Raw genomic sequence first — 55,086 nt, 5'->3', positions numbered from 1 at the left:
CGGGTCCCCCACCACAGCCGGGAGACGCTCGGGACGGATGATCTCCGCGCCGCTCTCCTCCACTGCGGCCGCCAGGTTGCGCAGAGCCCGGTCCAGAGGGCCGTCCAGCGCGACCGTCTCCCGCGCGTCCTGTACGCGGCCCACCCGGGAGAACGCCAGCAGGTCGTTGATCAGAACCTGCATCCGCTTGGCGCCGTCGACGGCGAAGCCGATGTACTGGGCGCCGCGCTCGTCGAGCCGGTCCCCGTAGCGCTTCTCCAGCAGTTGGCAGAAGGAGGCCACCTTGCGCAGCGGCTCCTGGAGGTCGTGCGAGGCCACGTACGCGAACTGTTCCAGCTCGGCGTTGGAGCGGCGCAGCTCCACTGCCTGGGCGTCGAGTTCGGCGGCCGTGCGGTCGAGCCGCTCCGCATTGCGCCGCGAGGCGTTGAGCTCGGCGACGGTCCGGTGCCGCATGGCCTCCACCGCCCCGGCCAGGTCCCGCAGATCGGACGGGCCGCGCAGGGGGATCTCGTGGTCGAAGGCCCCGTCGGCCACGCGCTGGGAAGCGGTCCGCACCAGGGCGAGCGGCCGCAGCACCCCCACGTGGAGTAGGACGGCGAGGGCCGTTCCGGCCAGCAGGAACGCCACGGCGATCGCCATCAGGATGTGGTCGCGCTGCGAGCGCGCCTCTGCCAAGGTGGTGCGGGCGTCGGCCTGGATGCGGTCGAGGCGTGCCTGCTGCGCGGCGATGCGGCGGCGGACCTCGTCGAAGCGGTCCTTGCCCGCCTGGAGGGAGGGCGGTGCGGTGCCGTCCTCGACGGAGGCCATGGCCGGGGCCGCGAACTCCCCGCGCCAGGTCCGGGCCGCTGCCTCGACGGCCGCCAGGTCCTCGCGCACACCGGTGTCGCCGTCGAGGAGCGTGGACAGGTGGCGGACGGCTGTCGTTTCGTCGGCCAAGCCGCGTTCGTACGGCTCCAGGAGCGCGGGTTCGCCGGTCAGCAGGTAGCCGCGGACACCGGTCTCCTGGTCCAGGAGGGCCGATTCCAGCCGCAGGGCGTCCCGCTGGGCGGGCAGAATCCCGTCGACGAGCCGGTTCCCGGCCGTCGTGGTGTGCGACAGGAGGGCGGCGCCGAGCGCGCCCGTCCCGACGACCATGACGGCGAGTACGACCAGCACGCCGGTCAGCCAGCTCCGGAGGCTCGGTCCTCGGCGCCCCGGGGTGCGTCCTCGGGGTGCTTCGGGCGGCTGTGCGGGGGAGGTCACGTGGGGGAGTTCCATTCCAGGTGGAGGACGGCGACGTCGTCGGCCAGGCCACCCCAGTCCGCGGCGAGGCCCTGTGCCGCCTGGATGAGGGTGTCGACGAACGGTTCGGCGGCGAGGCCGGCGTGGCGGCGGGCGATCTCCAGGAGGCCCTCCTCGTCGAGGCGGTCGGGGCCGGGACCGACACGCCCCTCGATCAGCCCGTCGGTGAAGAGCATCACGGCGTGGCCGGCCTCCACGGGTACGTCGGTGACGGGCCAGCCGGCGCCCCAGCCGGGCACGATGCCCAGCGCGGGCCCTCCCGGAACGGTACGCAGCTCCACACCGGCCGCGGAGCGGACCAGGAAGCCCGGGTGTCCGGCGCGTTGCACGCGGACGGTGCCGGTGCCGACGGGGCGGGTGAGGGAGACCAGTGTGGCGAAGATCTCCGGGCCGGAGCGCTCCGCCAGCAGGATCCGTTCCAGAAGTCCCAATAGTTCGGCGCCCCGGGCGCCCGCCATGACGAAGGACCGCCAGGCTACGCGCAGGCACACGCCGAGCGCCGCCTCGCTGGGGCCGTGGCCCGACACGTCGCCGACGACGGCGTGCGTGGCCCCGTCGGGGGTCTGGACGACGTCGTAGAAGTCCCCGCCCAGCAGCGTCTGGGCGCGCCCGGGATGGTAGCGGGCGCAGACACTGACGGCATCGGGCGCATTGTCCAGCAGTAACGGCGTGGGAAGCAGGCCGCGTTCGAGGCGTGCGTTCTCCTCGGCGCGGAGCCTGCTCGCCTGGAGGGCGACGGCCGCCAGTTCGGTGCGCTTGCGCTGGATCGCGTAGCGGATGGCGCGCATGAAGACGTCGGCTTCCAGACGTCCCTTGACGAGATAGTCCTGGGCTCCGGCCGCGACGGCGGTCAGGCCCGCCTGTTCCTCCGACAGGCCGGTCAGGACCACGACCGCGGCCTCGGCGGACACGGCAAGGACCTTTTCCAGCCCGTCCAGGCCCTGTGCGTCCGGCAGGTGCAGGTCGAGGAGGACGCACTCCGGCGCCTCGGCCTGCAGCAGCCGCAGTGCGTCGGCGAGGGACCGGGCCCGGCCGAGGCGGACCTCGATCCCGCTGTCCTCCACGAGCTCCTCGACGAGCACCGCATCGCCCTCGTCGTCCTCGATGAGCAGGACGTATGGAGGGATGCCGTTCCACAGCGCCAGCGAGTCGCCCGGCTGGCCGGAGGACGCGGGCCGGGGCCGGATCATCGCCTGCTGCGGTGCACGGGCGGCCGGGCGCTGGGCCCCGAGCCCGGAGATGCTCACCATGGCGTCGCGTCTGCCCCTTCTTGTTCGGACGGCGGACGCCCGACGGACGCCTGGCTCCGTCGGGTAAGCCTAGAGTGATCATTTGCCGGAAGGCAATATTTTACGAACTCAATGATTCTGCCATGCCGACGGACGGGCCCGGCACGCCCCCCGCGGCCGCCGGTCAGGCGCTGTCGGGGATCCGGGCCGGGGACGGCTGCCCGGCCGCCTCCCGGAACGCCGTCAGGCCCGCGGTCAGTGCGTCCACGGCCTCGGGTGCCATCCGGCCGAGCACCGCTGACAGCTCTCGTATCCGGATCTCGCGCCGCTCCTCCAGCAGCGCACGCCCCCGCGGCGTGAGCCGCACCTCCACCTCGCGCCGGCTCGCCGGATGCGGTGAGCGGGTCAGTAGCCCCATGGCCTCCAGCCGGTCGCAGAGCCGGGTGACCGACGGCGGACGGGCACCGAGCACGTGGCCCAGGGTCCGCAGATTGACGCCCTCGGCCCCCTCGACGGCGAGCAGAGCCCGCAGCTGCGACGGTGACACGGCGGGTTTCACGCCGTCCTGGCCCCTGGCATGCAGCACGGCGAGGAGCTCCGCCGCGGCGGCGAGGACCGCGGCCGGGTCCTCGTACGCGTCGGAGCGGCCGGGACGGGCCATGCCACCACTGTGCCACCCGCCCGTCCGGGCGGCCCACCCCGCGCCGCGGTCCGCCCCACCGCGCGGTCCACCCCGCGCCGCACCCCGTCCTGCGCCGCGCCTACCGCTCGACGCCGCCGGGCTGCGTACCCGGCCTGCCGTGCCAGTCCAGGCAGACGACCATCGCGTCGTCGGTCGCGTCCACACCGCCCCGGAAACCGGGCAGTTCCTCCAGCAGCGCGCGGGGCACCTGCGAGGGAGGCAGCAGCCGGGTGCTCGCGACCGCCCGGGCCAGGGCATGCAGCCCGTAGCGCTCGCCCGCCGGGGAAAGGACGTCGTAGACGCCGTCGCTCAGGAAGAACAGCCGGTCCCCGGGCAGGATCCGGAAGCGCTGGCAGGTGTAGACCGTGTCCTCGAACATCCCGAGCGGCAGCTGCGCCTCCAGCCCGAAGGGTTCCAGCGTGCCCCCGCGCAGCCGCCAGATCCGGGGCGACCCGGCGTCGATCACCTCGGCCTCGCCGGTGTCCAGGTCGAAGCGGAGCAGCAGCATCGCCAGGTGCAGCCGCCCCTGGTACTGGCCGTAGAGGGCCTGGTCCGCCAGCGCCGCCTGGTCGGCGAGGCCGAGTCCGGCCCGCCGGGCGTTGCGCAGGGCGCTGACGGCGAGACTGGTCAGCAGAGCGGCGTCGATGCCCTCACCCATGCCGTTGTTGACGGTCAGCGTCAGGTGGTCGGCGGAGGCCGACCAGTCGAAGCTGTCGCCGTGGATGGCGTACGCGGGCTCCAGCTGGGCCCCGAGGTCGTACTCGGGCCGCGAGCAGGAGCGCCCGGGCAGCAGCTGCCACTGCATCTCGGCGGCCAGGGTGAGCCGCCTCGCCCGGCGCGCCTGGAGGAAGAAGTCGGTGTCGCGGTCGGCGACGACGATCTCGTGGGCCAGCGCGTCCGCCACGTCCTGCAGCGGTCCGAGCAGTGCGCCGACCCGGACTCCGGCCGGGTAGCGGACGCTCAGGACCCCGATCCGGTCGCCGCGCACGCTCACCGGCAGGTGGACGGTGGCTCCGTCCGCCCCGGACACCACGTGCGGCTCCTGGGCGCCGAAGGCCCGGCCCTCGGCGCTGTTGTACGCCGACACGGAATCGACGGTGAAGGGGCGTGCCGTGACCGGCTGCAGCCGGGCGCAGGCGTAGTCCGCCATGAGCAGTTCCGCGCTGGCCGCCCCGTGGTCGCGGGTGAGGACGCCGCGGACTTCCTCGAAGAGTTCGTGCGGCGCCGCCTCGCGCAGCCGGCGTTCCACGTTCCCGCCACCCTCGCTGTGTTCGCCTTCGGTCACCGGCCCCGCACCTGTCTTCCTCGCAACTGCCAAGATGGGGGACGACGGAGCCGCCGGCCCGCCGGGGAAGGCTGCGCGTACGTCCGGTAGGGAGTGTCACATGAGTCAGCCGTCGATCGGCTCCCCGCGGCCCGCTGTGTCGGCGGTGGGGGAGATGAGCGAGCTGATCGAGCTGTTGGAGGTGGTCTGGGAGCGGGGCCGGGACACGGTCAGCGACCAGCCCGTCTCCTCCGCGCAGGCCCGGGTCCTGTTCCTCGTGGAGGGCAACGGCCAGCTGAACCTGCGTGAGCTCGGCAGGTTGCTGGAGGCCGCCCCGCCGTCCGTCACGCGGCTCTGCGACCGCCTCCAGGCCGTCGGCTTCCTCGAACGACATCCCGGCTGCGACGACCGACGTGAGGTGCTGCTCCAGCTGACGCCCGCGGGCCGGACGTACCTCGCACGGCTGCGCGCCCGCAGGCAGCAGGTGCTGGCCGAGGCCATGGCCGCGATGCCGCAGGCCTCCCGCGCCGCCCTGGCGGCGGGGCTCGCCGCCTTCTGCGCGGCGGTCGCGGAGCCGCTGCGGCTGCCGGCTCCGGAGTCGTTCACCGGCAGGACCGCCTGACCGGAGCCGGGCGCCGGCCCGCCGCGGCTGCCTTCTGCCGCCGCGGCCCCTACCGGAGCGGGTCAGCTCAGGCGGAGGGCCGTCGTGATGGTCTTTCCGTCGGGACGGGCGGTGCAGTCGACCTGTTCCGTCAGACGCTGGACGAGCGGCCAGCCGTACCCGCCGGGCTGCTCGACCGTGCCCGTACGGGCCGCGGGCAGGCGGGGGCTGGCGTCGCTGACGGACAGCCGCAGGACGTCGTCCGCGATGTCGGCCCGGAAGGCGGTGACGCCGGCACCGTGCCGGATCGCGTTGGTGACCAGTTCCGACGTGACGAGCAGAGCATCCGCGGCGGTGGCACTGCCGAGGTCCACCCCGGCGCGGAGCAGCAGTTGACGGACCTGCTCACGGGCCGCGGCCGCGGTGCCGGGCGGAGCGGCGGGCCGGTGACCGCCGGTGCCCTCACGCTGCTGCTGCGCGCCCCGGGAGGCTTCGGGCGACGGGGGTGGGATCATGCTCACCGCCCGCCCGTGGACGCACGGGCCGGATCGCGGCGGTCCGCTCGGGAGCGGGCGGGAACGCTCAGCATGCGGTCGCGGTCGTCGCGCCGCCGGCCGTGCCGAACGACGGTGCGGATCCGGGCGGCTCGAACAATCGCCGTACGGCGGTCCGCCGCAGGCCGCCCACCGCTGCTCGGGCGGCGGCACGGGCCAGGAGCGGGGGGTTGCCCTCGTCGGCTCCGCCGCGCAGGCCGACGACGGGCGCGTCGCGTTCCGTGGTCGTGGCGACAGCCGCTTCCTCTCCGGTCACCGGGCCATCCTCCTACATAGGGCGCGGGCCTGGCGACCGGGTGCCCGCAGGACGTGCGGACCGACATCGGAACACCCCTCAGGGATGAATCCTCGTTCCCACGTCCGGCCCGGGCGGGGTTGCACGGTGCACGGCCCATGGAGGATGGTTGCCGGAGGGCAACTATCGCGCCGATGCCGGTGCCGAAGTTGTTCCGAGGTCCGTCCGACGTGCTGAACGCGATGAAGAGGTGAGGGGTCCGCGCAGCGGACCTTCAAGGTTTGGTTCCTTCCACCGAGACGACGTCGAACCCGCCCACCGCGGGCCTGTCCTGGAGTCAGGCCCCCTACCCGGTGCTGGTGGCCGACGCCGGCGCCGTCGTGCTCCACGCCAACGAAGCCGCCGGACTGGTCTTCCCGGACGCCCGCCCGGGCGCGTCGATGGCGGACGCGGTCCCCGGATGGCTTGCGTCGGCGCACGCGCGCTGCACCACGCAGCTGCCCGCGCAGCGCCCGTCCGTCCGGGCCGGCACCCTCAAGGGCCCGGTGGGCGACCGCTCGTACGAGGCACACCCGACGCCCGGGGCCGACGGGACGGTCGTCTGGTGGCTCGTGGACGACACCGACCACCGCCTGGCCCGCGAAGCCCTGTGGACGGAACGGGAACGCACCGAGTTCCTGGTCCGCTCCTCCAACCTCCTGCTGTCGTCCCTCAACCTCGACCGGTGCATGGACGTCACGGCGCAGATGGCGGCCGACCACCTCGCGGACGCGGCCCTGGTGTTCGCCCCGCCGCACGGCTGCGAGCTGCCGATCGTGGCGTGCGTCCGCGGCGGCAGCCCCGTGGTGTCCCGAGTGGTCGTCGACCCCGAGGAGGTGCCGGGGCTCGCCGAGGCGCTCCAGGGCTTCCCGCCCGTCCCCTCCCGCTGGCTCGACCCGTCCGCCGCGCCGGCCTGGCTCGTGCCGGACGGCCTCGACACCGTGGGGTCGATCGTCATCACGCCGCTGCCCGGCCACGGCGTGCCCGCGGGTGCCCTGGTCCTGCTGCGGTCCGACGGCGCCGAAGCGTTCACCGAAGGAGAGGAGTTGTTCGCGCGCCTGTTCGCCGCCCGGGCCGGCGCCGCGATGTCCGCCGCCCGGCTCTACGCGGAACAGGCGTCGATCACCGACACGCTGATGCGCGAGCTCCTGCCGCCCTCGCTCCACCAGGTTTCCGGAGTGGAGTACGCCGGCGGCTACCGGCCCTCGAAGGACCACGAGCGGGTCGGCGGCGACTTCTACGACGTGCACCCCGCCGCCGAAGAGGGGGCCCCCTCCCTCGTCGTCCTCGGGGACGTGTGCGGCAAGGGCCTGGAGGCGGCGGTGATGACCGGCAAGATCCGCAACACCCTGCACGCCCTCCTGCCGATGGCCGACGACCACCACCGGATGCTCAGCCTGCTCAACACCTCGCTGCTGAACTCCGAGAACACCCGTTTCGCCACCATGGTCCTCGCCTCCGCGTCCCGGGACGGGAACACGGTGCGGCTGAGCCTGACGAGCGCCGGACACCCCGCCCCGCTGATCCTGCGTTCAGACGGCAGGGTGGAGGAGGCCCGTACGAAGGGCACGCTGGTGGGCGCGCTGCCCCGGATCACCACGCAGACGGCCCGCGTGACGCTGGCCCCCGGGGACACCTGCGTGTTGTACACCGACGGGATCAGCGAGGCACGGGGCGGGCCCATGGGCGGCGCGATGTTCGGGGAGGAGCGGCTGCGCCGCGCCCTGTCGGAGTGCGCGGCGATGCCGGCCGAGGCAGTGGTGGAGCACGTGCAGATGCTCACCGCCCGGTGGGTGGGGGCCGGCCGCCACGACGACATGGCCGTCGTGGTCATCTCGGCGCCGCGCACCAACCACCTCAGCGCCGTGGACGGGCACACCCGCGGGCGGTTCACCGCGTGAGCCCGCACGACCGCAGCGTGGCCCCCGCCGCGACTCCTGCCCCCGTACCCGCGCCCGCGCCCGCCCGTACACCCGCCCGGGCCGGGACTCCGGCTCCCGCGCCGGAGGAACTCCGCGCGCGGATCTGGGAGTCGGTGATGGCGTTCGACGAGGCCGCCACGGTCGGTACGCTGCTGCACGCACTGGACCGGGGCACGCCGGCGGAGGACATCCTGCTGGACGTCATCGCCGCCGTACAGGGCAAGGTCGGCCGGGAGTGGGCGGCGAACCGCATCACCGTCGCCCAGGAGCACGCCGCGACCGCCATCAACGACCGCGCCGTCGCCGCCGTCGCCCTGCACCCGGCCGCGCGCACGGAACCGACGCGCGGCCGGGTCACGGTGGCCTGCGTGGACGGCGAATGGCACGCCCTGCCCGCCCGGCTCCTGGCCGAGGTGCTGCGGATCAGGGGCTGGCACGTCGACTACCTCGGCGCGCAGGTCCCCGCCCCTCACCTCGTCGCGCACCTGCACCGCACCGGCCCCGAAGCCGTGGCCCTCTCCGGCTCCCTCGCGACCCGGCTGCCCGCCGCACACGCGACCATCACCGCCTGTCAGGCCGTCGGGACCCCCGTGATCGTGGGCGGCGCCGCCTTCGGCCCGGAAGGCCGTTATGCACGCCTGCTGGGCGCGGACGCCTGGGCCCCTGACGCACGGGCCGCCGCCGACGAGCTGGCCCGCGGCCCGCTGCCCCGGCCCCGGCCCGGCCACCATGCCGTCGACGACCTGCCGCACCTGGGCGACCAGGAGTACACGCTGGTCGCCCGGAGCCGCCCGCGGCTGGTCCGGGCCGTTTTCGACCAGCTGGAGCAGGCCTCCGCGTCCCTGGGCGGGTACACCGACGAGCAGCGCGAGCGTACCGCCGAGGACCTCTCCCACATCGTCGAGTTCCTGGCCGCCGCCCTCTACACCGGCGACGGGGAACTCTTCTGCGGCTTCCTGCTGTGGACCGCCGGTGTCCTGGACGCCCGCGGGGTGCCGGCCGCCTCGCTGTTGCCCGCCCTGCGCATCCTGGAGCGTGAACTGCAGGACTTCCCCCGCACCGTCGCCACCCTGCGGGCCGGAGCCTCCGGTCTGACCCGTACCCCTCTCACCGATGCCGGGACCGCCGAATGACGAGCCTGCCCCCCGCCCCGCTCGGCCTGACGTACTCGTCCTCGCACGAGGCCGTGCGCGTCGAGCTGAGCGGCGACCTCGACCACCTCCACGCGGACCGCCTGGTCGAAGCCGTCGACCGCCTCCTCGCTGCCCATCCCGGGCTGCGGGACCTGCGGCTGGACTGCGCCGGGCTGTCGGCCGTCGACTCCAGCGGCCTGGCGGCGCTGCTGATGGTCCGTCGACGCACCGACCAGGCGGGCGCGGGGCTCCACATCGACGGCCGGACCGTACAGCTGAACCGCATCCTGGAGATCACCGGAACCCTGGAGCACCTCACGGCGCCCAGCGCGGGCGCGCAGGCACTGCGCCGCACCGGCGGCACCCGGCCTGGCGGCCCGGCCGAGCAGAACCCGCCGGCCGCACCGCCCGGCGGCCCGGAGCCGGGCGCCTGAGACCGCGTCAGCCGTGGCACCGGGTGCTCGCCGGTGGGCCTGTGCGGTAGGCCCCCGCACGCCCCGCCGCTGCCGCGGCCGACGCACACCGGGAGGGCAGCGCCGGGTCCGGGCCGGCCCGTAGGAGCAGCAGTTCGTGGTAGAACGGTGCGGTGGCGGCGACCAGCAGGGCTCGGGCGTCGGCCGGGCCCGGCAGCTCCCCGCGCGCGGTGGCGCGGTCGACGACGACGCGGCAGCGCGCGTAGCGGTCGTCCCAGAAGCGTGCCAGGGCGCCGGCTGCCTCCGGCCGGATCGGCCGGCTGGACCCGCTCGCCCGCCGGCGGCGCCGTCACCGCGTACCCGCTGCCGGACCCTCAGTGCCGGCCGCACGCGGTGGCCGTGGCACCCGACGGCGCCTGCTGGTACACCGCCTGGGCCACCGGACGGATCGGCCGGGTCACCGAAACGGCCCTGTCCGGACCCGACTGCGAACCGCACGGCCTCGCCTTCGGACCCGACGGCACGCTGTACGTGGCCCAGGAGAGCGGCGACATCACCCGGTGGGACATCACGGCGGCGACGGGGGAGTGACCCGGACCGGGCTGCCCGGCGGCGGCGGTGTGCGCGAGCGCGGCGTGTGACCATCGCAGGATTCACTCGTTTGACGCCAGCGTGAGCACCTCTCAGAGATTCGGCCCGACCGGGGTCGAGCGCGCCGAGGCGGCCCTGGTCGAGCAGTACCCCCGACTGGTCCGGCTCGCCTACCTGACGCTCCCGGACTCGCTGGTCCGGCACACCCGCGTCCTGCTGGCCCACAAAGCCGTGCAGCGGGCGCTGCCCCGCTCCGGCACACCGGCGGGACCGGCCCCCGCAGAGGGCGGGCCCGACCGGCCCGACCCGCACCTCGCGCTGGTCCGCGCCCGCGTCCTGCGGGCCACCCTCACCCCCTCGGGACCCCCGGGCACCCTCCGGGGCCGGATCGCCCGGCCGCCCGTCCCGCCCTTCGTGTGGGGGCTGAGGCTGTGGCCGCCCGCGGGAGGGATCGACGAGGCCGCCCGGACACTTAGCGGTGTTCCGGCCCCGGTGCGTGCGGCGTTCGTCCTCCACCACCTGGACGACCTCCCGGAGCACGAGCTCGTACGCCTCCTCGGCCGGGCAGGGGCGGCCGATCCGGCCGGTGCCCTGCACGAAGCCCTCGCTCTGCCCGTCGGGAAGGAACTCCTCGAGGCGTTGCGTCGACCGGAGTTCGACGCCAGCGTGGTCAGCGCCCGCCCCACCGACCTGCTGCGCAGACGCCGCAGGGCACGGGCCTGCTGGGCCGGTCTCGCCACCCTGGCGCTGGCCCTCACCGCGCTCTGTGTCCACGGCTCGCGGCCGGCTCCCGACGTGCGGCCGGCCGCCGGGCCCGCGGTCTCCACGGCGCTGGACCCCGCCCGGCTCCAGCGCGTTCCCGCCGAGGCCTGGGCCGACACCGCCCGCGTCGACTTCACCGCCTGGCCCGCCCGCGGCGGCCGGACCGGCGACCGCGACCTGCTGGCCCGTGCACTGGGCACGTGGGCCGCGCCGGGCAGGACGCCGGTCGCCGCGGCGCCCGGCACCACGGCCCAACCGCCCGCGCAGCCGCCCCAACTGCTGTACGCGGGCGAACTGGACGGCCGCGCGGTGGTGCTCATGCGCGACGGGGACCGCGTCGTGCGCTACGGCGAAAGCGCCACCGGGACAACGGGCGGCAGCCGCACGCTCGACGTCACCCGCACCGACGACGCCGGGGTCACCACGGCGGCCGCCCTCACCCTGTCCCGGACCCCCGACGGGACGTCGGCCCGCTACCTCCTCGCCCCCTGGATCGCGACGACCGCCACCCGCGACCTGCTCCGGGCGGGTGACACGGGACACCCGCTCGCCGTCGCCGCCGACGGGGTCACCGCCCCGGCCGCGGTACCTCCGGCCGGCGGATCCTGTACCTCCTGGCCCGTCCTCGAACTCACCTCCTCGACCCGCATCGTTGAGAAGCACTCCTTCGTCCTGACCGACCTCGGCGCGCTGTCCCCGGTACACCTGACCTACACCCCGCTCCCGGACGGTCCCGGCGCTGTCCCGGCCCGCCAGCCGCGGGAGGTCACCGCTCCCGAGGCCCGCACGGCCTGGGCGCGGCTGGCCTGTCGGCTCGGTGATCTGCGTGGCGGCGCCTACCGGGCCGTCAACGTCTGGGACTTCGCGGCCGCCGAACTGCCCGACGGCGCGGGCCGTGCGGTCTGGTCCTGCACCCGGGCCTCCGGCTGGGCCGGGCCCGGCGATGTCGCGGTCCGCCTGCGGCTGGCTTCCGGAACGCCCCGGGACGTGGCAAAGGCCCGGTCCACCGCCGCCTGCGGCAGGTTCGGCCAGCACCTCCTCGCGGGTTTGCGCTGGCGCTCCCCGGCCGGCCGCTGGTACCTGCTGGCCGCCGGAAGCCGCCAAGTCGCCGCGATCACGGCCACGGGAGCCGTGCGCGCCGCCACCTCCGACCGCACCCTCACCGCACCCTGGTCCGGACCCGACGGCCCGGTGTCCCTGGCCGCGACCCTCGCGGGCGGCGGCACGGTCACCGCCCTCGACGGAGCGGGGGGCGGCCGCGACTAGACCGGTGGCCGGGGCGCGGGCCGCCGGTCGCTCGCGGCCGGACCCGCTGCGCCCCTCGTAGAGCCCTGGCGTCCGTGAACGATGCGGCGGGGGCGACCACCATATGGTCGCCCCCGCCTGTTCATCGCGGCTCAGGAGTCGTGCGCCGCTGCCTGTGCTGCCTCAGAACTGCAGCGCCCAGGAGTCGATCTTTCCGGTGTCGAGGTACGCGTTGTCGCTCACCCGCAGCTTCCACACGCCGTTGGCGACCTCGGAGGAGGCGTTGACGGTGTAGTTCCTGATGATGTTGTCCGCGCTGCCGCCCGAACGGTTGTGCAGGTTGTACAGGGTGCCGTCCGGCGCGACCAGGTCCACCTTCAGGTCGCCGATGTAGGTGTGCTTGATGTCGACCGCGACGGTCAGCGCCGCCGGGGCGTTGCCGGTGACCCCGCTGACGGTGACGGGCGATTCGACGGTCGAGTTGTCGCTGATCGCGTAGTCGGCCGTGTTCTCGAAGCGCTTGCCCGGCGGGACGGTGCCACCCCCACCGACGTTGAGCAGCAGGTTCGGGGAGCCCGAACCGGGGCTGGACACCACGTTGGGAGTGGCGCCCGCCACGAGGGCGTCACGGACCTGCGCCGGGGTGCTCGAAGTGTTCTGCGACAGGTACAGGGCCGCGGCCCCCACCACGTGGGGCGTGGCCATGGAGGTGCCGGAGATGGTGTTGGTGGCGGAATCGCCGGTGCCCCACGCGGAGGTGATGGAGGAGCCCGGGGCGAAGAGGTCCAGCACGCTGCCGTAGTTGGAGTAACTCGCCCTGGCGTCGGAGCTGGTGGTGGCGCCGACGGTGATGGCCTCGGCGACGCGTGCCGGGGACTTGGTGGAGGCGTTGGTCGACTCGTTGCCCGCCGCGACACCGTAGGTGATGCCGGAGGCTATGGAGTTGCGGACGGCCGTGTCGAGTGCCGAGTCGGCGCCGCCGCCGAGCGACATGTTGGCGACGGCGGGCTTGACGGCGTTGCGGGTCACCCAGTCGATGCCCGCGACGACCTGGGCGGTCGTGCCGGAACCGTTGTTGTCGAGGACACGGACGCCGACGATCTTGGCCTTCTTGGCAACGCCGTAGGCCGATCCGCCGACGGTGCCGGCGACGTGCGTGCCGTGGCCGTGGCCGTCCTGGGCGGTGTTGTCGTTGTCGATGGCGTCGTAGCCGTAGGAGGCGCGACCGCCGAAGTCCTGGTGGGTGATGCGGACTCCGGTGTCGATGATGTACGCAGTGACGCCCTCGCCCGCCTTGTCGGGGTAGGTGTAGCTCCTGTCGAGAGGGAGGGACCGCTGGTCGATCCGGTCGAGGCCCCAGGACGGCGGGTTCGGCTGGGTCGTGTCCACGGTGAAGACCCGGTCCTGCACGACCGCCTGGACGGCCGGGTCGGCGGCGAGTTTCCTGGCCTGCGCCTCGGAGACCTTGACGGAGTAGCCGTTGAGGGCCGCGCTGTAGGTCCGGTCGATCTTCGCGCCGTACCGCTTGGCCACGGCCCTGCCACTGTTGGCGGTGGAGCGGGCAGCGGAATCCTTCAGGGTCACGATGTAGCTGCCGGAGACGCTCCCGGCCGCCCCTGCGTTCTCGATGACACCCTGCGCGCCGCTGTCGGCGGCCGAGGCGGGCAGGGCGGCGGCCGCGCCGAGCGCGAGGGCCGCGACCGCGGTCGCGCTGACGCCGGCGAGCCTCCGGCGGGTGTGACGCATCACGGACATGTGGGGGGTCCTCCTCATGGGCGGTGCACTTCGGGGATGGAGCGCAGCCGCTGCCGACAGCCAGGCGGCATGCACATGACAGAACGTCAACTCGGCTGCGCTGCAGCAAGGTTGACCCACCCGCCGCCTCACCCACAAGGGGCCGACGGGCGCGTAACGTCCGTGCCATGCGCCGGCCATGAACGGGCAAAGACGCGCCGCACATGACGCGGGCACGGCTCGCGGTGCCGGCCCGGGGGTCCAAGGGTGCCGGATACCCGCCCGCGCTGCCGCTGCCGCCACGACAGCGTGGCCGACGGGCGGCCCGGTTTCACGCCGAAAGCCCTCAGGGTGGGAGCGCGGCCCGGCTGCGAACCCTCGCCGGTGGAGGCGCTGCCCGCAGCTGCCGCTGCCTGGGCCCCTCTTCGCGGCATCCGGCGGAGCGACGCGCTCCGCAGGTTCTGCGAACCCGACGGATTCCAGCCACACCGCGGCCCGGGGTGAGGGCTCCCATGGCATGCGGTCCGCCGAGGGCGCCGCGAGTCGAAGCCCTCTGGCGCCGGGCCGGAGTCCTGGCGGGGAAGCGCAGGTGGATCGGTCCGGAACGCCGTGCATCGTCGACCGGGCCACGCTGAAGCCGAGTTGTGAAGTTTTCGTGAGCGCGCCGATGCGGTACGGCCGTGGGGCGCGGCACCGCGCGGCGGTGCGGCCGGTCCGGGCGTCCCGCGAGGCGCTCACCGGGGTTCCGGTTCTTGTGATCCTCCTGACAAAAACGTCGGTGAGGAGGTGGAATCCACGAAACGAAACGCGCGCCCGGAGGGCGTCGCCGCCGCGCAGGAGAACGACTGCCGTGACGCCCGCTCCCGTTCTGACCGACATCCGAAGAACCGAAAGGCCGACCACAACTCGCTTACAAAAGGAACTGGTTGCGCCCTCATAACAGGTTTTGACGTATCAGGAGCCGCCTTACGAAGCCTGGTTGGCGCGATCGGAGCATCCGGTCCGATCGTGCTCACCGACTCCTCGCGGCGGTCCTGAACCTGCTTGCCTGCAGCCCGGCCAGCGTGCACACTTGCGCGAATTCCGCTCGGGCGCAGCGTCGCACCCTCATGACAGGTGCACCCGGCACTGATGCCCGGGTCTCCAGCAAGCCACACGGGAGCGAGTGTTGATTACACCGGGCACCGACCGCCGGCAGCATCTTCGAAGCCTCAGCGACGGGGAACTCTGCGCCCTGTTGCGCGGCCATACCGCGGAGCCCGACGCGGTGGTCAGCGACGTGATGGACGAGGTGTTCGCCCGTCACCATTCCACGGTGCTCGCCTACGCCCGCACGTGCTGCCGAGACCTCGCCACCGCCCAGGACCTCGCCGCCGAGGCCTTCGCCCGTACCTACCGGGCCGTCGCCTGGGGGGCCGGGCCCGAGTACGCCTGGCGGCCCTACCTGCTGGCCTGCGTGCGCCGTCTGGCGGCCACCTGGGCGCGGGAGGCATCCCGGACGAGACTGTCCGACGACTTCGAGGAATGGGCCGCCCAGCTCTCCGCGGGCCACGACACCGAGGACGCCGTCTTCACGGAGGAGGAAGGGTCGCTGATCCTGCGTGCCTACCAGTCGCTGCCGGAGCGCTGGCAGGCCGTTCTGTGGCACTCCGTCGTCGAGGGCGAGCCGGCGGCCGCGACCGCGGCACGCCTCGGGATATCGGCGGGCGGGGTGGGCTCACTGGTCGCGCGTGCACGGGAGGGCCTGAGAGAGGCGTACCTGCGCGCCCACCTGGACCAGAGCGCAAGCGACGAGTGTCGCCACTTCGGAGGGCAGATCGCCGCCAGGCTCCGCCGCCCCGGCACCCGCCTCACCCGGGACCTGGGCCGTCACCTCCAGGGGTGCGACGGGTGCGCACGGGCCCAGCGTGACCTGCGGGACGTCAACGGCCGCCTGGGTGTGCTGCTGCTGGGCGGAATCCTGCTGTGGAACCCTGCCTCCTTCCTGTCCGCTCTCGGCGGGAACGGCACACACCTCGCGGCAGCCACCCTGAACGGTACTCAGCTCGCCGGAGCCAAGGCCGGAGCCGTGAAGTGGGCCGCTGCGACGGCCCTGGCGGGAACGGCGGCCACCGTGGCGGTGCTGCTGCCGGCCGACTCCGGCAACAGCGGGGCCGGTCCGGACGCGGCTGCGGTCAGCACGCCCGGAGCCCTGAGGGTCCCGCTCCCCGAAGCCGTCTCGATCGAGGCCATCGGCTCGGCGGACTTCGCCCGGGCACCCGCCACGAAGCTCCCGTCCGCCTCCGCGTCCGCCACGCCGCCCTCGGCGTCGACCTCGGCGTCGCCCTCCCCGGATCGCACCGGTGCCGCTCTGGTCAACGTTGCCTCGGGGCTGTGCGTCGGCCTGGGCGGGCACGATTCCGGCGGCGCGGTGGTGCTGGAGAAGTGCACCGGGAAGGCGGACCAGGGGTGGCAGCGGCTGCCCGCCCACGGCAACAGCTACCAGCTTCGCAATGCGGACACCGGAACCTGTCTGGAGGGAAGCACCGCCGGCGGGAACCTCGCCGAAATCACCCTCCGCTCCTGCCGGACCGGCGCGGACCGGGCGACGCAACTCTGGCGGTTCGAGACGGACGCGCGGCACAGTGCGTACCGCGTCTGGTTCGTTCCGAAGGCCCCGCGCACCGACTACGCCGACCACCTGCTGGGCCCGCGCAACTGGCCGAAGGCCGACCCGCCGCGTCCGGGCTCGGAGTTGGTACACCTGCCCGACTACTACAACTCGGTCAACCTGCTCTTCGACCTGAGGTGACTTTGAGGGTGCGGCCGCCGTCGGAGCGCGGGCCGGGCGGGTGTGCATACTGCTGGACATGAGGTCTTCGCCCGTTGCCCGTATCCATTTGATGATCACGTTCGTGCTGGTGATGTGCGGGATGGCGGGCGGGGCCTGTTTCGGTTGGCTGCTGGGCGGGCGGGCCTTGGGCGTGCTGGCCGCGGTGGCGGCGGGGCTCGGGGCGGGGGTCGGTTCGTTCCTTTCGCGCCGCCACGTGACCTCCTTCCTCCGCTCCGACCCCGCCCCGGCCCCCGCCTCGGGGGCTGGTGTCGAGGGAGGGGACGGGTATGCGGAGGGCGTCGCGGAGGCGGTGTTGGTCAGCGTCGCGACGTATCAGGCGGCGGTGTTCCCCCTGACGACTTTCGGCGTCAGCGGGGAGGAACGCGACGCGCGGCGGGGCGTTGCCTACCGCGTCTGCGCGCATGAGGGTCTGTCACAGGCGGTGCGCGTGTCGGCGGCCGCCGCACTGGAGGCGGTGGACGAGGGGGCGGACGCCGGGCGCGCGCATGCCGCGATGAGGGCGCTGTCACTGGCCGTTCACGACCAGCGGGCCGCCCGCTGAGCAGGCGGTCCACCAGTCCACCAGCCCTGCACCATCCCTGCGCGGCGGCGAGCGAACCTGCAGAGGCCGAGGCCGGTAGCGGCCCCACCGCAAGGCACGGTTGGTGGTGACCATCTGGCCGACGGCCGTGTCGGAGCGCTGGTTCGCCTTGGCTTCCGGAAGCGGTGGCAGGGAGCCTACTTGGCTGCGACCCGGCCTACCGGGTCGCTTCCCGTCGTCAGTGCCGCGTAGGCGGTCTGCCAGGCATCGTCGCCGGGGTGGAGCAGGGTGCGGAGATACGCCGAAGTCAGCCGGGCAACGGCGGCGACGCGCTCGGGGCTCTCGTCGGTGGTCTCGGCGGCGTCGTATCCGGCGATCCCGCCGAGCCCGTGCTCCGCGTCGAACAGGGTGAGCAGGGTCTTGGGGCCGGGGGCCAGGGTGTAGGGGTCCGCGTGCCAGTCCGGTCCCATGTCCGTGAAGTGCCGGGGGTCGTCCTTGTCGCCGGTGACGACCAGCGCCGGTGTGCTCATCGTGGAGAAGTCGACCGCTCCGATCACCGGCCACTGCTGGGCCATGGGCCCGTTGAAGACCTCGCCGCCCCTGCCGGGAGGGGCGAGCAGCGCGCCCGCCTTGATCCGGGGCTCGTGAAGGTGTATCAAGCGGCCGGTGTCGGGGTCGGTGAGTCCGGCGCCCAGCAGGAGGGCGGCGGTGAAGCCGCCGAGCGAGTGGCCGGCGACGGCGACCTTGGTGGGGTCGATCCGTCCGGCGAGTTGCGGCACGGCGCTCTCGATGTGGTCGAGCCGGTCGAGGATGTGGCTCATGTCCTCGGCGCGGGAGCGCCAGAAGTCCGGTGCACCAGGGGCGTCGGCGACCAGGCGGGTCAGTGTGCTGGAAGTGAGGTGGGTGGGTTGGACGACGACGAATCCGTGTGCCGCCCAGAAGTTGACGATCGGTGCGTAGCCGTTGAGCGAGGAGAGGTTGTTCGAGGGGCCGTGGCCGTGGGAGAGGAGGATGACCGGAAGGTCCGTTCCGGTCGCGGGGGCGGAGACGCGCAGCTGAAGGTCTACGGGGCGTCCGGCCACGGACAGGACCACGGGGCTGAAGGACAGGACCGGAACGGTCCCCAGGGCGTCGGCGGTGCTGGCTGTACTCATGAGGTGGGCTCCCTTTCGGTGGCGCCTGCCGTCCACCGGACTCGTGCGGTCAGCAGGCGGAGAGGGCGGTCAGGGGCGTCCCGCTTCGGTTATCCTGAAACGGAGCGCTGCTCCATTTAGTATCCGGAGCGCTGCTCCGTTTTGTCAATCGGCTGTGAAGGAGATCGCAATGGCCGCCGAGGGCCCCGCAGGAGGTTCGCCGTCCAGAGGCAAGCGGGCCGACGCCCAGCGCAACCGGGAGACGGTGCTCACGGCCGCGGCCGAGGTGTTCGTCACCTCGGGCGTCGACGCACCGATCCGCCAGATCGCAGCCCGGGCGGGCGTGGGGATGGCCACCATCTACCGCCACTTCCCGACCCGGGCAGACCTCGTCACCGCGGTGTACCAGCACCAGATCGAGGCATGCGCCGAAGCCGGCCCGCACCTGCTGGCCGGCGCCGATTCCCCGCTCGACGCACTGCGTCAATGGGTCGACCTCTTCGTCGACTTCCTGGTCACGAAGCACGGCCTCGCCGACGCTCTGCAATCCGACAGTGAGCGGTTCGCCGCGTTGCACGCCTACTTCCTCGACCGCCTGCTGCCCGTCTGCGCCCAACTGCTCGACGCCGCGGTCGAGGCCGACGAGATCAGGCCCGGCACACAGCCCTACGAGCTGATGCGCGGCATCGGCAATCTCTGCATCGGACGCGACAACGATCCTCGCTACGAACCCCGACGCCTGATCGCGCTCCTCTTGCAGGGACTCCAGCGGCCCCGGGCGAGCTGATGCCGACGAGCGGCATCGCGTCCACGACCCCGCCACGCCGGCTGAACCGCCGCTTCTCGGCAGCCTGAGGCACCGGCCGGCGGCAGCTTCCCTGAGTCGGCGCTGTCGTCGCTGCTCGGTTCGGGCGTAGAACGTGGGGAGTGGTCGCGGAGCGCTGTCTCGCTGATTCCCGGCCCACCGGTCGTGACCAGGCGATGGGCCGCTGCCGCCGGGTCCGTTGCCCGGGGGCGGCGGTCTGAGCGCCGACGCCGGGGGGCGGAGTCCCACAGGCCCTCAGTCGGGGAAGAGGCAGGGGCGCGAGGTTGTCCGGTGCCGTAGGGAACCGAGCGGCAGCCCGCCATGCGAGCGGGCCTGCCCCATGACGCCTGGGGGAGGGGGCGTCATGAGTGCGGGCCCCTGCGGAAGCCCCACCCAGGGCGGGACCTCCGACACGTAAGCGTGTGACCTACGACGCCCTCACCGTCACGGGAACACCTGTGTGCGAGGTGCCCGCCGGGACGGTCCGGAACCTGCTGAGGATCGCCCAGGAGGCCCTCGCGAACGCGGCCCGGCACGCTCCCGGGGGAGCCGTCGGGGTGGAGCTGGAGTTCGCCCCCGCATCGACCGTGCTGAGGATCCGCAACCGCCCCGCCACCCGCTGGCCGGCCCCGGAAACGGGCACCGGGATGGGACTGATCGGCATGCGCGAACGCGTCGCCCTGCTGGGGGGAACGCTCACAGCGGGCCCGGTCACCGAAGGCCCGCACCAGGGCGACTGGCAATTGGAGGCAGTGATCCCGCAATGACCGGAGGAACGACCGGACGGATGCTCGGACCCCTCGCGGAGCAGCGGCCGTTGCGGGTGGTCGTCGCCGACGACCAGGCCGCCGTCCGTGAGCCCCTCGCCGGGGTACTGGCCCTGGCCGAGGGCATCGAGGTCGCCGCGGCCGCGGCCAACGGCACCGAGGTGTTGGCGGCCGTCGCCGCCGGCCCGGTGGACGTGGTGCTGATGGATCTGAGGATGCCCGTCATGGACGGCATCGAGACGACTCGCCTGCTGGCCGACGAGTATCCGGAGGTCGCGGTGGTCGTCCTGACCACCTTCGCCGACGACGACTCGATCCTCGGCGCACTCGGCGCGGGAGCCCGCGGCTACCTGACCAAGAACGCCGGACGCCAGGACATCACCCGCGCGATCCGGGCCGCGGCTGCCGGCCAGTCCGTACTCGACCGCGAGGTCCAGGACCGGCTCCTGGCCACCGTCCGGACCACGGTGCCCCCGCCCGACCGGCCCCTCCCCGAGGACCTCACCCCTCGCGAACGCGAGGTGCTCGGGCTGATCGGCCAGGGCCTGTCCAACCGGGGCATCGCCGAGCAGCTCTTCATCACCGAGGCCACGGTCAAAACGCACATCAACAACCTGTTCGCCAAGGCCGGGATCCGCGACCGCGCGGACGCCGTACGTCGCGCCATTGCCTCCGGTCTGGCCTGACCACACGGGGGAAGCGCCGATGTCCGTCCGCCGCCCCGTACCCGACGTCCGGTCGGAAGCCGCAGAAGAGAGCCTGGAGTTCTACGGCCTGATCAGATGGGAGGAAGTCCTGAACCACGGCTGAATCATCTCCGCGCCGCTCGCCCCTGGTCCGCTCCGACCGCGCAGATCAGCTTCACGGCCGACGACTTGGACGCGGTCCCGGGCGCCCAGTGTGGTGAGCAGCCGCGACACGTGCGACTTGGCGGTGGCCACGGTGATGAAGAGGTCCTCTGCGATCTCGGTGTACGACCGGACGCGTCCGACCAGGGTCAGCACTTCCCGTTCCCGTTCGGTGATGCCTTCGACCGGCTGCGGGGAGCGCTCCGGGACAGCCGCGGGACGTCCGACGAAGTCCGCGATGAGACGGCGCGTCACACCCGCGGAAATCGGTGCCTCGCCGACAGCGACCACGCGGACCGCCGCGAGGATGTAGTCCGGGGTGGAGCCGCTGCCGACGTTCGTGGGGCTCGTGCGTGGGACGGCGGGGGTGGGCCGCCAGTGTCCAGGAAGCCGCTGGTGAACCGGCGTCAGAGCGGTGGGTTGTCGGAGTTGTGTGGCAGGCTGCGCTCGTGGAAGAGCTCATAGGTACGCAGAGGCCGACGCACAGGATGCTCGACCCGGCCGGGGCCATGGCGGCGCTGGAACGCGCGGTCCCCGGGCTGGTGGCATTGCGCCGGCAGAAGCCGGCCGACTTCGACTGGCGGGCGATCGAGGCGGAAGTCGGAAGGGGTCTTCCGTCCGACTTCAAGTCGCTCTCCGAGTGGTATCCGGCCTTCGGCCTGGACGACTTCCTGAGCGTTCAGCTGCCTTCGCCCGGGGAGGATGCCCTCGGATCCGCGGAGGGCACACGATCGGGGAGGTGGCGCTGCGACTACCCCGCCGACCTGCGTCCTGCCTAGCTCATCTCGACGACCCTGGTCCCCTGGGGGGACCCGGCTGAGGGCGACGAATTCTTCTGGAGCGTGATGGGCGACGATCCTTCGCACGGGCTGGTCACCGTCTGCTCCCGCAACGGTCCCTGGTGGCACTACGAGGGCGGGGTAATTCAGTTCCTGGCGGAGCTCTGTGGCGGGACGGTGGAGCCGTGGGCGCTCCCGCCGGTCCAGCCCAGGGTGACAGGCGGGGCCGTCGAGGGCGGCGACGGGCATCCGTTTGCTTGAACCGCACGGCGCGCCAGCCAGACGGGCTTGTAGGCCTGACAGGAGGACCGGCCGCACTGGCACGACGCCATCCGAACCGGCGGTACAGCATCCGATGAGGCCCGTGTCGCCGGCAGGGGTTCAGTGGGCCCAGGGGGGGCGCCGAGGGCGGGTGAAGTGTTGCTCATGCCAGTCCTCGCTTCGTAACGGGCCGGGAGCGGCTTACGAGACGGTGAGGTCGGTGACCTCCGGCAGTTCGGTGAAAGGTTGTTGCGCGGCGCGGGGGATCCCGAGCCGTGCTCGGGCCTGGTGGATGGCGGCGAGCTGGTCGGCCGCCGGGGGTCCCCAGTCGAAGAGCTCCAGAGCCTGCTCGGGTGTGGCCAGGACCCGGATGTGGGTGCGGCCGGTGGCCGGGTCGACTGGTGGCGGGCCGAGACGGGTGAGGGGTGCGGCATAGCGGAGGCGGGCGTACGGCTTGTCGGGGTCGGAGAGGTGGCCGAGGAACAGCGGTTCGTCGAATTCGGCTGCGGCTTCCTCGCCTGCCTCCCGGCGCAGTGTGACGAGCGGGTTGCCGCGGTCATGGGGTTCGGGGGTGCCGCCGGGCAGACAGGCCGCGCCGGTGTCCGGCTCCAGCAGGACCAAGGCACGGCCGTCCGGTGCGAGGAGCCAGCCCCAGGCCTGAACCACCGAGAGCTGGTCCGGGGCAGGGCAGGTGTGGAAGGGGAGGTGGTGCCGGGCGCGGGCGGTACGCAGGACGCCGGCCCGGTCCAGGACGGTGGGGGCGATCGGCAGGCCGTCCTCCAGGAACGCGGGTCCGGCGGAGTTGACGCGGGCGCGGAGAGCGGACAGGGCGCGGCACGCGTCCCCCGGAGCCATGAGAGTGGGCAGATCGGCGGGTTCGACGAACTCGACGGCGTCGATCTCGCCTGGGGCGGGCCGCATCGCGGCGATCTGGCCCTCGTCCCAGATGCCGCCGTCGAAGACGTGCAGGAGCTCGCCGGGAACTTCATGGCGGGCGGTGTGGTGCGGCCGGTGGGGGAGACCCAGTCGACGGCCAGTCCCCGGGTGACTGCCGCCGTGACACCGAGCTTTTCCTTCATCTCTCGGGCAGCGCCCTGGGCGGGGGACTCGCCCAGATCGACGGCGCCACCGGGCAGCAGACAGGTGTGGCGGTAGGCGACGCGCTGGAGCAGGACCTGCCCGCGCTGGTTGGTGATCAGCACGGAGGTTCCGGCCCGCAGGGCGTGCGAGGCGCGCAGCGCCCCGTACGTCTCCGCCCGCATCGCAACACTGGGGCGTTCGTCGGGCGCGGATGTCATCGTCATCCCTCTCCGATCGGTGGTTGTTTGCCCGTGGGCGGTGAGAAATGCCCGTCACGCGCCACGATGTCAGACGGTCAGCCGGGCCGGGTCGCCCTTTGTGGGGCCGGAAGTGAGGCGCGTGAAGTGCTCGGCCTGGATGATCCGGTTGCGGTCGGCCTCGGGGAGACGGGCGAGGATGCCGGGGAGGGCACGCTCGCGGGCGACCTCGCCGCGGTGCGCCGAAATCGCCTCCCACTTCTGCGCGGCCCAGGGCGTGACGTCGACGCTGGCGGTCACGTACGCGTCCGGTACAGCGAGGACCGTCTTTCCCACCCCTTCGAGCAGCGGGCGGAGCAGGCCGACGCCGGACTCGGGGTGCGTGGCCGCGTACAGGGCGGTCACCTGCCAGGGCTTGCCGGTGTCGGGGTACGCATGCGGGAGGCCGGCGGCCTCGACGGCGAGGAGGGTGATCTGGTGTGTGCGTACGTGATCCGGGTGGCCGGTGAGCTGGCCGAGGGCATCGTGGGTGACGACCACCTCGGGCCGGACCTCGCGGATGTGGGTGACGAGGCGGCCGACTGCTGCGTGGAGGGGCACGTCGACGAGCCGGGGTTGGCCGGGGGAGGCCTCGCGGTTGCGGGCGTCGTTGTAGCCGAGCAGGCGGGGAGCACCGGCGCCCAGGATGGCCAGGGCCTCTGCGAGTTCGAGCGCTCGCCGGCTGTCGGCGGCCCAGGTGGCGGTGACGACCGCCGTGCGGGCCCCGGCGGCGTGATGCTGGGCGAGGACGCCCCCGGCGAGGAGGGACTCGTCATCCGGGTGGGCGAAGACGGCAAGCAGGCTGGGTGGCAAGGGGCCTCCAGGTGCGGTCGTGGTGCGGAAACGCCCAGACGCAGGTGATCGAGTGGCGCGTGCAGGGGCTGCTCGGTGGTGAGGGCGCTGGTGTCGATGACGTGGCCCACCGAGTGCATCCGGCCGATGGTGGCCTGCTCGTCCTCGGATGTGCGCCGGCGGTGGTAGGCGCGCACGACTTCGTCGCGTTCGGCGCCCTTGGCAAACTCCCAACTGGCCGCAATCCGCTTCTGGAGCACCACCGGGTCGGTGTGCACGACGAGGTGCTGGAAGCCGCCGTCGGCCTGGCGTAGCGGGGTGAAGTCCTCCTCGGCGTAGGCGGGGTTGAGGACAGTCATCGCAGCTCCTGCCACAACGGTAGATCCTGGTAGTCCGCGGGGCACAGCAGGTGTCCGCTGAGCGTGCTGCGCAGCAGGTCCCTGACGGCCTCCGGGCCGGAGACCGTCGCGCCGGACAGAGCGTGGCACAGCCCGACGGCAAGGGTGGTCTTATCACCGCCGAACGGTCCGTTCAACCAGACGATCATGCGTCCCTGGCGGCCGCGGTCATCGTGTCGGCGGACCGCGAAGGCGCTGGAAGACACCCGTGGTGGCCCGGCCACCTGAACACCAGCCGGGAAGACGCCTTGTCCAGGTCCAGGACGTCCCCGACCGGCAACAGATCATCGGGCGTGCCGGCCGGGTGAACGGTCAGGACGGGATGGGCGTGCTGGTCGTTGTCGTCGGCGCGGATGTGGCGGTTCCAGGCCCGGACCGTGGCCGCGAGCTGCTCGGCGAGCTCGAGTCCCTGCTCACCGAACGCGTGCACTACTCACTCCCACTCCTTGTCCTGCGGGCGGTCACCGTCCTTGGTCTGGATGTGGATCAGGTAGGCGAGCGAGGCGCCGCCGAGGAACGTGGGTGCGTCCCGGTCCTTCGCGATGACGGTCACCCCCTCCTTCGGGTCCTGGTGGGCAACCAGGCGGCAGAAGCCGGGCAGGGTGGTGGCCGCGTACAACTGCAGCGAGCCGAAGAAGACGGCGCCGCACTAACCGCGGTGCGACCAGGAGACCGCCCACTGCGCGGGCGATGGCGCGCGAGCACCGTCGGGCGGTGCTGGGGCCGGTGGCGCGGTCTGACGGGTCGGCAGGATCACGACTCCATATCCGATGCGAAAACGGCAAGGAAGAGTCCCTTTTGGGCGTTCGGCAGCCGATAGCGTACGCGCGTTCGATCATGTACACGTCCTCAAGGAATCCTCCATGGCCACGCCTCCCGCGCCGCAGTCCCCTGAACAGCCCGCCGCCCCCGTCGTACCGTCCGAGCCTGCAAAGAAGAAGAGCGGTCTGGGCAAGAAGATCCTCGGCGTCGCCGTGGCGATCGCGGTCGCACTGTTCTGGCGCCTGGGACTTCCCCACCTGACGGGCGAGGCCCCGGTGCACGCGGAGGCCGGCGACTGCGTCGTCGTCACCGGCCCGGACAACGACCCCAAGGTCGAGAGCAAGGCTTGCACCGAGAAGGTGGCCGACCTCTACAAGGTCGTCAAGGTCGTCGACAACACCTTTGACGTCGACAAATGCGAAGGCGTGGCCGAGGTCGCTCTTGCGCAGCAGCTCGAGACGGACAAGTTCGTCCTCTGCATGGAACCCGTCAAGAGCTGACGCCCCTGCGGCGTCCGTCTCCGCGGTTCGTCAGGGTGCTGGCACAGCCTCTCGGCGGCCGTCCGCGACACAGTGGCGATGATCTTCATGTACGAGGCGGTCGTCGTCGGGGGCCGGCCTGCGGGGCCGCAGCCACGGGCGAGACCAAGGCCAGAGCCCTCTCGAACATGGCCGCGCTGCCGCGCGAGACGGCCCCCCGGCCGGCATCCTGAAGCCGCGCTCCGCGCGCCGTGGCCTGCCGTCGGCGCAACCTGCCCACCGGTGTGCCGGCTCGCCCGTGCCTTGGCGACGGCCTACCCGCCTGGTGCAGGCCGTCGCCGTAGACCGATCTCAATGAACGCTGACCGGCCCGCTCGCAGGGTCCTGTCTCAGCGCGCGGTGACTGAGTACGCAGCGAGGGCGCGATTGCCGCGCGGCTTGGCGATCGCCCGGAGCACGTCGGCCTGACTCAGGACGAGCTGTCGCATCGGATCGGGCAGTGCGGCCAGTGGCCCATCGCTTCCCACCAGGTCCAGGCAGGCTGCGATCTCCCAGTCTCCGTCCTGCAGCCCGTCGGTATCGACCGGTTCGCTGCTGTCGGCCGTCCAGCCGGCCTCGGGCAGGAGGCGCAGCAGATGCTCACGGGAGAAAGGTGTGCGGACGTTGCCCTGGCCATGCGATCCCGCGGCCTCGACCTGCCCCTGGACCAGCACGGCGAGCAGGTGCGCCAACTGGTCGTCGGAGACAGGTGTCAGGTCCCACTCGGTGAACCATAGCCGCCGCGCCCACGGCCGTACCCGGGCCAGCGTGTCGCGCAGTTGCCCGAGCGAGCTGAAGTACCAGGAGCAATGTGCGAGCACCACATGGTCGAACGTACCTCTGGGGAAGTCGACTGACGGATCGAGGACGTCCGTGCCGAAGCGGACATCGATACGCGGCCCGAGAGGGCCCGCGGCGAGCCGGGCTGCCGATTCTCCGAGGGTGACCGGGGCCCCGTAGGAGGCCGCAGCCACGTCCACGGCCACCACACGCCCTCTCGGCCCCACCGCCTCCGCAAGGACGGCAGTCATGTCGCCCTGCCCGCAGCCCAGTTCGAGGACGGTAGAGCCGGGTGCGATGTGCCAGCCGGCCACGAGTGCGGCGCGGTGGCGAGTCTGGGACAGCTGGGCGTCCGGGCTGTGATCGGCAGCGGCCATGCCGGCCGCGAGCGAGGGGGCCTTGGCGAGGAGATCGGAGTGATTCACAAAGTCCTTGCTGGTACTCGACGGGTCGGTGCGGGCCGAGCGTACGAGACGCACGGGCGGTGGCGCTTCCGATTTCCTGGACGTCACCGGCACGACGGCGGCCAACCCTGTGAACCTGCTCCTGAAGCAGCTCGCGACCAAGACCGGCAGGGCACAGCCCACCCCCCCTCCGCCTCGCCAGCACGGCCGCCGCAGACTTCTGCCACCCGGAGACAGGCGGTGCGCGGAAACCGCGGAGTTGCCCCGACCGTTGGACCGGCATGGAGCCGAACAGGCGAGCGGGGCACCAGGGGGCCGGACCCGGGCGGTCACCCCGGACGGCTGCGCGGTCGAGCTGTACACGCGACTGCCAGTCGGGGCCCGAGCCGGACATCATCGCAAGCGCCGTGTCGCCGGGCGCGCGCATCCTGGAACTGCGCTGTGGCGCAGGGTGCGTGATCCACCCGCTCCTGGAACGGGTCTCGCGGTGACGGCTGTCGACGAGTCCCAGGAGATGCTCGATCGCGTTCGAGGGGCACGCGCGATACACGGTGCGATCGAGGACCTCGACCTGGGCGAGTCCTTCGACGTGGTGACGCTTGCGTCGTTCCTCGTACACGCCGGAGACATCGAAGTGCGGCGCGCGCTGCTGCGCACCTGCTCTCCGGCGCCTCGCGGCGGACGGCTGTGCGCTGATCCAACGGGAGGGTGAGGACTGGCACACGAACTTGCCGCGCGAGCGTGTCGATCCCGGAGGTTTCACGGTACGGATCGTGTCGGCGGAGCCGACTGGCGACGGTGCGAACTCGGTGCACGCGAAGTATGAGTTTCCGGACGCCGTATGGACCCAGACGTTCGTGTCCCGGCCGCTGACCGAAGAGCAGTTCAAGGAGGCTCTCGCAGAGGTGGGCCTGAAGGGAGACAGATACCTCACGCAGGACGGGACATGGGCACTGACGAGCCTCGCGACGTATCCGCCGCGCCCGTGAAATTCCGGTGTCTTCGCTGCGTTGCCGCGTTCGCTGCTCTCCGAAGGCGAACGAGTCAGGGCCATCACCGCATGCGACAGCCCCTTCGGCGCCGTACCGAACACGGAATCCGTCGATTGAACGGACGTCTCGATCGGGGGATTGCGAGCACTGCCCGGCCTGAGAGCAGAGCCTGGCGGTATACGGGGAAATTCCAGGGGATCAGGCGGCCGCGCGCTGCTACGGTCGGGCGCTATGAGCTGGCTCCCCGCGAACTTCGTGCATCCCGTCCTGGTCCCGCTGCCGGGCAGTGGTCATCACCTGCGGCCGATCCGGGAGGCGGACACCCCGCTCGACTATCCGGCTGTGATGGGTTCGCGCGAGCGACTGTGGACCATCTACGGCCCGGCCTGGGGCTGGCCCGCGGCCACCATGACCTACGAGGCCGACCGGGCCGACCTGTTGCGGCACGAGCAGGAGATCGCCGCACACCAGTCTTTCAACTACGCACTGTTCGACGCGGCGGAGACGGCTCTGCTCGGCTGTGTCTACATTGACCCACCGGAGAGGATCGGCGCGGACGGCGAGATCTCCTGGTGGGTGGTGGACGAGCTGGTGGACAGCAAGGTCGAGCAGGCCCTCGACGAACTCGTGCCACAGTGGATCGCCGCAGACTGGCCGTTCGAGCAGCCCCGCTTCCTCGGCCGAGAGATCTCCTGGCCGGACTGGCTCGCCCTGCCGGAGCACCCCGACGCGTAAGTGGCTGCCGCCGTCCCGATCCTGTGGGGCGCTGGTCGAACGGGGACGCCGTTCAGGTGATCGCGGTGGGCTCCGGGCACGCAAGCAGGGGCCTTTTGGCAGGTGGGTACATGTCTACGCCAACGAGTGCTCCAGGAGACCCTGTTGCCGCAGCTCTACGTTGTCGTGGAGGGCGGGTCCGGTCCGCTCACCCCGTGGTGCGGCTGTCTCGCATACCGGTTCGGGAAGGCCGCGGTCGACGCCACACGATATAGCCGCCCCCGGCCCGCAAGACTTCCGATGCCGCGCTCCACCGCGCGCTGGACCGGGTCATGAGGGTGAAAGGCGCCGTAGCGGGCCGATTATCCGGAAGTGACGTGCAGGTGCGTCCCACAGCCCATGACGCCGTGGGGATGTGCCCGCCACGTGGCTCCTCAGCGCTGCACGTGGCTCCGCCGAGCGTGACGGCCGGCCCGCCGTTCGCGGGTGGCGCTCCGCCGATCTGGTCGCTTGCCGCGTCATGATTCTGCTCGTTGCCCCACAGTACGGCCGATGAGTTCGCGGCTCGCGGCCAGTCCAAGCTCGCGACACCCCAAGAAAGGACCACCATCATGTCGGAGCTTCTCGTCGACTTCATCACCTCCCTCGACGGCCACGCATCGGGAGAAGGATGGCCTGGGTTCTGGGGCCTTGAGGGGCCGGAATACCTCGCATGGCTCGGTGAGCAGCCCGAGGCCACCTACCTGATGGGAGCGAACACCTACCGCCTGATGTCAGGCGTCGCCGCGGGCGAGGTCCCGAACGGCCAAGACGGGTTCAGGCCCGAAGAAGAGGCGTCCGTCGACGCGCTCACGCAAGCGTCCAAGGTGGTGTTCTCCTCCTCGCTCAAGGAGCCACTGACGTGGGCCAACTCCGCGCTCGTCCGCGACGACGCCGTCGAGGCGGTCCGCGCCATGAAGTCGAGCGGCTCGGGGCTCCTCAGCACCATCGGCAGCCTCAGCCTGTCCCGCTCCCTGCTACGAGCCGGACTCGTCGACCGCTTCCGGGTGGTGATGTTTCCGGTGATCACCGGGGCCACGGGCGAAGAACGCATTTATGACGGCTATCCGGACGTTGCCCTGGAGATGATCGAGCACCGCACCTTCGACGACCGCATCCAGCTGGTCGAGTACAGGCCCCGGGTGCTCGAGCACCCGCCGCTCGGCGCTCCTGCGTGACCGGGCCGCGGCGGCCGGGGGAACGCAGCCGCGCCTACGGCCTCCGGAGGATGGACCAGCCGTTCTGACGAGATCGGGACACCTTCGGTTCCTCCGGTATGCGGCCGGTACAGGTGTTGCCCGTGACTGCGGTGTGGCGGATGCTGGCCCGAGCCTGGGAATCGGGGGGAATCCATGGCCGCGGTACGCGGGAGCGGAGTGCTCGACGCCTCGCAGGTACGGATCAGGGGCGCTGACGGCGAAGTCGTGGGCGCCGGATTCCTCGTCGCTCCGGACCTGGTGTGCACCTGCGCCCACGTCATCGGCCAAGCCTGCGGGCCGGCCCACGTGGGCGGGTTCAGCGGATCGCCCGTCTGGGACGACACCCAGGACGGCGTGGTCGGCATGACGGTTGCCGCACACCAGGGCGACCGCACCGCCTACCTGTTGCCCTCCGCCGACCTGGTCGACGGGCGGGCGCTGCGGCCGCGCTGCCCGTTCCAGGGGCTGGCACCCTTCGCCGAAGACGGGGCGGAGTTCTTCCACGGACGCGACGACGACACCCGGCGGGTCTTCCGGGCGGTGTCGCGACGGCCGGTCACCCTGGTCGTCGGCCCCTCGGGATGCGGTAAGTCCTCGCTGGTCAGAGCCGGAGTGCTGCCGAAGGCGCGAGGTGCAGGGATGGACGTCTCCGCAGTGCGCGCGGTACTCGGCGTACCGGCCGCCGCGGTGCTGGCCCGGGCCCTGACCGACCTGCTCGATCCCGCACCCGGTGAGGTGGAACGGCTCGCCTGGACGGAGAAACTGGCCCGGCTGTTGGAGGCGGGCCGTGACGTACCGGCCGAGCTACGGTCCCGGCTGCTGGCCCGGCCCGGCGCCGCGCCCGCCGGGCACCTGCTCGCGGATGACCCTGGTGCAGTTCGCGCTCACCAATCTGCCACCCGAACTCGTCCCGGTCGCACGGGAACTGGCGACGGGCAAGCTCGTCGTCCTCTCCCCGGCCCCGGACGGCTCCGGTGAGATCGTCGACCTCGCGCACGAAGCCCTCACCCGACTGTGGCTGCAACTGAACAGGTGGCTCACTGACACCCGCGAGTTCCGCACCTGGCAGGAGCAGTTGCGCACCGATCTGCGGCGCTGGGAGGCCCATGGACGTGAGGCCGCCCGGCTGCTCGGCGGCACCGACCTGGCGGAGGCACAGCGGCGCCTCGCCGACCATCCGGACGACACCACTGCCGAGGAGACCGACTACGTCCGGCTGAGCACCCGGGCCGCCCGGCGCGGCGCCCGGATTCGACGCGCCGCCGTGGCCACGCTCGCCGCCCTGACCTGCCTCGCGGCGATCTTCGCCCTCCTCGCCTGGCAGGGGCTGCGGCGCACCGAGGAACAACTGCGCGTCCAGGCGGCCGGCCTGCTTGCCCTGGCGGCTGACGACATGCCGGGCCGCGAACCGGCCACCGCGCTGCAACTCGCGCTCGCCGCCAGGAGCACCAAACGGACCACCAAGACCGCCGAGGCACTGCTGCGGCAGTACGTACGCCAGCCGGACCTCCTGCACTCCTACCCCTCCGTCTGGGAGGGGAACGTCAGCGGCATGGACGCCACCCCCGACGGCCGGACCCTGGTGGTTGCCGCCCGGCCCCTCGGGGGCGGCGACCGGTACGTGTTCACCCTGGTCACCGGCGTGCTCGACGGCCGGATCCGGACCCGGAGGCTGGGCGGAGAAGTGCAGGCACGGTACGAGAGCGCCATCAGTCCCGACGGCCGCCTGTTCGCCGTGTCCTCGCCCGATGCGATACGGCTGTGGCGCCTCGACAGCCCGGACCACCCCGAGACGCTCCCGCTCCCCGTCCGTGCGCTGCCTGATGGCGCGGGCAGTTCTGTCGACTTCAGCTCGGACGGAACCCGCCTGCTGCGCACCCTCACCGACCACACGATGGAGTGCTACAACGGGACCAGGCCTTGCGTGGCCGCGTTCGCCGACGCGTGGGAGGTGCCCTCCGGTCGGCGCCTGACCGTCGCCGCCGACCTGCTGCCCCGGACCCGTGTGGGGGAGGTCGCCTTCACCGGCGACGCCGATACCGTGGTCATGGGCATCTCCGACCCCAAGGCCCCGCAGCAGCTGACGGTCAAGGACCTCGCCAGCGGCCGGACGCTCTACACCGCGGGACCCTCCCCCGACGCAGCGATGGCCAGCTCGATCCGGGCGTCGGAGGGACGGTGGGGGTCGCCGAACGGGTCCTCGCCCAGCACGTGGAGGCGGCGGTTCCATGAGCCTCTTCAGCGGCTACCCCAGAGGGGCCGTGACTCTGTGGGGGCGACCGGTCTCTGATCTGCAGTAGTGCTCAGCTCTTGCGGATCCGCCCATCACCTGATCGGTGGCCGTTCTGAAGAGGCTCAATGGCTGGGTGCAGAGGGTGGTTGTTCGGCGAACGAGGTGCGGTAGGCGCGTGGGCTGGTCGCCAGACGGGATGTGAAGTGCTGGCGCATGGTGACTTCGCTGCCGAAACCGGATCGGCGGGCGACCTCGGGCATGGGCAGGTCGGTGCGCTCCAGGAGTTTCTGGGCCGTTGCGATGCGCTGGTCGACAAGCCAGCGCAGCGGGGTGGTTCCGGTGGCTGCGGCGAAGTGTCGGGCGAAGGAGCGGGGGGACATCCTGGCGCGGGCGGCAAGCGCGGCAACGGTGAGTGGCTCGTCGAGATGGGCCAGGGCAAAGGCGCGTACCTCGGCCAGTGCGTCTGCGGCGCGGTCGGTGTGCGGTGTCGGATGTTCGATGAATTGGGCCTGGGTGCCGGTCCGGAAGGGCGCGGTGACCATGGAGCGGGCGACTGTCGCAGCTGCCTCTGCGCCGTGCGTGGCGCGCACCAGATGCAGGCACAGGTCGATGCCGGCAGCGGTGCCGGCGGCTGTCCACAGATTGCCGTCCTCGACGAACAGGGCGTCCCGCTCGACCCGCACCTGTGGGTGTCGGGTCTTCAGTAGGTCGGTCAGTGCCCAGTGGGTTAGCGCCCGGCGGCCGTCCAGCAGTCCCGCCTGGGCGAGCGTGAACGCGCCGCCGCACAGAGCGGCGATGGCGGTGCCTCGGGCGTGGGCGCTGCGTAGGGCTGCGAGGACGGGCTCGGGTGCTGGGGTGATGTGGTCGTCCAAGCCCGGTACGAGGATCAACTCGGCGCGGGGGAGCCAGGCGAGGGTGCGATCCGGCGTGAGGGTGAGCCCACCGCGCATCGGTACAGGTTCGGAGCCCGCGGCTACGCGGCGCAGCTCGAACGCGGGGCCCCCGCGGTCGGTGCGGTCCGTACCCCACACCTCGGTGATCACCGAGACATCGAAGGCCCGGATGCCGGGGAAGGCGATCAGGGCGATGCGGTGTGCCGGTGCGGGTCGGATCATCCTGGCAGTAAATCATCGATCGCTGTCTTTTCTCCTCCTGTGGAAGGGCGCACCAGGGCGGCAGGATCGTGGACATGGAGATCACACAGAACGCGGCGCTGGTAGTGGTGGACGTGCAGAAGGGCTTCGACGAGTCGGAATTCTGGGGCCCCCGCAACAACCCGGCCGCCGACCAGAACATCGCCTCGTTGATCGCGGCCTGGCAGGACACGGACCGGCCGGTCGTCTTCGTACGGCACGACTCGAACAAGCCCGGCTCGCCGCTGCGGACCGGGTACGAGGGAAACGAATTCAAGGACTACGTCGAGGAGCGGCGCGGCAAGGGCGGCGGGCCGGAGCTACTCGTCACCAAGTCCGTGAACTCGGCGTTCTACGGCACCCCCAACCTTGACGACTGGTTCAAGGAGGCCGGCATTACCCAGGTCGTACTGACCGGTATCCAGACCAACATGTGCGTAGAGACCACCGCCCGCATGGGCGGCAATCTCGGCTACGACGTGCTGGTCGCCCTCGACGCCACCCACACCTTCGACCTGACTGGCCCGAACGGCTGGCATTCGACGGCCGACGAACTGGTCCGAGCGAGTGCCGTCTCGCTGCACGGCGGGGGCTTTGCCCGGGTGGTGACGACCGGCGAGCTGGTGGCCGCCGTCCGCCCCTGACACCCCAGACCAGGGGCGCGGGCCACCTCCGACGCCCACCCGCGCCAACTCGACCGCTCGCAGGCCAGGTCAAAGACTCGATCACAGTCACATTGCTGTGACTGAGCGCGATAGTTGGCCCGTCGGGCCAATGGGATGCTCAGATCCAGCGACGCCCGCGAACGGTCAGCCGCCGTGCAGGCCCCACACGTCGAGGCCGCCGTAGACGTGGGCTTCGAGACATCGAGGGGCGTCGAGACCGATGGCTTCGCCGCGGTAGACGGCGATCAGCGATCCCCTGCCCCGCCACCAGGTGTCGGTCAGGCCCTGTACTTCAGGTACCGGCTCGTAGCCGGCGAGGTCCAAAGACCTTCGGTGGTAACGGAACGTCGCGGTCTTCACTTTCGGTACGGTCTTGCTGGTGAGAAGCGTTGACCTGGACATTTATCCGGTGGGGCGGCTGGATGCCGGGAGCGGTCAGTCCCGTGGACTGTGCACCGTGGAGGCCGGACGGATACCCGCCCCAGACGCGTCCGAGCTCGTTGACCTGCAGAGTGTTGCGATCTCCGCCAGCACAGCCATGACGTAGCGCAGAGCAACCACCGAATGTGAGCCAGAGCCGAACGATTTACAGTCCCATGGCCACCCGCGGCATCCGCACCCGCCACACCGCCGACGGTCAGGTCGAGGTCACCGTCGCCGCCGGCCACCCGTTCACCAAACTCGTCGCCCACACCGTCGCCGAAGGCCTGTCCGGCATCGAGTACCTCGGCGGGATCCCCGGCACCGCCGGGGCGGCACCGGTCCAGAACGCCGGAGCGTACGGGCAGGAGATCGGCGACCGGCTCACCGCCGTCACCGCCCACGACTGGACCACCGGCCGAACCACCCGGATCCCCACCGCCGAGTGCGGATTCGGCTACCGCACCAGCCGGTTCAAGCAGCAGCCCGGCCGGTGGACGATCCTCTCCCTCAGCCTCCACCTGACCCCCTCCACCGCGGCGGCCCCCGTCATCTACCAGCACCTCGCCACAGCGCTCCGGGCCCCGCTGGGCAGCAGGCCCCCGCTTGCCGAAGCGGCGGCCGCCGTACTGCACGACCGCGCCGAGCGAGGGCTGCTCCTGCCCGATACCGGTCACGACCACCGGCAGGCCGGCTCTTGCTTTCTCAACCCCACCGTCACCGACGACCGGGCCCGCTTCCTGCGCAGCCAGGGTGCCCCCGTCCACCGCACGCCCCTGGGCGCCTGGCGGGCCAGCGCGGGCTGGCTGCTGGAGGCCTGCGGCTACCGGCCCGGCACCACCATCACCCGCGGGGTCTCCTGCTCCACCCACCGCACGCTGACGCTCACCGCCCAGCCCGGCGCCACCGCGCACAGCTTCCACAGCGCACTGGCGACGATGGCCGGCCACGTACGCATGGCCACGGGCGTACGGCTACAGGCCGAGCCCGCTGCGGTGTGACCGCCACTCACTCGGCTACGAGATCGAGGCACTTCGCGGCGTGCAGTTCCTCCAGTGGCACCTTGTGACGCTTGGCCCCCCAGACGTACGCATGGACGGCCACGTCGGCATGACGCACGACAGAAGCAAGGTTGTTCAGCACACCGACGACCCGCTCCACCCCGAGATGGACCCGTCCCCCGACATGGGCGTCGTGGAGGAAGTCGGCGGCGTCCTCGGCATCAGCGTCCCGGAACTTCTCCACGGCCTCGTCGTCGCGTAGCTCACCGTTCTGGTGGGTCAGGAGGTGCCGTAGGTCCCTGGCCCACTCGACGTCGGGTGTTGCGACGGCGCTTCCGAGAACCGTGTGCGCGGTGACCAGGGTCTTCCAGCCCGGGGAGGTGAACCCCTTCGGAGTCTTCAGGCGCAAGATATGAGTGCCCGTCTTGCCGTCGAGGGTGACGCTCCAGCCCTCGATGACCTCTTGGGCTGCCTTTTCGAGGTAGACCTCGAATGCCGTCACGCCGTTCTTCAAGACCGAGGCCTCCACCATCCACTGGTGGGAGAACGGCCAAAGGCCTCCTACGGCGTCGTGGAACATGTCGACGTGCTCGTCGCCGTAGTGGATCTCTGGGTCGAACACCTCGCTCAGCGTGTCCTCGGCCTGCTTCCACTGATGCTCGTAGGCCTCCGCTGACCACTGGGCCGTCAGCTTCAGAAACGCTCGGTTCTCCGCATCGGTCTTGCGCCAGTCGTCAAAGGCCCGACTCACCGTTCCATGAGCTTCGTCCCAGGTCATGGGACGAGCGTAGGAGCAACGGACCGACCGGCGTACCGAGTTTCGGCACCGAGGTCGACGGGGCCCCGCAGGCGCGCATGGGTACGTGGCATCACCCGAGGGGGATGACTCCGCCTTGGACCAGGGGGGAGCACTCAGGGCATTCCTCAGGGTGTCCAGCAGCGCGACACAGCGAGTCGGTGCGGGCGTTCTCGACGCCCTCCGTGCTCCACCACAGAACCTGCGCGATCTGTTCGACGTCCACGGGACTGTAGCCGTAAGGAAGCGCGGCCGCGATCGAGTCGGACAGCGCAGCATGCGCGTTCTGCCACGCCTGGAGGGCCTGCATCATGGTGGCGCGGTCCGTACGGATCCGCTGCATTGCGGTTGCGGTAATCACGCGATCAGCCTGCCAGCCCGGAGCGGGGCGCCCGTGGAACGGCGAGCATGAACATGGGCCTCGCAATGGTGATCATCGCTAGGTGCTGCGGCACAGCTGCGTGATCGCCGGGTTCGTGACTCCCTGGGAGGCCCGGCAGAGGTCTGCCATGTCCACCCGGCCCGGAGCCGGGGCGGGCGCGGGCCGGTAGCGCGGCGGGGCCGGCGGGCGGGCGGTGTGGACGCTGCGGGTCTTCGGCCTCGGCTTCGGTGCGGAGGCGCCGGTGCGGGGCCGCGTGGACTTCGCGGGCGTACGCCGCGTCGCTTGCGTCTGCGCCGCGGAAGATCGTCGCTTCTCCGTCTTCGGCGCCGTGTGCCGCTCCTCCCGCGGGCGAGGGGTCGGCTGCACCCGGTCCGGGGTGGAGGCGTTCTCAGTCGGGGCGGCCGGGGTCGGCAGCGTGGTCAGCGGCAAGGAGCCTTCGGCAGGCCGAGACCGGTCGGGCGGGGCGGACGCGGCCGACGCCGGGGCTGTGCCCGTGCTCGCGGCGGGTGGCTTGTCGTCGGCCGGAATCACGGAGACGCACCCGGACGTCGTCAGCAGGGCGACAAGCAGCAGGGGCAGGGTCCGACGGTGCATCCGACCACTCTGGCGCAGACGGCATCCGGCCCCTCACAGGCACGCCCGTGTCCTCGCAGTTGGTGGGGAGGGGCGGGCCGGATCGCCGGGACCAGCCAGCCACGTCGGAGCGATCGTCGCGCTCGTCACGGTGCGCAGGGCCCCGTGAGGGCTGCTGCTGCGACGCACCCGGGCAGCGCTCTCCGGGATGGGATTCAGCCCTGATCTGTCTTCCGCCCACCAGGGCCACCGCCGCGCGAGGGGAGTGGCCCTCAGCTCCTCGGGGATCGGAGCCAGCCGCGTCTACACCTCAGAAGGCCGTTCCTCTGACGAGGACGTTGTCGAGCTTCAGCTCTTTGAGGACGGCGGGCTGCGGCTGCTCATGACCCGCCTCTCCGATGCCGCCTCCAAGCCGTACAGGTCGCCGGGTGAGGACGAGCAGGTCATCTTCACCCGGCACATGCTGGACCTGATCCGTCTGATCTCCGATGACGTGGGCTATCACGGCAACTGGGCCGTGTCCGTCGGAGCCAACCGGCTCCGCGGCCGCCGCCGGTACCAAGGGCGGTCGGGTTTTCTCAGCAACCACATGTACAGCGCCGACACAAGCCGTTCCCGAGGCAGAATGGCGGTCCGCTGCTCGGCTCGTTGAATCGGCTGTGCCGACAGAGAGGCCCACTGCCGGGCCCCGCTGCTGACGTACGCGACCCCAAGCCCTTCGGCGAGCCCGAGGCGAGCGGGGTGGGGGAGCGGTTCAAAAGCCGCTTCCCCCCTTCTCCACCCACTGCGCCCGGGAGGCCAAGCCGCGCCGGAACGCCGCCTCCGCCTTGTGCCCGGGCTTCTTCGAGCCCTGAGGGCGCCGGCAGGCGCCGAAGCGAGCTCCGTATGGGCGGCGGCCGTCACCGGGTGGGCCGCGCCCCGCACGCCCAGTGCCTCCAGGCGGTCGCGTTGCTGTGGCGGAGCAGCATGTCGGCCATCACGTGGCCGCTTCTGGGCTCCCGGGTAGAATCCGGCCGGTCGAACCGCAGCGAGTCAGAGAGGAGTGAAAGATGAGTTTGTCCGGATTCCCGCGGCGGCGAGGTTCTACAGCAGATGCCAGCGGTCGGCGACCTCCGTCGCGTCGGGGGCGGCTTCCTTCCCAATAGCGCTCCCCGCCAGCTGCCGGAGCGGTTCCAGGTAGTCCCGCCGCTCTCCGACGACCGGACAGCGAGGGTGAAGCGGTCGTTGCGTTCGGACCCGGGCCGGGTGGGCGAGGAGAACAGCAGCGGACCGCCGGGCAGCTGCAGCAGCGAGTCGGAGACCGGCGGCGCATCCACATCGCGCACCGTGGTGAAGCCGAAGGTTGCGAGGCATACAGCCGTCCCGCCTACCACAAGGTGGGGACGAAACCCCGGCGAACTGGATAGACAACAAGCTCAGCGCCAGGTGTTGGTGTCCACGATCTCGCCGGTCTCCAAGTCGATACGGCCCTGGAAGTCACCTGCGTTGCGCGTGACCATGATCACGAGCGGCCGACCGTCCTGGGGGAAGGCGGTGTAGAAGCCGTGCACGTCATTCGGATCCCTCAGCAGGTCGTGCGGCGGGTGCAGCCGGAACCGCTCCGAGCCGTCGGCCCGGTAGACCACCGCGTTGTCCGACGGGGTGAACGGTGCGCTGTTGATTGCTTCCACCACCAGCACCAGCGTCTCGTCGTACTCCCGCCACGCCATGACGTCCTGTGGCGGAAGCTCGTACGACTTCTCGACGTTCCCGGCGGGGCCGCTCCACCGGATTGTGGTGTCGCCTTGGGCCCAGGTGACCACGACGCCGGGATTTTCTTCTGTCACTTGGGGATCTCCGTGGGTGGGCCGACTGGGATCAGTCGGGCTCGGTCTCCGAATTCCATGATCTCTATTTGAGTCCCGCCGCCGGGCAGATGGCCAAGCTTCGGGTCCATCTGGGGTCCGATGATGCTCTCCTGGACGAGGATTGGGTCACCGTCCGAATGCGGTAGCGCTGCAGGAGCGAGACGTCATCCTTCCAGTCGGTGCGGACGGCCAGCTGATCTCGAACATACTGCTGGTTGGGGACGCCGTCGAAAGTACCGAACCCGCCCGGTCGGGTCTGGCCCTGCGAGATCACCATGTTGAACTCCTCCCCGGGCTTGGCGAAGCGCGCGAGGATCGGCGACCCCTCCAGGTGCGGGGGTTCACGCCTGGCCGGGGGAAGGGCCTTCTGCTCCTCGCCCTTCTCCGGGCAGGGGCTGAGGCCCAGCGGGTCCGCCCACACGAGCGGGTTGATGACGTAGGCGACCGGGTTCGGGGACGGCGCGAGCCCCAGCGGGTCGCCCGCCAGATAACGGGCCGTCTCGGGGTCGTAAGTGCGGAAGTAATTGTGGTGGAGGCCGGTCTCGGGGTCGTGATATTGGCCCGGGAAGCGCAGCGGGGTGTAGGCGGAGGCGTCCCGGTTCCAGCTCGTCGTGCCCCATACCGTGGAGCGGGTGCGCCAGGCGACCTCTCCCTGCTCGTCGATCAGCTCGGTGGGCGTGCCGACCAGATCGGTGACGATGGCGAAGAACCGGCTGTCGATCTCCTCCTGCGCGGCCTGCGACGACCGGCGTATGGACTCCACCTGGGTGAGCGGGTGCAGGCCGGAGTGCGTCCAGCTGAGCGTGACCTCGTGCGGGCTGCCCGCCGAGCGCGTCGTCTGCTCGATGAGGGTCGGCCCGTCCCACGTGAAGACGGTCTCCTCCGCGACCTCGTCAACCCTGTCCGGCTGCGCCGACGCTTTACGTGAAGCGTCGATCGACGTGAGTCTCTGCTTCGCGGCACGGCGGCCCAGCGCGTCGTAGCGGTAGCGCCAACGCGTCCCGTCCGGGGTGGTTACCTCGGTGAGCCGGTCGTCCGCGTCCCACGTATAGCGCCAGGTGTCCGGCTTGCGGGAGAGCCGGGTCTTCTGCCGCAGGGTCACGCGGCCCTGGGCGTCGTGCTCGTAGCGGACACGGCCCGCTCGGGTGATCCGCGTCCCGGTGTAGGTGCGTTCGCCGGTGGCCTCGGCGCCCAGCTGCTCCGGCCAGGAGGCCGAGGTCTGGTTGCCCGCTTCGTCGTAGGCGTAGCGCTCCGACCAGGAGGCGGCGTCCACGACGGTGATGCGGGAGGCCGAGTCCAGGGTGAAGGTTCGCGGCCCCGTCGCCTCGTCGTCGATGGCCAGCAGATTGCCGTCGGCACGGTAGCTGTAGCCGCGGCGCAGCAGGGTCCGCTGGTTCGAGCCGGTGATGTGCCGGGTGGTGAGCCGGCCCACCGCGTCGAAGGTCTGGTGCAGCGTTGTGCTGTCGCCGATGCGCCGGGTCAGTTCACGGCCGACTGCGTCACGCTCGAAGGTCAGGGTCCGGCCCGAGGCGGTGATCTCGGTGCAGTGGCCGCCCTCGTCGTAGGTCCAGCGGGTCTGCGCCCCGGTGGGGGTGGTCAGGCCGGCCGGTCGGCTTAGCTCGTCGTACGTGTAGCGGACTGTACGGCCGTCGAGTTGCTCCTCGACGAGTCGGCCGTGCCGGTCGCGGATGCGGAGCAGCCTGGTGCCGTCGGAGGAGACGGCTGTTGCCGGCAGGTCGAAGACGTCGAACTCGAAGGTCGCCGTTCCGGTGGGGGAGGTCTTAGCGTCAGGCCGTCGAAGTCGGTCTCCGAGGTCAGCCGTCCTGCCGCGTCGTACACGTACTCCCAGGTCAGGCCCTGGGGGTTGCGTACGCCCGTGAGCCGCAGCAACGCGTCGTAGGTGTACTCGTGGCGTACGCCGTCGGGACCGGTCCGGGCGGCGAGGAGGTCGAAGTGGGTGCACTCGAAGCGGGTCACACCGCCGGCCGGGTCGGTGAAGGCGGTGCAGTTGCCCTCGCCGTCGTACGTCCACACCGACTCGGCGCCGTCCGCGTTCACCCGGCGGGCGGGACGGCCCTCCGGGGTCCACTCCACGGTCGTCACCCCGCCGAGCGGGTCGGTCACGCGCACCGGGCGCCCGAAGGCGTCGCGTTCGAACCGCGAGGTGGCGCCGAGGGGGTCCGTGATCGTGACCGGCAGACCGGCCGCGTCGGTGGTGAAGCGGGTGACGGCGCCCAGCGGGTTGGTCACCGTGACGACGTGGCCGCGTTCGTCGTAGGCGAAGGTGGTGACGGCGCCTGTCGAGGTGGTGAGCGAGGTGCGGTTTCCGCGCTCGTCGAAGGTCTGGCGGATGATCGTGCCGTCGGCGTTGGCCACCCGTACCGGCAGGCCCAGTTCGTCGTACTCGGTGCCCGCGGTGCGGCCGTCGGGACGGATCGAGCGGGTGATCCGACCCGCCTCGTCGTACTCCTGGAGCGAAGCGGCGCCCAGGGCGTCGGTACGGCTGATCACGCGCCCGGCGCTGTCGTACTGGTAGCGGGTGACAGCGCCGAGCGGGTCGATCTCGGCGACGACCCGGCAGCCCTCGTCGATCACGTAACGGCGCGTGTGCCCGTCGGCGGTCGCGACCGCGGTGACACGGTGGCCGGTCGCCGGGTCGCGCTCGTCGTACGAGAGCGTGAGGGCGAGGTGTCCCTCGGTGCCGCCTTCCGCGACGCAGCGGTCCTGGTCGTCGTAGGCGTAGTCGTAGCGACTGCCGTTGGTGTCGGTCCAGGACGTGATCCGGCCACGCTCGTCATAGGCCAGCCGCAGGGGCAGGCCGGAGGAGTTGACGACCTCCGTCAGGTTTCCGTCGGTGTAGCCGTACGCGAGGACGCGCGGGCCACCGACGAGGTGGAGGGCGGTAATGCGGCCCTCGGCAGTGACGAAGCGCAGGTGGTAGCCGCCGGAGTGGGCTATCCCCAGCGGGGTGCCCGCGTGGTCGTACTCGAAGGTGATGAGGTTGCCGTTGCGGTCCTCCAGCTGGGCGATCGCCGCGAGACCGTCCCCCTCACCGTCCCAGCCCGCCGCCGGCGAGAACCGCCGTATTCGGCCCGTCGCCGGGTCGGTCAGCGTCCAGTCGCCGTCCGGTGTGCGTTCCAGCGGATGGCGCGGCCCGGTTGCCGGGAGCACGGGCAGGCCGGGCGCCGGATGCGGGTAAGCGACGAGAAGCCCGTCATCGCTGACCAGCACCACGCCCTCGGCATCGATCTCCAGGTGCTGGTCGATGGTGGAGGCCCAGGACGGGCCGAACCAGCGGCCGGCCGTGTACCCGGATTCCGCACGGCGCGTGAAGACCAGTGGAAGCGTGCCAGGCAGGACCAGGTCGGTCTGCGGCAGGTACATCTGCCCGGTAGCCAGGTCCACCGGGTCGGTGCAGCCATTGATCTTGTCACAGTCCGGGGTCTTGTGCACATTCGGACCGTCGCTGTCCAGCCCTTGGCGCCCGGGACCCTTCGGTACGTCGTTGGCGGTCTTGGCGGCCGTAGCCGCCCTCTTCGACGGGCCGAGGCCCTTGGTGCCGGCGAGCTCCGGCAGGAGTTTGCCGATGCCTTCGGCGGGGTCCTTCATGAAGTCGTCGAGCATCTGCTTGCCCGCGCCCATGGGGTCATTGACCGCCACGACCAGGCCCGCGACCGTCGAGTTGAGGTTGGTCCGGTACTCCGCCGGGTGGGTCAAGTTGTACGGGTCGAACGGGGTGACCGCGCGGACGAAGTTGACCAAGCCCGCCGTGCCCTTGAGGACGCCGCCCGCCAGGTGGGTCTCCGCGAGCTCCAGGTAGTCCATGCCGTCACCGAACTGCTCCGAGTACGAGGGCTTGGGCGGGGCCGCGTCGCGGGCCGCGCGGACCGCCGTACTGGCCGTCTCCGCGACATCGTTGCGCTGCGTGCGCGCGGTCTTGAGCTTGTCCTCGGCCGCCTTGAACAGCGGGCCGGCAGGGTCGGTGAAATCGTCCGACGGCCGCGGCGGCAGCGTGTCCTTCCCGGCCCTCACCGCCGTCTTGTAGTCGATGATCGACTTGTTGTAGGCGGTGCGCGCGTCCTGCGAGACCTTCTGGGCGTGCTTGTACTCCGCCAGGGCCTCCCTGGCCTGGCGCTGCGCCCACTCGACGGTCTCCGCGAAGCGGCCCATCGCGTCGGCGGCCTTACCGAAGGCCTCGGCCGCCTTGAACCAGCGCGGCGGCTCCTTAGCCAACGCCTCCCGGAACGCGTCCGCCGACGCTCCCTTCAGCCCGTCGCCTTCCAGGCCCTTCAGGCCGTTTCCGACTAGGGTGAAGGAGGACTTGAAGTCGTTCAGGTGCGAGACCTGCGCGCGGATCTTGGAGACGCTGCCGTAAACCAGTTTGTTCGGGTCCTCGGTCTGCCCGAGCTCCAGCTCCGCAACGTCCGCACCGAGCTGGTTGGCGGCCGAGCGGCTCTTGTCACGGACCCAGTCGCCCGCCTCGTCGAGACCGACCTCTTCCGCCACGCCAGCGAGCTTGTCGCCGCCCGACTCGATCACATCGCCGAGGTCCTCGGCCAGATCCTCGGCCCCGTCCTCCCACGAGTCCGGTACGAAATCCCGCCAGCCCATCAGTTACCGCCCCGCTGCGGGCGCCTTCGGCGTAGGCACCGGCCCGGTCGCGGCAGATCACTTCGACCTCGGGGTGGTCGCGCAGCCAGGTGGCCAGCGGCTCGGCGTCCCGGCCCGGCAGCACATCGACCGGGCGCCGTTCTTCCAGGTCCACCAGGATCGTGGCGTAGGAGTCGTTCTTGCGCAGCGCGAAGTCGTCGACCCCAAGGACGCGCACGCTGGCCTGCGGCAACTCCGGCAACGCACGGAGAAGTTCAAGGAGTTTGTCCTTGGCGACGCGGATGCTCAGCGCGGCCGCGAGCCGCGCACCCGGCCGACCCGCCAGACATGCCGCGATCGAAGTGAGCAGTGTGCTCAGCACCGGCGTGTACCGGGCATGCGGGCTGGTCAACCCCTCGACCTGCTCGACGAACGTCACCGCCGGACACTGCGGATTGAGGCACTTGAACCGGCGCACCACGAGTTCGACCACCGTCGAGGCTCCACCCAGGGGCGCGTCAGCGAGCCGGCGCGCGTACCGGCCGTGCACACGCCACGACACCACCCCGCACCTTGGGCACCTTGCCGTCGGCCCTGCGGAGTGCGCGCAGAACGTGACCGTACCGGCCGCACGCTCGATCGACTCGACAACCACACCGGCTAAATGCGGTAGCAACCGTCCCAAACCCCCTGAACCGCACACCCGGTAGATGCCCAGTTCAGACTGGGTACGTCACAAGATCCCCGACAGAGCCGGTAATGTGCAGAGCTGTTAGGGCCTGTCCCCGGCACGGGGCCGGAGAAGCTGCGAACGTGCGCGGATGTTAGCTTCGCTTCCCGTGATGGAGCACCAGGACGACACCAGGGCGGCCTACGACGGGGTCGTCGAGCTGTATGCGTCGCTGTTCGCTAATCGGTTGGAGACGCAGCCGTTCTCGCGGAACATGATCGGCACCTTTGCCGAGATGGTGCGCGGGACGGGGAACCCGCGGGCAGCGGACGTCGGGTGCGGCCCGGGACATCTGACGGCCATGCTGCACGACCTGGGGCTGGACGCCTTCGGGCTCGACCTCTCTCCGGGCATGGTCGACCACGCCCGGCGGGCGCATCCTGCGCTGCGGTTCGACGAGGCGCGGATGGAGGACCTGCCGGTCGAGGACGGCGCGCTCGGCGGCGTGCTGGCCCACTACTCGATGATCCATACCCCGCCTGAAGAATTGCCTGCGCTGCTCGCCGAGCAGGTGCGTGTCCTTGCGCCGGGCGGCCTGCTGCTGGTCTCGTTCTTTGCGACCGACGGACCGGAGCCGGTCCGCTTCGACCACAAGGTAACGCCCGCCTATAGCTGGCCGGCGGACCGGTTCGCCGAGTTGCTGGCCGAGGCCGGGCTCACCACGTTCGCCCGGCTGCTCCACGACCCGGCCTCCGACCGGGGTTTCCTCGACGCCCACTTGCTGGCCCGCCGCCACTAGAGCGTGCCGCGTAGTCTTTGGGCGGCAGCGCTTAAGCGACTTCGGTCTCTCGCTCGATGGCCTTGAGGCGGTTCTTCAGGCGGTAGCTGGGGCCGTTGATGGAGATCACTTCGCAGTGGTGCAGGAGGCGGTCGAGGATGGCGGTGGCCAGGACCTTGTCGCCGAACACCTGTCCCCATTCACTGAAGGTCTTGTTTGAGGTCAGGATGATCGAGCCCTTCTCGTAGCGCTTCGAGATCACCTGGAAGACCAAGTTCGCCTCGGCTCGTTCCAGCGGCTGGTATCCGACTTCATCGACGACGAGGACGCTGGGCCGCAGGTAGGTGCCGAGCTTACTGGTCAGCCGGCCGGCGGCCTCGGCGGCTTTGAGGTGGCGGACCATGTCGTCGAGGCTGGTGAAGTAGATCGAGTAGCCGGCCCGGCAGGCCGCGACCGCTAGGGCGACAGCGATATGCGTCTTGCCCACCCCGGGCGGCCCCAGCAGGGCGGCGTTCGCCTTGGCCTCGACGAACGACAGGGTGGCGAGGTCTTTGACCTTGCGCGGGTCGAGGTCGGGCTGGAAGGAGAAGTCGTACTCGTCCAGAGTCTTGTGGTGGGGCAGCCGGGACAGCCGCAGGCCCTGGCGGAAGCGGCGGTCGTCGCGGACGGCAAGTTCCTCAGACAGCACCAGATCGAGGAAGTCGAGATAGCCCATCTTGCCCTCGTCAGCCCGCCGGATGTACTCGCTGATGGTCTCGGTCAGGTGGGGCAGGCCGAGCTTGTCGGCCGTGTTGCGGATGCGGGTGGAGACCAGCTCGCTCAAGACATTTCCCTCGTGCTCGGGTGGGTGGTGAAGGGACGGGTGCCGGTCAGTTCGTCATAGACCGACAGTGGACGGCGGCCGACCTCGATGCGGGTGGCGGCAGCCCGGTTCAGCAGGGCCTGCAACAGTCCGGCCTCCTCGCCCAGAGGACGTTCGCGCCGGGGCTGGGGGACGTCGCCGGTGGTGGTGCGGCGGCCCTTGCCGGTGGGCAGGCCGTCCCAGTGGGTCTCCTCGACGACCCGGACGCCGCGGCCGACCGCCCGAGGGTGCATGGCCAGCAGCGTCTCGCCGCTGGCGTCCGCGGCGGTCGAGTGCACCATGATCTTTGACTTCGTGGCCCGGATCTCGACCAGCTGGCGGGGGCGGACTCGGCGGGCGGGCACCGAGTAGAGGTTGCCGCCGAAGGCGACCAGGCAGTCCTTGCCGACCGGCCGCAGATGCCGTTCGACCACCAGATAGGGGGTGGGCGGCAGCGGCTTGAGAGCCGCGTGGTCACGGGCCGCCCGTTCGCCGATGACCTCCCGGTGCGTCTTGTGGATCTGGGCCCGCCGCTGCGGCACCCAGGCGGCGAAGGCCGCGTCCTTCTCCTCGACGGAGGAGAAGGCCCGGCCGGACAGGACGTGGTCGCGGACGATGAGGACCTGGCATTCGACGCGGCCTTTCCCGGTGGGCCGGTAGGCGTCGGCCGACTGCCGCGACGTCGCCGAGCGGGTCTCGCAGTACAACGCCCGGAACACGCCGCCGACCCGGAGCCCGCGATAGGTGCGCCGACTGGCGCCGCCGCCGGCCGCTCAGGCGGCTGGGGAGGGAGCGTGTTTCTGGGGTTGTCCCGCCGGGCGGGCCCGGCCCCGCCGCTGTTACCGGAGGAGGTGGGTGGCTGGGCCCGTGTTCCGGGAGCTGGGGAGGGTGCTGTACGGCTCCCTGGTGGGCGTCGGTCCGGCCGTGGACGAGGCAAACCGGGGTCGCGCTGAGGGCGCAGACGGACGGGCTCAGGTGTGGATGCGGTCGTTGGTGCGTTGTGGTGGTCGGCGCTCTCGGCGGAGCTTCTGCCGGGTCCACGGCCCCGCGTGACTGGGCTGCTGCCCAAACCATCATGCCGCCAGCCCCTCCGTGTGGAAGGGGTCGTTGAGCTTCACCGTAATGTCGACGTCGCTGTCACCGCGGACGTTGGTGTTGTTGGGATACGAGCCCTTCGACGCCACGGTGATGTCGAGCTCCTCGAACGGCTCGTGTCGGAGCACCGCCTGTTTCACCATGCGCTCGGCGCGTTCCAGCCGGAGCTGTTCGGAAGCATCCGGTGGCTCTTCCACTTGTTGATCAAAGCGATCCGCTGTTCATACGTCAGCTGTCGTGCCATGAAGGCATCCAGGCTCCGGCGCGCCTGCGCCGGCTGACAGCGTATGAGCGGGCACTGACAGCGACTCACCGGTGGAATGCAACCCGTGTGGACCCTGCAGGGCCAGCACGTCGTAGTGCCGATGGAGGATGCGTGCCGTCCACGGGGCCGCGTCTGACCCCCGGCGTAGGGTCTGTCAGTCGAACGTGTAACGAGGGTGGTTGGGGTTACTGGCGTGTTGCGGAGAGGCGGCCGTCGAAGGTGATGCCGAAGGCGTTCAGCGCGGTCTTCCGGCGCATGGTTCAGCGGGCCTGACGACGGCCGGTGGGGTCGAGCGACATGATCGCCGTGTAGACGCGTTTCAGGGCGGCGGTCTCGTTCGGGAAGTATCCGCGGGCCTTGACCGCGCGCCGGATCCTGGCGTTTCGATCGCGTTGGTGGTGCAGACGATGCGGCGGATCTCGGTATCGAAGCGGAGAGCACATCATGAGAAGCTCCTCGCGGCGGTGTCTGCGCCCCGCCTGGTGCAGGACCGGTCTCTCCGCACCTCTCGCTGGAGCGCCTGGAGTACCTCACCGACGCGGTCGGGCTGCGATCGGCGCTCTGCCCGGCGCCGAAGCTGCCGCCGTCTTGGCACCGGCACTCCGGGAGGAGGCCTGATCTGCCACGCCCGTGGCGCTCGACGCCGGAGTCGAGCATGACTGCCGCCTGGTCCTCAACGGCCTTCTCCCGGTTCCCGCCGTGAGCGGGTGGTGTTGACCCGCAGGGCAGTGATGTCGCCGATGAGGTCTACGGCAGCGGCGGAGGGGCCGGGCTGGCTCAGCCGATCGGCGATCGCCAGCGCCTTCCCGGCGAGGGCTGCCGCCTCTGTCAGGACACCCCGGTCGCGTTGGACGACTGCGAGGTCCAGGCAGGTCAGCGCCACGTATGGCCAGGCGCCGAGGGCCTGGTTGCGGACCAGTGCCTCGCGTAGCAGCTTCTCGGCCTTCTCCGGGCTGCCGGCGGCCAGGGCCAGACGGCCGAGTTCACGACTGACCGTACCGGAGAAGTAGGCTGTGGGCGTGCCGAGCGCTCCCGGGTACCGCCGGAACAGCACGAGCTGGTCATACACCAGCTGCGCAGCTTCAGCATCGCCGACCAGTTCAATGAGGTCGACTAGGTGCAGCAGCACCGCTGGCCACGTCGGGTTCGTCATCGGGATCGGTAGCACCGGGCGCAGTTGGGAGTACATCCCCCGCGCCTCGTTCAGTCGCCCTGCAAGGAACAGCGCCCGCGCCCGCGCGGACAGGATGAGCGGGCTTCTCGGAGCGCGGTCGAGGTCACGCCACATCTCCCTGGGTAGTTCTGCGGGGTCCCCGCGAATCAGGGCCAGTTGCAGGCACAGCACGTAGTTCATCCTGATCGCCGTCTTGTCTCCGCTGGCCTCGGCGATCTTGGCGGCGTCCGCATTGCAGCGGCGGGCGGTGGCGAACTGTCCTTTCAGCGCAGCGCGTGCGGCGCTGACGCGCAGCAGATGCCAGCGGGCGAGCGGGAGCGGAGAACGGTCCGCGATCGCCTCGATGCCGCCAATCGCGTCGTCCACCAGTTCCAGGAGACCCATCATGTAGCCAGCCTGGATACGCCACTCGTGGCCGAGCACCGCGGCGAGCGGGTCGCCGAGCTGCTCGGCGCGGGACACGGACTGCTCACCCAGGCGCAAGCGTCCGGCTGTGTCGTCCGGATGGGCCAAGGTCATCTCCATGGCCCGGGCCGCGTCGAGTTCGGCACGCAAGTCACCGGTGGCCCTGGCCAGACCGAGGGCGGCTCGGGCATGCCCGGCCGCCGTGTCGGGCGAGCCGAGATCGGCCGAAGCAGTGGCGAGCTGCGCGAGCAGCCGAGCCCGTACGGCGCCCGGCATGTCCTCGACGGCCAGCGCCGCCTCGCACAGTTGGCTGATCGCCTGGGAGGCCTGCGGGAATGTGACGCCCTGGAGTACCAAGGCGATCTCGGCGAGCAGGGCAGGCTGGTTGGTCGCGTTCGCCGAGTCGGCCGCTTCGGTGCAGTGGCGCAGGCTGGCGTCGTAGAGCCCGGCAAGGAACTCGGCGCGGGCCAGCTCGATGAGCGCCGGTGCGCGCTGCGGGTCCGTCGGGACGAGTACCGCGGCGGCGTCCGACAGGTGCCGGGCGGCATCGGCGTAGGCGTGCCGTTCACAGGCCTGATCCGCGGCGATCCGGGACCAGTGCGCGGCGGCGGCACGGTGGCCGGGCTCCTTACCGGCCCGTCGCCAGTGCGCGGCGATGCGTGCCGCCTCGGTGGGGTCCCCGGTCCTTTCCAGTGCCTGAGCGGCGGCTCTGTGCAAGGCACGGGCGACGGCTGGGGCGGTTCGGCCGAGCATCTCGTCGCGTACCAGATCGTGAGTGAAGCGGTAGATGCGTCCAGCGTCGGTGGTTTCCACCACGGTCAGGACACCGGCGTGCCAGGCCGCCTCCAGTGCTCGGGCGATGACGGTCTCGCCCAACTTCGGCAGCACCGCGGAGAGCTGAGCCGTGTCCGGCCGTTCGCCGAGCACGGCTGCGGCGTCCATGACTTCCCGCTGCTCAGCGGTGAGCCCGGTCAGCAGCCCGCTGACGATGGTATGGAGGTCGCCCGCGTGCGTGCGCAGTGCTGAAACGAGCAGCGGCAGCCCACCGGTACGCCGGTACGCTTCCGCCGCGTCCGTCTCGCCGACGCACTGGGCGACCTCCTCCCGGGTGAACGGGACCAGACGCAGTGTGGCAGCGTAGCGGCCCAGGTTCGCCAGCGCCCCAGCGGCTTCCTCGGGCCCGGGTTGCCGGAAGGTGCCGAGCACGAACAGTCCGCACTCGGCCGCCTTTTCGGCCACCTGCCACAGCAGGTCAAGGCTGGCGGTGTCGGCCCAGTGCAGATCCTCCAGCACGATGAGCAGGGAGCGTCTGGAGGCTGCCATGGCCAGCGACTCGCATAACCGGGCCAGCTCCTGAAACCTCGCTGCCCGCGCATTGACCGGCTCTGTCACAGGCCACAGCTGCCGTCCGGCCGCGGACGCGGCTCCCGGCGGTGGCCCCGTACGCTGCGCCGGTACCGCAGGGGTGACCCCCGCAAGGCGCAGCGCTTGTTGCCAGGGCCATAGCGGTGGCGCTACCGCATCCCGGGGGCAATGGCCCCGTGCGACGGTGAAGCTTGCGGAATCGGCGTGGCGGCGCAGCACCTCGGCCGCAAGGGTGCTCTTGCCGACGCCTGCCGGGCCCGCAAGCAGCACGACGGATCCGCTGCCGCGCGCCGCGCCTTCGATCCGCTCTCTCAGAAACCCGAGTTCACTTGCGCGCCCGACGAAGTCTTCCCACCCCGGTAGCATCCTGCAGCCGCGTAGGACGAGGTCCTGCCTGCCACGGTCCAGTGGAGGCAGGGATGCCCCCGACGCTCTGCTCGGACCGCCGCTGTCGGCATGCATCTCACCGGGCAGCTTCTGACTGACGTCCATCCGGTCGGCAACCCCGGCTGGACCGAGGGTTCGCCACGATTGCGGATGGGCACTGGCCAGACGGTCTGGCCGGGTTCCCGCCGACACTGGGCCGGGCGCCACCTGCTCGGCCCGCTGATCCTGCCCGGGTGACTTCTGGGCCCGTGGCCCGGAGTCGGGCGGGGAAGTGCGGGCGGAACGCAGCCACCGCCGCCACTGCTCTTCGTCCAGAAGTCCTGCGCTGACCCCATCGGCAGGGATCTGCCGGCCGCGGCGGTGCTCGAGCAGCACCCGGACCAGAATCAGGAACGCTGCCTCCGACTCGGGCAGGTGCCGTCCCTGCTTCCAGTCGCTGACCCGGCGTCCCGAAATCGGCCGGCCCCGCCCGGCGGGCCGGCGCCGGTTGGCTTCGGCCACAGCACTCTTGATCGGAAGATCGGCCGTTTGTGCGAGCAGCTCGCTCAGTCGGTCGGCGAACACCCGTCGTGGTGTCGGATCCGCCTCTGCCATGCCCAGCCCCCAGCAGACCGCAGTATCCGGACCGGACCGGACCGGAAAAAGCCATTGCAGGGCTTCATCAGCAGCGATGCCCCGGCCGTGACGGAACCGGCACCGATCTTCCACGCACCGGATGCATCAATCGGTGCGCACAGGCCGCCCGGTCTGCCCTGTGCCGTCCTTGCGCTTGACAGGGACGGCCATGCGCAGCGCGGAGCAGCCGCGCGAAGGAGATTTCGCCACCACAGCGAAACCAGTATGGGGGAGGAGAACCGTCATGCGCGCTCGATCGCATCGATGTCTTGTGACCTCCTTGGCCGTCGTGCTCCCGACTCTGTCCGGCCCGCCTGTGCCTGGCGATCGGGCTGCCCGCACAAGAAGGGGACACCCCGCTCCGCGGCGTCGTACCGGATGAAACCCGCGCTGCCTCTGCCTGCCCCGTGACCCGCAGCGTGCCGGCTGCCGGCAACCCCGACTGCCATACGGACCGACATCCATTGAGGAGGAATTGACATGAAACATCCACAGGTGATCAGGCGCAGGGCTGTCGCCCTCGCGGCGATCCTCGTTGGCCTAGCAGTCATCACCACGGGCTGTGCCAAGATCGCATCCCAGGGAGTCAAGGTCGCCGTACGGGCGGTGGCCCGGGGCGTTCCGACCGCCGCGCCGTTCTTCGAGGCGGCCCTCAACCTGGGGACAGATGCCCCGGTCGGCAAGACCCTAGCCCTTGAGGGCGGAGCGAAGAAGGGCAACCAGCCCGGCCTGTACGGAGGATCGCGGAACAGCAAGAGCTGCGACAAGAACAAACTCGTCCGCTTCCTGAAGAATCCGGGGAACCGCCAGAAAGCAGTCCAGTGGGCCAAGACGCTGGACATTGACGTTGACCGGATCGAAGCATTCGTGGAGAAGCTCACGCCTGTGGTGCTGCGCAACGACACCCTCGTGAAGAACCACGACTACGAGGAGGGCGAGGCGGTCGGCTTCGACGCCCTGCTGGAGGCGGGCATCGCCGTCCTGGTCGACACCTACGGCAAGCCGGTCGTGCAGTGCAGCTGCGGCAACCCGCTCCGTACTTTCGAGCACGACGTCGACAGCGCCGACGTGACGTTCGACGGAAACGGTAGGGGCAACGGAAAGAAGTGGAAGGCGTACGATCCCAGGAAGGTCGTCAAGGTCGAACCCGTGGCGGAGAAGCAGCCGGTCACGACGTACGAACTGGTCGACATCGAGGAGAAGGACGCGGGCCTCAAACGGCGTGTCGGGACGGACGGTGCGCAGGACGAAGCACTGCCGGAGGACCCCAGCGATGGGAAGGACCCCAGCACCCGGATGCCTGAAATTCGCGTTCCCGCAGTGAAGGGCAGGTCGGCCCAGGAGGCGACGCAGATCCTCGAGGACCAGGGGCTGCGGGTACAGACGAACGACGGAGCGTCCGGCAATGCCGCCCCCGGTACGGTCCTCGGCCAGGACCCGGCCGCGGACGAGCAAGTTGCCCCGGGCACCACCGTGACGCTCACCCTGGCACCGGGCCCGAGCCCGTCCGGGACGGTATCGTCCTCCCCACCTCCTCTGTCCTCCTCGCCGACCAATGGCCCGGGTACAACCCTCGTGACCGCGCTCGCGAATGCAGCGGTCCGCAAGTCCCCCTCGTCCACCAGCCCCAAGGTGAGCTCCGTGGCAGTGGGAGGCCGGTACCCGGCAGCCTGCTACCGCTACGGTGAAACCACCGACGGTCACGGCTCCACGGGCGGCATATGGGTGCAACTCCGGCTGAAGTCAGGGGGCCTCGGCTGGGTCACAGGCACCGCGTTGCAAGAAGCCCCGACCGCCGCGGGACTCAGACAGTGCTGAGCAGGGCCTGGCGCAGCGGTGCATGATCCGTTCCGGTTCCCCGCAACCTCAGCCGGCACCGCGCACTGTGCGTGCGCGGTGCTGTGACCGTCAGGTGCTCGCCGCCGCGCCGTCGCCGGCCGGCCGCAGTCCGAGCAGCCAGCCGACGCAGCCAGTCCCGCCAATCGGTAGCAGCATCAGCACCCCGGACCCAGGCAGATCGGCGGCCGAGGAGACAACGGTGCCGACGTCAGTAGGTGTTGTCGTACCGAACCTGAGACCGGTGTTTTCGCTGGTCAGGCATAGGTTCGGTGCTCTCGTGGGAGGGGTGGCTTGTCGTGTCGTCGTGCCTGGGGAGGCCGGATGTCTTCGGTCGTGGGGTTGCTCGAGCAGCGTGAGCTGGGTGCTCGCCGTCGTGTGGACGAGCTGCGGGAGGAGGCCGACCGCGTCGAGGCCGAGTTGGCCGTGGCCGAGCGGGTATGGAAGGAGTGGGTGATCGCCCGCTCGCGGGTCGGCGAGGTGCTGGGTCCGGTGGACGAAACCGCAGATCACGCACGGACCGAACCGGCGAGGCCGGCGCAGGGGCAGGCGGCGGAGGCATCGTCGGCGTCGATGGCAGCGAAGCCGAAGGCGCAGGTGCCGGTGTGGCGCGAGGGGCTGGACGCGTCCGTGCCGTCGAATGACTACCAGCGCATCCTGCAGGCCCTCGCGGACCGGCATCGCCTTCATCAAGGGCCGCTGACCTGCCAGGAGATGGCGGTCTTGTTCGGCCTGGACGCGGTGCCGTCAAAGATGGAGGCGCTGCGGTCGAAGGCGAGGCGTCTGGTGGCGGGGCTGGCCGAGCGACAGCCGGGCCGGTTCACCCTTGCGCGGAACGTGAGCGGGTAAGGCGACGGGTCATGATCATGCTCATCGACCACATGATCATTGCCTCGGCGCTGGTCGTGGATCGTTCGAAGTCGCGCACCAGGCGGCGGCTTCGCATCAGGTGGGCGAAGAGCCGCTCGACGATTCACCGCTTGGGCAGCACCACGAAGCCGCGCGTGTCGTCGCTGCGTTTGACGATCGCCAGGACCAGGGGGCGAACGCGGTCAGGCAGTGCTCGACGAGGCTGCCGGTGTAGCAGCCGTCGGCCCAGACGAGTTCCAGCTGGTGGTGGGTGCCGGCCACCTCAGCGAGCAGTGCCTTCGCGGCGGCGCGATCTCCGATGTCCGCTGCGGTGACCAGGACGAGCAGTAGGCCGAGGGGTCGACCACGATGTGCCGCTTGCTGGCATTATCTTGAGCTTGCTCGATGGGGAAGGCCCGGACCTGGGCCGATGCGATGTGGACAGTGTCCTCGACGCCGCGAAACGAGAGGCCGTTCCAGGGCCGGAGATTGTCTCGTTCGGTATGTCATCCGTCGTGTCGGTCAGCTGGGTGACGTCTCGACGGTCACTGCTACTGAGCGGTGCCGAAGTTGGGCTGCTATGAGCTCCATCTCGACGAGAGTGCCCACCAACCCGGTCGTTCTCAGCTCCTCTGCCATCGCTCGTGCTTGTGCCAGAGACAGCTCGTGTACTTCTCGCAGAACGCGGAGGACGGTCACTCGGCTCGCTTCGGGTTCGATCAGCCGGAGTCGGGCAGGCCCGTGTTCCGTCAAGAGCGCCTGGCGGATCTCCTCGGGAGTCGCGCCGCCGCTGTCCTGCTCGCACCAGGCGACGGGGCAGCTCTGGCAGGCCCCCTCCGTTCCCCACCACAGCCTTCCTCGGTCGATGAACTGGCCGGTGTCGCGTATCAGCACGCCGCCGCAGGCTGCGCATAGCGTCGTGATCTTCACGCCCTGGGTGATCACCGTGCTCCTCGTCATCGAACCTGCCCGGATGCTGCCGTATCTGCTCACCATCGTCGACCACATTTCCTCGCCGGCGTCTTGGCCGTGGAGGCAGGTGCTGTCACGGGACAAATCATCGAGCTCTGGGTCCGATCGCTCTGGGAACTGGTGGGTCTGTCGTGACGTGCACGCTTCGGACGTCGGCAGTGCGGCGTTCGCCGAGTGCGAGGGCGAGAGCTTCCCGAAGCTGCCGGTTTTCTGCTTCCAGCTGCCGGTTGCGCGTGGTGGCGGCCTCCAGGCGCCGAAGCAGGGAGAGGTCGGAGGCCCGTTGGCGGTCAGGAACTGGCCGGGTCGCGGGGGCGCGGTGCCGGGCTCGCAGGCGTTCGATCTCGGCCCTGAGGTCCGGCTGGTTGTAGAGCCAGGACCGGGAGACGCCCGCTTCGCGGGCGACGGTCTCGAAGGTGATGGCGGTGCCGGTGGCGTCCATTCGCCGCAGGACGATGACCGCACGTCGTCGGGTTGCCGCGGCACGCCGGTGGGCCGCGGCGACGATGAGGTAGGAGTTGTCAGTCGGCATCGGTGGTCTCCTCGCGCTCTGAGAGGACGTTAAGTCCGTTTCTGGTAGCAGCCTCGTCCGGGCTGGGTGAGGAAGCCTTGGCGGGTGAGGCGTCCGAGGCGGCTGCGGGTGATGTTGACG

52 protein-coding genes and 8 pseudogenes (1 of these 60 only partly in view) are annotated in these 55,086 nt (G+C 71.1%); 26 read left to right on the top strand and 34 right to left on the bottom strand.

Translation table 11 applies throughout. The features are described 5' to 3' along the window. The 4 genes from ACFW2G_RS23565 to ACFW2G_RS23550 form a co-directional block, all read right to left on the bottom strand. Positions 1-1,155 carry the 5' portion of a CHASE3 domain-containing protein gene (locus ACFW2G_RS23565; RefSeq protein WP_384452210.1) on the bottom strand. Its footprint begins 450 nt before the window's first position, so only the first 1,155 of its 1,605 coding nucleotides appear in the window; it begins with the start codon at positions 1,153-1,155; the stop codon falls past the left edge of the window. A gap of 83 nt (positions 1,156-1,238) precedes the next feature. Continuing rightward, positions 1,239-2,471 (bottom strand): PP2C family protein-serine/threonine phosphatase, encoded by a 1,233-nt coding sequence (locus ACFW2G_RS23560; RefSeq protein ID WP_384452332.1) that lies wholly within the window; start codon positions 2,469-2,471, stop codon positions 1,239-1,241. Between the two features lie 223 nt (positions 2,472-2,694). Beyond that, positions 2,695-3,171, bottom strand: coding sequence for a MarR family winged helix-turn-helix transcriptional regulator (locus tag ACFW2G_RS23555; RefSeq protein WP_037922656.1), 477 nt, complete (start codon positions 3,169-3,171; stop codon positions 2,695-2,697). Positions 3,172-3,271: 100 nt separating this feature from the next. Beyond that, positions 3,272-4,477, bottom strand: coding sequence for a PP2C family protein-serine/threonine phosphatase (locus ACFW2G_RS23550; RefSeq protein ID WP_384584108.1), 1,206 nt, complete (start codon positions 4,475-4,477; stop codon positions 3,272-3,274). 100 nt (positions 4,478-4,577) lie between these two features. On the opposite strand from ACFW2G_RS23550, the gene ACFW2G_RS23545 reads away from it, so the two are divergent. Then, entirely contained in the window at positions 4,578-5,078 is a 501-nt protein-coding gene (locus ACFW2G_RS23545) for a MarR family winged helix-turn-helix transcriptional regulator (protein ID WP_384452218.1), read from the top strand. 62 nt (positions 5,079-5,140) lie between these two features. On the opposite strand, the gene ACFW2G_RS23540 is transcribed toward ACFW2G_RS23545, so the two are convergent. Both ACFW2G_RS23540 and ACFW2G_RS23535 read right to left on the bottom strand, forming a co-directional pair. Further along, positions 5,141-5,572 (bottom strand): ATP-binding protein, encoded by a 432-nt coding sequence (locus ACFW2G_RS23540; protein WP_384452221.1) that lies wholly within the window; start codon positions 5,570-5,572, stop codon positions 5,141-5,143. Between the two features lie 67 nt (positions 5,573-5,639). Beyond that, complete coding sequence (locus ACFW2G_RS23535; RefSeq protein WP_384452223.1) at positions 5,640-5,867, bottom strand: hypothetical protein; 228 nt, start codon at positions 5,865-5,867, stop codon at positions 5,640-5,642. A 419-nt stretch (positions 5,868-6,286) separates the two neighbouring features. On the opposite strand from ACFW2G_RS23535, the gene ACFW2G_RS23530 reads away from it, so the two are divergent. The 3 genes from ACFW2G_RS23530 (at position 6,287) to ACFW2G_RS23520 (ending at position 9,374) form a co-directional block, all read left to right on the top strand. Beyond that, positions 6,287-7,786 carry a PP2C family protein-serine/threonine phosphatase gene (locus ACFW2G_RS23530; RefSeq protein ID WP_384452336.1) on the top strand — a complete coding sequence of 500 codons (1,500 nt, stop codon included), beginning with the start codon at positions 6,287-6,289 and terminating at the stop codon, positions 7,784-7,786. Between the two features lie 137 nt (positions 7,787-7,923). After that, entirely contained in the window at positions 7,924-8,940 is a 1,017-nt protein-coding gene (locus ACFW2G_RS23525; protein ID WP_106967601.1) for a B12-binding domain-containing protein, read from the top strand. Next, positions 8,937-9,374, top strand: a complete 438-nt coding sequence (locus ACFW2G_RS23520; protein WP_384452226.1) for an STAS domain-containing protein — start codon at positions 8,937-8,939, stop codon at positions 9,372-9,374. Before ACFW2G_RS23525 ends, ACFW2G_RS23520 begins: the two co-directional genes overlap by 4 nt. 7 nt (positions 9,375-9,381) lie before the next feature. Here ACFW2G_RS23520 and ACFW2G_RS23515 read toward each other — a convergent pair whose 3' ends face one another. Then, complete coding sequence (locus ACFW2G_RS23515) at positions 9,382-9,642, bottom strand: TetR-like C-terminal domain-containing protein (protein WP_384584117.1); 261 nt, start codon at positions 9,640-9,642, stop codon at positions 9,382-9,384. On the opposite strand from ACFW2G_RS23515, the gene ACFW2G_RS23510 reads away from it, so the two are divergent. After that, positions 9,636-9,944 (top strand): hypothetical protein, encoded by a 309-nt coding sequence (locus ACFW2G_RS23510; RefSeq protein WP_384584105.1) that lies wholly within the window; start codon positions 9,636-9,638, stop codon positions 9,942-9,944. The two genes, ACFW2G_RS23515 and ACFW2G_RS23510, sit on opposite strands and share 7 nt — an antisense overlap. A gap of 81 nt (positions 9,945-10,025) precedes the next feature. Further along, positions 10,026-11,972, top strand: coding sequence for a hypothetical protein (locus ACFW2G_RS23505; RefSeq protein ID WP_384584102.1), 1,947 nt, complete (start codon positions 10,026-10,028; stop codon positions 11,970-11,972). A 162-nt stretch (positions 11,973-12,134) separates the two neighbouring features. Here the strand turns inward: ACFW2G_RS23505 and ACFW2G_RS23500 are convergent, their stop codons facing one another. Then, positions 12,135-13,706: a S8 family serine peptidase gene (locus ACFW2G_RS23500; RefSeq protein WP_384584100.1), complete on the bottom strand. Its 1,572-nt coding sequence runs from the start codon at positions 13,704-13,706 to the stop codon at positions 12,135-12,137. A 1,216-nt stretch (positions 13,707-14,922) separates the two neighbouring features. Here ACFW2G_RS23500 and ACFW2G_RS23495 point away from each other — a divergent pair. Beyond that, positions 14,923-16,476 carry a sigma-70 family RNA polymerase sigma factor gene (locus tag ACFW2G_RS23495; RefSeq protein WP_384584097.1) on the top strand — a complete coding sequence of 518 codons (1,554 nt, stop codon included), beginning with the start codon at positions 14,923-14,925 and terminating at the stop codon, positions 16,474-16,476. 58 nt (positions 16,477-16,534) lie between these two features. Further along, a complete protein-coding gene (locus ACFW2G_RS23490) occupies positions 16,535-17,059 on the top strand; it encodes a hypothetical protein (protein WP_384452241.1) in 525 nt (174 codons plus the stop codon). A 176-nt stretch (positions 17,060-17,235) separates the two neighbouring features. Here ACFW2G_RS23490 and ACFW2G_RS23485 read toward each other — a convergent pair whose 3' ends face one another. Beyond that, positions 17,236-18,192: an alpha/beta hydrolase family protein gene (locus tag ACFW2G_RS23485; protein WP_384452244.1), complete on the bottom strand. Its 957-nt coding sequence runs from the start codon at positions 18,190-18,192 to the stop codon at positions 17,236-17,238. Positions 18,193-18,361: 169 nt separating this feature from the next. Between ACFW2G_RS23485 and ACFW2G_RS23480 the strand changes: the two genes are divergently transcribed. The 3 genes and pseudogenes from ACFW2G_RS23480 to ACFW2G_RS23470 all read left to right on the top strand — a co-directional run bounded on the left by ACFW2G_RS23480 (position 18,362) and on the right by ACFW2G_RS23470 (position 20,429). Continuing rightward, a complete protein-coding gene (locus ACFW2G_RS23480; protein ID WP_384452247.1) occupies positions 18,362-18,958 on the top strand; it encodes a TetR/AcrR family transcriptional regulator in 597 nt (198 codons plus the stop codon). A 449-nt stretch (positions 18,959-19,407) separates the two neighbouring features. Beyond that, positions 19,408-19,743 (top strand): annotated as a pseudogene (locus tag ACFW2G_RS23475) (sensor histidine kinase); the annotation flags it as partial. A 20-nt stretch (positions 19,744-19,763) separates the two neighbouring features. Beyond that, entirely contained in the window at positions 19,764-20,429 is a 666-nt protein-coding gene (locus tag ACFW2G_RS23470) for a response regulator (protein ID WP_384452250.1), read from the top strand. Between the two features lie 183 nt (positions 20,430-20,612). Here the strand turns inward: ACFW2G_RS23470 and ACFW2G_RS23465 are convergent. Next, positions 20,613-20,906, bottom strand: a pseudogene (locus ACFW2G_RS23465) (response regulator transcription factor); the annotation flags it as partial. 134 nt (positions 20,907-21,040) lie between these two features. Here ACFW2G_RS23465 and ACFW2G_RS23460 point away from each other — a divergent pair. Then, positions 21,041-21,370, top strand: a complete 330-nt coding sequence (locus ACFW2G_RS23460; RefSeq protein ID WP_384584094.1) for a hypothetical protein — start codon at positions 21,041-21,043, stop codon at positions 21,368-21,370. Positions 21,371-21,436: 66 nt separating this feature from the next. Next, the gene (locus ACFW2G_RS23455; protein WP_384584091.1) at positions 21,437-21,631 is read left to right on the top strand and encodes a hypothetical protein; all 195 of its coding nucleotides are present in this window, start codon (positions 21,437-21,439) and stop codon (positions 21,629-21,631) included. A 201-nt stretch (positions 21,632-21,832) separates the two neighbouring features. Here the strand turns inward: ACFW2G_RS23455 and ACFW2G_RS23450 are convergent, their stop codons facing one another. From ACFW2G_RS23450 to ACFW2G_RS23440, 3 genes and pseudogenes are all read right to left on the bottom strand, one after another. Then, positions 21,833-22,552 carry a hypothetical protein gene (locus tag ACFW2G_RS23450; protein WP_384584089.1) on the bottom strand — a complete coding sequence of 240 codons (720 nt, stop codon included), beginning with the start codon at positions 22,550-22,552 and terminating at the stop codon, positions 21,833-21,835. Positions 22,553-22,722: 170 nt separating this feature from the next. Further along, a pseudogene (locus ACFW2G_RS23445) lies at positions 22,723-22,893 on the bottom strand (NUDIX domain-containing protein); the annotation flags it as partial. Positions 22,894-22,998: 105 nt separating this feature from the next. After that, positions 22,999-23,760: a PIG-L deacetylase family protein gene (locus tag ACFW2G_RS23440; protein ID WP_384584086.1), complete on the bottom strand. Its 762-nt coding sequence runs from the start codon at positions 23,758-23,760 to the stop codon at positions 22,999-23,001. 44 nt (positions 23,761-23,804) lie between these two features. On the opposite strand from ACFW2G_RS23440, the gene ACFW2G_RS23435 reads away from it, so the two are divergent. After that, positions 23,805-24,053 (top strand): hypothetical protein, encoded by a 249-nt coding sequence (locus tag ACFW2G_RS23435; protein WP_384584083.1) that lies wholly within the window; start codon positions 23,805-23,807, stop codon positions 24,051-24,053. Between the two features lie 41 nt (positions 24,054-24,094). Here the strand turns inward: ACFW2G_RS23435 and ACFW2G_RS23430 are convergent, their stop codons facing one another. The 3 genes from ACFW2G_RS23430 to ACFW2G_RS23420 are packed head-to-tail and all read right to left on the bottom strand — an operon-like array spanning position 24,095 to position 24,756. Beyond that, positions 24,095-24,286: a hypothetical protein gene (locus tag ACFW2G_RS23430; RefSeq protein ID WP_384681036.1), complete on the bottom strand. Its 192-nt coding sequence runs from the start codon at positions 24,284-24,286 to the stop codon at positions 24,095-24,097. After that, on the bottom strand, positions 24,283-24,567 hold the full coding sequence (locus ACFW2G_RS23425; protein WP_384584077.1) for a hypothetical protein: 285 nt from the start codon (positions 24,565-24,567) through the stop codon (positions 24,283-24,285). The genes ACFW2G_RS23430 and ACFW2G_RS23425 overlap by 4 nt, the downstream gene beginning before the upstream one ends. Before the next feature lie 3 nt (positions 24,568-24,570). Next, on the bottom strand, positions 24,571-24,756 hold the full coding sequence (locus ACFW2G_RS23420) for a hypothetical protein (RefSeq protein ID WP_384584074.1): 186 nt from the start codon (positions 24,754-24,756) through the stop codon (positions 24,571-24,573). 244 nt (positions 24,757-25,000) lie between these two features. On the opposite strand from ACFW2G_RS23420, the gene ACFW2G_RS23415 reads away from it, so the two are divergent. Continuing rightward, complete coding sequence (locus ACFW2G_RS23415; RefSeq protein ID WP_384584072.1) at positions 25,001-25,399, top strand: hypothetical protein; 399 nt, start codon at positions 25,001-25,003, stop codon at positions 25,397-25,399. Between the two features lie 368 nt (positions 25,400-25,767). Here ACFW2G_RS23415 and ACFW2G_RS23410 read toward each other — a convergent pair whose 3' ends face one another. After that, a complete protein-coding gene (locus tag ACFW2G_RS23410; RefSeq protein ID WP_384452270.1) occupies positions 25,768-26,622 on the bottom strand; it encodes a class I SAM-dependent methyltransferase in 855 nt (284 codons plus the stop codon). Positions 26,623-26,882: 260 nt separating this feature from the next. Between ACFW2G_RS23410 and ACFW2G_RS23405 the strand changes: the two are divergent. The 5 genes and pseudogenes from ACFW2G_RS23405 (at position 26,883) to ACFW2G_RS23385 (ending at position 31,835) form a co-directional block, all read left to right on the top strand. Then, positions 26,883-27,590 (top strand): annotated as a pseudogene (locus ACFW2G_RS23405) (class I SAM-dependent methyltransferase). Between the two features lie 234 nt (positions 27,591-27,824). Then, positions 27,825-28,328: a GNAT family N-acetyltransferase gene (locus ACFW2G_RS23400; protein ID WP_037922691.1), complete on the top strand. Its 504-nt coding sequence runs from the start codon at positions 27,825-27,827 to the stop codon at positions 28,326-28,328. 590 nt (positions 28,329-28,918) lie between these two features. Continuing rightward, positions 28,919-29,524 carry a dihydrofolate reductase family protein gene (locus ACFW2G_RS23395; RefSeq protein WP_384584069.1) on the top strand — a complete coding sequence of 202 codons (606 nt, stop codon included), beginning with the start codon at positions 28,919-28,921 and terminating at the stop codon, positions 29,522-29,524. A 174-nt stretch (positions 29,525-29,698) separates the two neighbouring features. Further along, positions 29,699-30,523, top strand: coding sequence for an ATP-binding protein (locus tag ACFW2G_RS23390; protein WP_384584066.1), 825 nt, complete (start codon positions 29,699-29,701; stop codon positions 30,521-30,523). Further along, complete coding sequence (locus tag ACFW2G_RS23385; protein WP_384584063.1) at positions 30,408-31,835, top strand: WD40 repeat domain-containing protein; 1,428 nt, start codon at positions 30,408-30,410, stop codon at positions 31,833-31,835. Before ACFW2G_RS23390 ends, ACFW2G_RS23385 begins: the two co-directional genes overlap by 116 nt. A gap of 65 nt (positions 31,836-31,900) precedes the next feature. Here the strand turns inward: ACFW2G_RS23385 and ACFW2G_RS23380 are convergent, their stop codons facing one another. Further along, positions 31,901-32,893 (bottom strand): GlxA family transcriptional regulator, encoded by a 993-nt coding sequence (locus ACFW2G_RS23380; RefSeq protein ID WP_384584060.1) that lies wholly within the window; start codon positions 32,891-32,893, stop codon positions 31,901-31,903. A 74-nt stretch (positions 32,894-32,967) separates the two neighbouring features. Here ACFW2G_RS23380 and ACFW2G_RS23375 point away from each other — a divergent pair, with 74 nt between their 5' ends. Then, positions 32,968-33,555: a cysteine hydrolase family protein gene (locus ACFW2G_RS23375; RefSeq protein ID WP_384452284.1), complete on the top strand. Its 588-nt coding sequence runs from the start codon at positions 32,968-32,970 to the stop codon at positions 33,553-33,555. Between the two features lie 165 nt (positions 33,556-33,720). Here the strand turns inward: ACFW2G_RS23375 and ACFW2G_RS23370 are convergent. Beyond that, positions 33,721-33,903, bottom strand: a pseudogene (locus ACFW2G_RS23370) (hypothetical protein); the annotation flags it as partial. Between the two features lie 269 nt (positions 33,904-34,172). On the opposite strand from ACFW2G_RS23370, the gene ACFW2G_RS23365 reads away from it, so the two are divergent. Continuing rightward, positions 34,173-34,997, top strand: coding sequence for an FAD-binding protein (locus ACFW2G_RS23365; RefSeq protein ID WP_384584057.1), 825 nt, complete (start codon positions 34,173-34,175; stop codon positions 34,995-34,997). 7 nt (positions 34,998-35,004) lie between these two features. On the opposite strand, the gene ACFW2G_RS23360 is transcribed toward ACFW2G_RS23365, so the two are convergent. The 3 genes from ACFW2G_RS23360 to ACFW2G_RS23350 all read right to left on the bottom strand — a co-directional run bounded on the left by ACFW2G_RS23360 (position 35,005) and on the right by ACFW2G_RS23350 (position 36,769). Beyond that, complete coding sequence (locus tag ACFW2G_RS23360) at positions 35,005-35,775, bottom strand: hypothetical protein (protein WP_384584054.1); 771 nt, start codon at positions 35,773-35,775, stop codon at positions 35,005-35,007. A gap of 91 nt (positions 35,776-35,866) precedes the next feature. Continuing rightward, complete coding sequence (locus ACFW2G_RS23355) at positions 35,867-36,154, bottom strand: hypothetical protein (protein WP_384584051.1); 288 nt, start codon at positions 36,152-36,154, stop codon at positions 35,867-35,869. Between the two features lie 78 nt (positions 36,155-36,232). After that, on the bottom strand, positions 36,233-36,769 hold the full coding sequence (locus tag ACFW2G_RS23350; RefSeq protein ID WP_384584049.1) for a hypothetical protein: 537 nt from the start codon (positions 36,767-36,769) through the stop codon (positions 36,233-36,235). A gap of 244 nt (positions 36,770-37,013) precedes the next feature. Here ACFW2G_RS23350 and ACFW2G_RS23345 point away from each other — a divergent pair, with 244 nt between their 5' ends. Further along, entirely contained in the window at positions 37,014-37,400 is a 387-nt protein-coding gene (locus ACFW2G_RS23345; protein ID WP_384681033.1) for a hypothetical protein, read from the top strand. Between the two features lie 763 nt (positions 37,401-38,163). On the opposite strand, the gene ACFW2G_RS23340 is transcribed toward ACFW2G_RS23345, so the two are convergent. The 5 genes and pseudogenes from ACFW2G_RS23340 to ACFW2G_RS23320 all read right to left on the bottom strand — a co-directional run bounded on the left by ACFW2G_RS23340 (position 38,164) and on the right by ACFW2G_RS23320 (position 43,840). Continuing rightward, positions 38,164-38,574, bottom strand: a complete 411-nt coding sequence (locus ACFW2G_RS23340; protein WP_384452302.1) for a hypothetical protein — start codon at positions 38,572-38,574, stop codon at positions 38,164-38,166. Between the two features lie 64 nt (positions 38,575-38,638). Then, entirely contained in the window at positions 38,639-40,027 is a 1,389-nt protein-coding gene (locus ACFW2G_RS23335; RefSeq protein WP_384584114.1) for an RHS repeat domain-containing protein, read from the bottom strand. Between the two features lie 138 nt (positions 40,028-40,165). After that, a pseudogene (locus ACFW2G_RS23330) lies at positions 40,166-40,231 on the bottom strand (hypothetical protein); the annotation flags it as partial. Continuing rightward, entirely contained in the window at positions 40,210-43,134 is a 2,925-nt protein-coding gene (locus ACFW2G_RS23325) for a putative T7SS-secreted protein (protein WP_384584111.1), read from the bottom strand. The pseudogene ACFW2G_RS23330 and the gene ACFW2G_RS23325, both read right to left, overlap by 22 nt. Then, a complete protein-coding gene (locus tag ACFW2G_RS23320) occupies positions 43,055-43,840 on the bottom strand; it encodes an ISL3 family transposase (protein WP_384584043.1) in 786 nt (261 codons plus the stop codon). The genes ACFW2G_RS23325 and ACFW2G_RS23320 overlap by 80 nt, the downstream gene beginning before the upstream one ends. A 184-nt stretch (positions 43,841-44,024) precedes the next feature. On the opposite strand from ACFW2G_RS23320, the gene ACFW2G_RS23315 reads away from it, so the two are divergent. Beyond that, the gene (locus ACFW2G_RS23315; protein WP_384452308.1) at positions 44,025-44,654 is read left to right on the top strand and encodes a class I SAM-dependent methyltransferase; all 630 of its coding nucleotides are present in this window, start codon (positions 44,025-44,027) and stop codon (positions 44,652-44,654) included. A 31-nt stretch (positions 44,655-44,685) separates the two neighbouring features. Here ACFW2G_RS23315 and istB read toward each other — a convergent pair whose 3' ends face one another. From istB to ACFW2G_RS23290, 5 genes and pseudogenes are all read right to left on the bottom strand, one after another. After that, entirely contained in the window at positions 44,686-45,456 is a 771-nt protein-coding gene (gene istB / locus ACFW2G_RS23310) for an IS21-like element helper ATPase IstB (RefSeq protein WP_384452311.1), read from the bottom strand. Next, positions 45,453-46,136: pseudogene (locus tag ACFW2G_RS23305) on the bottom strand (IS21 family transposase); the annotation flags it as partial. The pseudogene ACFW2G_RS23305 and the gene istB, both read right to left, overlap by 4 nt. Before the next feature lie 411 nt (positions 46,137-46,547). Then, entirely contained in the window at positions 46,548-46,766 is a 219-nt protein-coding gene (locus ACFW2G_RS23300) for a hypothetical protein (RefSeq protein WP_384452314.1), read from the bottom strand. Positions 46,767-47,019: 253 nt separating this feature from the next. Further along, positions 47,020-47,270: pseudogene (locus tag ACFW2G_RS23295) on the bottom strand (transposase); the annotation flags it as partial. A gap of 237 nt (positions 47,271-47,507) precedes the next feature. Beyond that, on the bottom strand, positions 47,508-50,759 hold the full coding sequence (locus ACFW2G_RS23290; protein ID WP_384584040.1) for an ATP-binding protein: 3,252 nt from the start codon (positions 50,757-50,759) through the stop codon (positions 47,508-47,510). 501 nt (positions 50,760-51,260) lie between these two features. Between ACFW2G_RS23290 and ACFW2G_RS23285 the strand changes: the two genes are divergently transcribed. After that, on the top strand, positions 51,261-52,598 hold the full coding sequence (locus tag ACFW2G_RS23285; protein ID WP_078557196.1) for a DUF6777 domain-containing protein: 1,338 nt from the start codon (positions 51,261-51,263) through the stop codon (positions 52,596-52,598). A 342-nt stretch (positions 52,599-52,940) separates the two neighbouring features. Next, positions 52,941-53,465 carry a hypothetical protein gene (locus ACFW2G_RS23280; RefSeq protein ID WP_384584037.1) on the top strand — a complete coding sequence of 175 codons (525 nt, stop codon included), beginning with the start codon at positions 52,941-52,943 and terminating at the stop codon, positions 53,463-53,465. Positions 53,466-53,987: 522 nt separating this feature from the next. On the opposite strand, the gene ACFW2G_RS23275 is transcribed toward ACFW2G_RS23280, so the two are convergent. Both ACFW2G_RS23275 and ACFW2G_RS23270 read right to left on the bottom strand, forming a co-directional pair. After that, a complete protein-coding gene (locus ACFW2G_RS23275; RefSeq protein ID WP_384452324.1) occupies positions 53,988-54,461 on the bottom strand; it encodes a hypothetical protein in 474 nt (157 codons plus the stop codon). A gap of 61 nt (positions 54,462-54,522) precedes the next feature. Next, positions 54,523-54,966 carry a DUF6262 family protein gene (locus tag ACFW2G_RS23270; protein ID WP_384452328.1) on the bottom strand — a complete coding sequence of 148 codons (444 nt, stop codon included), beginning with the start codon at positions 54,964-54,966 and terminating at the stop codon, positions 54,523-54,525. Positions 54,967-55,086: the final 120 nt, after the last annotated feature.

Origin of the sequence: Streptomyces sp. NPDC058880 (assembly GCF_042742535.1) — a bacterium.
Classification (GTDB): Bacteria; Actinomycetota; Actinomycetes; order Streptomycetales; family Streptomycetaceae; genus Streptomyces.
Note: the sequence above shows the minus strand (reverse complement) of the source record. Positions and strands in the feature narration are given on the sequence as shown.

Excerpts from the sequence above, each read along its gene's own strand:
- ACFW2G_RS23540 (WP_384452221.1), bottom strand. The coding sequence starts at position 5,572 with ATGATCCCACCCCCGTCGCCCGAAGCCTCCCGGGGCGCGCAGCAGCAG.
- ACFW2G_RS23400 (WP_037922691.1), top strand. The coding sequence starts at position 27,825 with ATGAGCTGGCTCCCCGCGAACTTCGTGCATCCCGTCCTGGTCCCGCTG.
- ACFW2G_RS23525 (WP_106967601.1), top strand. The coding sequence starts at position 7,924 with ATGGCGTTCGACGAGGCCGCCACGGTCGGTACGCTGCTGCACGCACTG.
- ACFW2G_RS23520 (WP_384452226.1), top strand. The coding sequence starts at position 8,937 with ATGACGAGCCTGCCCCCCGCCCCGCTCGGCCTGACGTACTCGTCCTCG.
- ACFW2G_RS23555 (WP_037922656.1), bottom strand. The coding sequence starts at position 3,171 with ATGGCCCGTCCCGGCCGCTCCGACGCGTACGAGGACCCGGCCGCGGTC.
- ACFW2G_RS23450 (WP_384584089.1), bottom strand. The coding sequence starts at position 22,552 with ATGCGGCCCGCCCCAGGCGAGATCGACGCCGTCGAGTTCGTCGAACCC.
- ACFW2G_RS23500 (WP_384584100.1), bottom strand. The coding sequence starts at position 13,706 with ATGTCCGTGATGCGTCACACCCGCCGGAGGCTCGCCGGCGTCAGCGCG.
- ACFW2G_RS23455 (WP_384584091.1), top strand. The coding sequence starts at position 21,437 with ATGGGCGACGATCCTTCGCACGGGCTGGTCACCGTCTGCTCCCGCAAC.
- ACFW2G_RS23545 (WP_384452218.1), top strand. The coding sequence starts at position 4,578 with ATGAGTCAGCCGTCGATCGGCTCCCCGCGGCCCGCTGTGTCGGCGGTG.
- ACFW2G_RS23275 (WP_384452324.1), bottom strand. The coding sequence starts at position 54,461 with ATGGTGAGCAGATACGGCAGCATCCGGGCAGGTTCGATGACGAGGAGC.
- ACFW2G_RS23470 (WP_384452250.1), top strand. The coding sequence starts at position 19,764 with ATGCTCGGACCCCTCGCGGAGCAGCGGCCGTTGCGGGTGGTCGTCGCC.
- ACFW2G_RS23530 (WP_384452336.1), top strand. The coding sequence starts at position 6,287 with ATGGCGGACGCGGTCCCCGGATGGCTTGCGTCGGCGCACGCGCGCTGC.
- ACFW2G_RS23360 (WP_384584054.1), bottom strand. The coding sequence starts at position 35,775 with ATGACCTGGGACGAAGCTCATGGAACGGTGAGTCGGGCCTTTGACGAC.
- ACFW2G_RS23485 (WP_384452244.1), bottom strand. The coding sequence starts at position 18,192 with ATGAGTACAGCCAGCACCGCCGACGCCCTGGGGACCGTTCCGGTCCTG.
- ACFW2G_RS23395 (WP_384584069.1), top strand. The coding sequence starts at position 28,919 with ATGTCGGAGCTTCTCGTCGACTTCATCACCTCCCTCGACGGCCACGCA.
- ACFW2G_RS23385 (WP_384584063.1), top strand. The coding sequence starts at position 30,408 with ATGACCCTGGTGCAGTTCGCGCTCACCAATCTGCCACCCGAACTCGTC.
- ACFW2G_RS23270 (WP_384452328.1), bottom strand. The coding sequence starts at position 54,966 with ATGCCGACTGACAACTCCTACCTCATCGTCGCCGCGGCCCACCGGCGT.
- ACFW2G_RS23290 (WP_384584040.1), bottom strand. The coding sequence starts at position 50,759 with ATGGCAGAGGCGGATCCGACACCACGACGGGTGTTCGCCGACCGACTG.
- ACFW2G_RS23375 (WP_384452284.1), top strand. The coding sequence starts at position 32,968 with ATGGAGATCACACAGAACGCGGCGCTGGTAGTGGTGGACGTGCAGAAG.
- ACFW2G_RS23280 (WP_384584037.1), top strand. The coding sequence starts at position 52,941 with ATGTCTTCGGTCGTGGGGTTGCTCGAGCAGCGTGAGCTGGGTGCTCGC.
- ACFW2G_RS23415 (WP_384584072.1), top strand. The coding sequence starts at position 25,001 with ATGGCCACGCCTCCCGCGCCGCAGTCCCCTGAACAGCCCGCCGCCCCC.
- ACFW2G_RS23430 (WP_384681036.1), bottom strand. The coding sequence starts at position 24,286 with ATGATCGTCTGGTTGAACGGACCGTTCGGCGGTGATAAGACCACCCTT.
- ACFW2G_RS23480 (WP_384452247.1), top strand. The coding sequence starts at position 18,362 with ATGGCCGCCGAGGGCCCCGCAGGAGGTTCGCCGTCCAGAGGCAAGCGG.
- ACFW2G_RS23560 (WP_384452332.1), bottom strand. The coding sequence starts at position 2,471 with ATGATCCGGCCCCGGCCCGCGTCCTCCGGCCAGCCGGGCGACTCGCTG.
- ACFW2G_RS23390 (WP_384584066.1), top strand. The coding sequence starts at position 29,699 with ATGGCCGCGGTACGCGGGAGCGGAGTGCTCGACGCCTCGCAGGTACGG.
- ACFW2G_RS23285 (WP_078557196.1), top strand. The coding sequence starts at position 51,261 with ATGAAACATCCACAGGTGATCAGGCGCAGGGCTGTCGCCCTCGCGGCG.
- ACFW2G_RS23350 (WP_384584049.1), bottom strand. The coding sequence starts at position 36,769 with ATGCACCGTCGGACCCTGCCCCTGCTGCTTGTCGCCCTGCTGACGACG.
- ACFW2G_RS23365 (WP_384584057.1), top strand. The coding sequence starts at position 34,173 with ATGGCCACCCGCGGCATCCGCACCCGCCACACCGCCGACGGTCAGGTC.
- ACFW2G_RS23490 (WP_384452241.1), top strand. The coding sequence starts at position 16,535 with ATGAGGTCTTCGCCCGTTGCCCGTATCCATTTGATGATCACGTTCGTG.
- ACFW2G_RS23380 (WP_384584060.1), bottom strand. The coding sequence starts at position 32,893 with ATGATCCGACCCGCACCGGCACACCGCATCGCCCTGATCGCCTTCCCC.